At 71.8% G+C, this 53,441-nt stretch carries 62 protein-coding genes and 1 riboswitch (1 of these 63 running past the window's edge); of the genes, 25 read left to right on the top strand and 37 right to left on the bottom strand.

Annotation, left to right across the window (positions count from 1 at the left end; all coding sequences use genetic code 11):
• The 3 genes in view from ACYVLJ_RS47080 to ACYVLJ_RS47070 are tightly spaced (at most 3 nt apart) and all read right to left on the bottom strand, a layout consistent with a single transcriptional unit that may run on beyond the window.
• Positions 1-134, bottom strand: the beginning of a protein-coding gene (locus ACYVLJ_RS47080) for a WXG100 family type VII secretion target (protein ID WP_460443634.1). The gene continues 1,189 nt to the left of window position 1, outside the view; the window shows 134 of its 1,323 coding nt (coding positions 1-134); its start codon is at positions 132-134; its stop codon lies beyond the left edge, outside the window.
• A gap of 3 nt (positions 135-137) precedes the next feature.
• A complete protein-coding gene (locus ACYVLJ_RS47075; protein ID WP_460443633.1) occupies positions 138-767 on the bottom strand; it encodes a DUF3558 domain-containing protein in 630 nt (209 codons plus the stop codon).
• Positions 764-1,165 (bottom strand): hypothetical protein, encoded by a 402-nt coding sequence (locus ACYVLJ_RS47070; protein WP_460443632.1) that lies wholly within the window; start codon positions 1,163-1,165, stop codon positions 764-766. Before ACYVLJ_RS47070 ends, ACYVLJ_RS47075 begins: the two co-directional genes overlap by 4 nt.
• A gap of 185 nt (positions 1,166-1,350) precedes the next feature.
• Between ACYVLJ_RS47070 and ACYVLJ_RS47065 the strand changes: the two genes are divergently transcribed.
• From ACYVLJ_RS47065 to ACYVLJ_RS47040, 6 genes are all read left to right on the top strand, one after another.
• The gene (locus ACYVLJ_RS47065; protein ID WP_460443631.1) at positions 1,351-1,935 is read left to right on the top strand and encodes a TetR/AcrR family transcriptional regulator; all 585 of its coding nucleotides are present in this window, start codon (positions 1,351-1,353) and stop codon (positions 1,933-1,935) included.
• Positions 1,936-1,957: 22 nt separating this feature from the next.
• Positions 1,958-2,524, top strand: coding sequence for a DinB family protein (locus tag ACYVLJ_RS47060; RefSeq protein ID WP_460443630.1), 567 nt, complete (start codon positions 1,958-1,960; stop codon positions 2,522-2,524).
• Positions 2,525-2,740: 216 nt separating this feature from the next.
• The gene (locus tag ACYVLJ_RS47055; RefSeq protein ID WP_451972463.1) at positions 2,741-4,078 is read left to right on the top strand and encodes a hemolysin family protein; all 1,338 of its coding nucleotides are present in this window, start codon (positions 2,741-2,743) and stop codon (positions 4,076-4,078) included.
• On the top strand, positions 4,075-5,118 hold the full coding sequence (locus tag ACYVLJ_RS47050) for a hemolysin family protein (protein ID WP_451972462.1): 1,044 nt from the start codon (positions 4,075-4,077) through the stop codon (positions 5,116-5,118). Before ACYVLJ_RS47055 ends, ACYVLJ_RS47050 begins: the two co-directional genes overlap by 4 nt.
• Positions 5,115-6,002, top strand: a complete 888-nt coding sequence (locus tag ACYVLJ_RS47045) for a 3-methyladenine DNA glycosylase (protein ID WP_460443629.1) — start codon at positions 5,115-5,117, stop codon at positions 6,000-6,002. Before ACYVLJ_RS47050 ends, ACYVLJ_RS47045 begins: the two co-directional genes overlap by 4 nt.
• 109 nt (positions 6,003-6,111) lie before the next feature.
• Positions 6,112-7,908, top strand: coding sequence for a hypothetical protein (locus ACYVLJ_RS47040; protein WP_460443628.1), 1,797 nt, complete (start codon positions 6,112-6,114; stop codon positions 7,906-7,908).
• Here ACYVLJ_RS47040 and ACYVLJ_RS47035 read toward each other — a convergent pair.
• Both ACYVLJ_RS47035 and ACYVLJ_RS47030 read right to left on the bottom strand, forming a co-directional pair.
• Positions 7,905-8,684 (bottom strand): aldo/keto reductase, encoded by a 780-nt coding sequence (locus ACYVLJ_RS47035; protein ID WP_460443627.1) that lies wholly within the window; start codon positions 8,682-8,684, stop codon positions 7,905-7,907. The genes ACYVLJ_RS47040 and ACYVLJ_RS47035 overlap by 4 nt on opposite strands.
• A 44-nt stretch (positions 8,685-8,728) precedes the next feature.
• Positions 8,729-9,529, bottom strand: a complete 801-nt coding sequence (locus ACYVLJ_RS47030; protein ID WP_460443626.1) for a helix-turn-helix domain-containing protein — start codon at positions 9,527-9,529, stop codon at positions 8,729-8,731.
• 135 nt (positions 9,530-9,664) lie between these two features.
• Here ACYVLJ_RS47030 and ACYVLJ_RS47025 point away from each other — a divergent pair, with 135 nt between their 5' ends.
• Positions 9,665-10,024: a nuclear transport factor 2 family protein gene (locus ACYVLJ_RS47025; RefSeq protein ID WP_460443625.1), complete on the top strand. Its 360-nt coding sequence runs from the start codon at positions 9,665-9,667 to the stop codon at positions 10,022-10,024.
• Positions 10,025-10,078: 54 nt separating this feature from the next.
• Here ACYVLJ_RS47025 and ACYVLJ_RS47020 read toward each other — a convergent pair whose 3' ends face one another.
• Complete coding sequence (locus ACYVLJ_RS47020; protein ID WP_460443624.1) at positions 10,079-11,233, bottom strand: Rossmann-fold NAD(P)-binding domain-containing protein; 1,155 nt, start codon at positions 11,231-11,233, stop codon at positions 10,079-10,081.
• Between the two features lie 178 nt (positions 11,234-11,411).
• Between ACYVLJ_RS47020 and ACYVLJ_RS47015 the strand changes: the two genes are divergently transcribed.
• A complete protein-coding gene (locus ACYVLJ_RS47015) occupies positions 11,412-11,909 on the top strand; it encodes a GtrA domain-containing protein (protein WP_460443623.1) in 498 nt (165 codons plus the stop codon).
• Here ACYVLJ_RS47015 and ACYVLJ_RS47010 read toward each other — a convergent pair.
• The 4 genes from ACYVLJ_RS47010 to ACYVLJ_RS46995 all read right to left on the bottom strand — a co-directional run bounded on the left by ACYVLJ_RS47010 (position 11,839) and on the right by ACYVLJ_RS46995 (position 18,781).
• Complete coding sequence (locus ACYVLJ_RS47010; RefSeq protein ID WP_460443622.1) at positions 11,839-14,013, bottom strand: glycosyltransferase family 2 protein; 2,175 nt, start codon at positions 14,011-14,013, stop codon at positions 11,839-11,841. The genes ACYVLJ_RS47015 and ACYVLJ_RS47010 overlap by 71 nt on opposite strands.
• The gene (locus ACYVLJ_RS47005; RefSeq protein ID WP_451972445.1) at positions 14,010-14,957 is read right to left on the bottom strand and encodes an NAD-dependent epimerase/dehydratase family protein; all 948 of its coding nucleotides are present in this window, start codon (positions 14,955-14,957) and stop codon (positions 14,010-14,012) included. Before ACYVLJ_RS47005 ends, ACYVLJ_RS47010 begins: the two co-directional genes overlap by 4 nt.
• A gap of 58 nt (positions 14,958-15,015) precedes the next feature.
• The gene (gene gcvP, locus ACYVLJ_RS47000; RefSeq protein ID WP_460443621.1) at positions 15,016-17,892 is read right to left on the bottom strand and encodes an aminomethyl-transferring glycine dehydrogenase; all 2,877 of its coding nucleotides are present in this window, start codon (positions 17,890-17,892) and stop codon (positions 15,016-15,018) included.
• Positions 17,893-18,061: 169 nt separating this feature from the next.
• A riboswitch (glycine riboswitch) is annotated at positions 18,062-18,160 on the bottom strand.
• A gap of 42 nt (positions 18,161-18,202) precedes the next feature.
• Entirely contained in the window at positions 18,203-18,781 is a 579-nt protein-coding gene (locus ACYVLJ_RS46995) for a MerR family transcriptional regulator (RefSeq protein WP_285451512.1), read from the bottom strand.
• Between the two features lie 279 nt (positions 18,782-19,060).
• Here ACYVLJ_RS46995 and ACYVLJ_RS46990 point away from each other — a divergent pair, with 279 nt between their 5' ends.
• On the top strand, positions 19,061-19,693 hold the full coding sequence (locus ACYVLJ_RS46990) for a TetR/AcrR family transcriptional regulator (protein ID WP_460443620.1): 633 nt from the start codon (positions 19,061-19,063) through the stop codon (positions 19,691-19,693).
• Here the strand turns inward: ACYVLJ_RS46990 and trxA are convergent.
• The 8 genes from trxA to ACYVLJ_RS46950 all read right to left on the bottom strand — a co-directional run bounded on the left by trxA (position 19,674) and on the right by ACYVLJ_RS46950 (position 23,916).
• Entirely contained in the window at positions 19,674-20,009 is a 336-nt protein-coding gene (trxA, locus tag ACYVLJ_RS46985) for a thioredoxin (protein WP_451972440.1), read from the bottom strand. The genes ACYVLJ_RS46990 and trxA overlap by 20 nt on opposite strands.
• Positions 20,010-20,020: 11 nt before the next feature.
• Positions 20,021-20,416, bottom strand: coding sequence for a MerR family transcriptional regulator (locus ACYVLJ_RS46980; protein WP_451972438.1), 396 nt, complete (start codon positions 20,414-20,416; stop codon positions 20,021-20,023).
• Between the two features lie 105 nt (positions 20,417-20,521).
• Positions 20,522-20,995, bottom strand: a complete 474-nt coding sequence (locus ACYVLJ_RS46975; protein WP_009078856.1) for a bifunctional nuclease family protein — start codon at positions 20,993-20,995, stop codon at positions 20,522-20,524.
• 215 nt (positions 20,996-21,210) lie between these two features.
• Positions 21,211-21,957, bottom strand: coding sequence for a MerR family transcriptional regulator (gene ftsR / locus ACYVLJ_RS46970; RefSeq protein WP_460443619.1), 747 nt, complete (start codon positions 21,955-21,957; stop codon positions 21,211-21,213).
• Positions 21,954-22,424 carry a glycogen accumulation regulator GarA gene (garA, locus tag ACYVLJ_RS46965; protein ID WP_072478754.1) on the bottom strand — a complete coding sequence of 157 codons (471 nt, stop codon included), beginning with the start codon at positions 22,422-22,424 and terminating at the stop codon, positions 21,954-21,956. The genes ftsR and garA overlap by 4 nt, the downstream gene beginning before the upstream one ends.
• Positions 22,425-22,561: 137 nt before the next feature.
• Positions 22,562-22,948, bottom strand: coding sequence for a glycine cleavage system protein GcvH (gene gcvH / locus ACYVLJ_RS46960; protein WP_086679382.1), 387 nt, complete (start codon positions 22,946-22,948; stop codon positions 22,562-22,564).
• A gap of 100 nt (positions 22,949-23,048) precedes the next feature.
• Entirely contained in the window at positions 23,049-23,669 is a 621-nt protein-coding gene (locus ACYVLJ_RS46955) for a CDP-alcohol phosphatidyltransferase family protein (RefSeq protein ID WP_460443618.1), read from the bottom strand.
• Between the two features lie 13 nt (positions 23,670-23,682).
• A complete protein-coding gene (locus tag ACYVLJ_RS46950; RefSeq protein ID WP_451972432.1) occupies positions 23,683-23,916 on the bottom strand; it encodes a hypothetical protein in 234 nt (77 codons plus the stop codon).
• Between the two features lie 268 nt (positions 23,917-24,184).
• Between ACYVLJ_RS46950 and ACYVLJ_RS46945 the strand changes: the two genes are divergently transcribed.
• The gene (locus tag ACYVLJ_RS46945) at positions 24,185-24,742 is read left to right on the top strand and encodes a hypothetical protein (protein ID WP_460443617.1); all 558 of its coding nucleotides are present in this window, start codon (positions 24,185-24,187) and stop codon (positions 24,740-24,742) included.
• 34 nt (positions 24,743-24,776) lie between these two features.
• The gene (locus ACYVLJ_RS46940; RefSeq protein WP_451972428.1) at positions 24,777-25,175 is read left to right on the top strand and encodes a hypothetical protein; all 399 of its coding nucleotides are present in this window, start codon (positions 24,777-24,779) and stop codon (positions 25,173-25,175) included.
• A gap of 6 nt (positions 25,176-25,181) precedes the next feature.
• Here the strand turns inward: ACYVLJ_RS46940 and ACYVLJ_RS46935 are convergent, their stop codons facing one another.
• Together ACYVLJ_RS46935 and ACYVLJ_RS46930 are read right to left on the bottom strand one after the other, a co-directional pair.
• Positions 25,182-26,885: an acyl-CoA synthetase family protein gene (locus tag ACYVLJ_RS46935; RefSeq protein WP_460443616.1), complete on the bottom strand. Its 1,704-nt coding sequence runs from the start codon at positions 26,883-26,885 to the stop codon at positions 25,182-25,184.
• A gap of 13 nt (positions 26,886-26,898) precedes the next feature.
• On the bottom strand, positions 26,899-27,741 hold the full coding sequence (locus ACYVLJ_RS46930) for a crotonase/enoyl-CoA hydratase family protein (protein ID WP_451972424.1): 843 nt from the start codon (positions 27,739-27,741) through the stop codon (positions 26,899-26,901).
• A 136-nt stretch (positions 27,742-27,877) separates the two neighbouring features.
• On the opposite strand from ACYVLJ_RS46930, the gene ACYVLJ_RS46925 reads away from it, so the two are divergent.
• Complete coding sequence (locus ACYVLJ_RS46925; RefSeq protein ID WP_460443615.1) at positions 27,878-28,756, top strand: alpha/beta fold hydrolase; 879 nt, start codon at positions 27,878-27,880, stop codon at positions 28,754-28,756.
• 17 nt (positions 28,757-28,773) lie between these two features.
• On the opposite strand, the gene cobA is transcribed toward ACYVLJ_RS46925, so the two are convergent.
• From cobA to rpmB, 6 genes are all read right to left on the bottom strand, one after another.
• Positions 28,774-30,000, bottom strand: coding sequence for a siroheme synthase family protein (gene cobA / locus ACYVLJ_RS46920; RefSeq protein WP_460443614.1), 1,227 nt, complete (start codon positions 29,998-30,000; stop codon positions 28,774-28,776).
• A gap of 47 nt (positions 30,001-30,047) precedes the next feature.
• Entirely contained in the window at positions 30,048-30,227 is a 180-nt protein-coding gene (locus ACYVLJ_RS46915) for a hypothetical protein (RefSeq protein ID WP_460443613.1), read from the bottom strand.
• Between the two features lie 155 nt (positions 30,228-30,382).
• The gene (gene rpsR / locus ACYVLJ_RS46910) at positions 30,383-30,616 is read right to left on the bottom strand and encodes a 30S ribosomal protein S18 (RefSeq protein WP_451972416.1); all 234 of its coding nucleotides are present in this window, start codon (positions 30,614-30,616) and stop codon (positions 30,383-30,385) included.
• 5 nt (positions 30,617-30,621) lie between these two features.
• Positions 30,622-30,927, bottom strand: a complete 306-nt coding sequence (gene rpsN, locus ACYVLJ_RS46905) for an uS14 family ribosomal protein (protein WP_460443612.1) — start codon at positions 30,925-30,927, stop codon at positions 30,622-30,624.
• On the bottom strand, positions 30,927-31,094 hold the full coding sequence (gene rpmG / locus ACYVLJ_RS46900; protein WP_451972412.1) for a 50S ribosomal protein L33: 168 nt from the start codon (positions 31,092-31,094) through the stop codon (positions 30,927-30,929). Before rpmG ends, rpsN begins: the two co-directional genes overlap by 1 nt.
• On the bottom strand, positions 31,094-31,330 hold the full coding sequence (gene rpmB / locus ACYVLJ_RS46895) for a large ribosomal subunit protein bL28 (protein WP_460443611.1): 237 nt from the start codon (positions 31,328-31,330) through the stop codon (positions 31,094-31,096). Before rpmB ends, rpmG begins: the two co-directional genes overlap by 1 nt.
• Positions 31,331-31,409: 79 nt before the next feature.
• Here rpmB and mrf point away from each other — a divergent pair, with 79 nt between their 5' ends.
• From mrf to ACYVLJ_RS46875, 4 genes are read left to right on the top strand one after another with little or no spacing between them, the layout of a single operon-like run.
• Positions 31,410-32,660: a CobW family GTP-binding protein gene (gene mrf / locus ACYVLJ_RS46890; RefSeq protein WP_460443610.1), complete on the top strand. Its 1,251-nt coding sequence runs from the start codon at positions 31,410-31,412 to the stop codon at positions 32,658-32,660.
• Positions 32,657-32,911: a type B 50S ribosomal protein L31 gene (locus ACYVLJ_RS46885; RefSeq protein WP_451972406.1), complete on the top strand. Its 255-nt coding sequence runs from the start codon at positions 32,657-32,659 to the stop codon at positions 32,909-32,911. Before mrf ends, ACYVLJ_RS46885 begins: the two co-directional genes overlap by 4 nt.
• Positions 32,911-33,060, top strand: coding sequence for a 50S ribosomal protein L32 (gene rpmF / locus ACYVLJ_RS46880; RefSeq protein WP_460443609.1), 150 nt, complete (start codon positions 32,911-32,913; stop codon positions 33,058-33,060). The genes ACYVLJ_RS46885 and rpmF overlap by 1 nt, the downstream gene beginning before the upstream one ends.
• Positions 33,057-34,106: a zinc metallochaperone GTPase gene (locus ACYVLJ_RS46875; protein WP_460443608.1), complete on the top strand. Its 1,050-nt coding sequence runs from the start codon at positions 33,057-33,059 to the stop codon at positions 34,104-34,106. Before rpmF ends, ACYVLJ_RS46875 begins: the two co-directional genes overlap by 4 nt.
• On the opposite strand, the gene ACYVLJ_RS46870 is transcribed toward ACYVLJ_RS46875, so the two are convergent.
• Positions 34,103-34,399, bottom strand: coding sequence for a hypothetical protein (locus ACYVLJ_RS46870; protein WP_460443607.1), 297 nt, complete (start codon positions 34,397-34,399; stop codon positions 34,103-34,105). The genes ACYVLJ_RS46875 and ACYVLJ_RS46870 overlap by 4 nt on opposite strands.
• Positions 34,400-34,541: 142 nt before the next feature.
• On the opposite strand from ACYVLJ_RS46870, the gene ACYVLJ_RS46865 reads away from it, so the two are divergent.
• Genes ACYVLJ_RS46865 through ACYVLJ_RS46850 form a run of 4 tightly spaced genes read left to right on the top strand, consistent with a single transcriptional unit; the run spans position 34,542 to position 37,689 of the window.
• Positions 34,542-34,976 (top strand): MarR family winged helix-turn-helix transcriptional regulator, encoded by a 435-nt coding sequence (locus ACYVLJ_RS46865; RefSeq protein ID WP_460443606.1) that lies wholly within the window; start codon positions 34,542-34,544, stop codon positions 34,974-34,976.
• Positions 34,973-36,664, top strand: coding sequence for an MFS transporter (locus ACYVLJ_RS46860; protein WP_460443605.1), 1,692 nt, complete (start codon positions 34,973-34,975; stop codon positions 36,662-36,664). Before ACYVLJ_RS46865 ends, ACYVLJ_RS46860 begins: the two co-directional genes overlap by 4 nt.
• Entirely contained in the window at positions 36,661-37,404 is a 744-nt protein-coding gene (locus tag ACYVLJ_RS46855; protein ID WP_451972395.1) for a dienelactone hydrolase family protein, read from the top strand. Before ACYVLJ_RS46860 ends, ACYVLJ_RS46855 begins: the two co-directional genes overlap by 4 nt.
• Before the next feature lie 12 nt (positions 37,405-37,416).
• Positions 37,417-37,689: a DUF6295 family protein gene (locus ACYVLJ_RS46850; RefSeq protein WP_460443604.1), complete on the top strand. Its 273-nt coding sequence runs from the start codon at positions 37,417-37,419 to the stop codon at positions 37,687-37,689.
• 62 nt (positions 37,690-37,751) lie between these two features.
• Here the strand turns inward: ACYVLJ_RS46850 and ACYVLJ_RS46845 are convergent, their stop codons facing one another.
• The 6 genes from ACYVLJ_RS46845 to ACYVLJ_RS46820 all read right to left on the bottom strand — a co-directional run bounded on the left by ACYVLJ_RS46845 (position 37,752) and on the right by ACYVLJ_RS46820 (position 45,484).
• Complete coding sequence (locus tag ACYVLJ_RS46845; RefSeq protein ID WP_460443603.1) at positions 37,752-39,158, bottom strand: pyridoxal phosphate-dependent decarboxylase family protein; 1,407 nt, start codon at positions 39,156-39,158, stop codon at positions 37,752-37,754.
• Positions 39,145-40,458, bottom strand: coding sequence for an MFS transporter (locus ACYVLJ_RS46840; protein ID WP_451972389.1), 1,314 nt, complete (start codon positions 40,456-40,458; stop codon positions 39,145-39,147). Before ACYVLJ_RS46840 ends, ACYVLJ_RS46845 begins: the two co-directional genes overlap by 14 nt.
• A 33-nt stretch (positions 40,459-40,491) precedes the next feature.
• Positions 40,492-41,436: a sphingomyelin phosphodiesterase gene (locus ACYVLJ_RS46835; protein ID WP_460443602.1), complete on the bottom strand. Its 945-nt coding sequence runs from the start codon at positions 41,434-41,436 to the stop codon at positions 40,492-40,494.
• Between the two features lie 11 nt (positions 41,437-41,447).
• Positions 41,448-43,439 carry a neutral/alkaline ceramidase gene (locus ACYVLJ_RS46830; RefSeq protein WP_460443601.1) on the bottom strand — a complete coding sequence of 664 codons (1,992 nt, stop codon included), beginning with the start codon at positions 43,437-43,439 and terminating at the stop codon, positions 41,448-41,450.
• Positions 43,440-43,530: 91 nt separating this feature from the next.
• On the bottom strand, positions 43,531-44,556 hold the full coding sequence (locus ACYVLJ_RS46825; protein ID WP_451972383.1) for an LLM class F420-dependent oxidoreductase: 1,026 nt from the start codon (positions 44,554-44,556) through the stop codon (positions 43,531-43,533).
• 10 nt (positions 44,557-44,566) lie between these two features.
• On the bottom strand, positions 44,567-45,484 hold the full coding sequence (locus ACYVLJ_RS46820) for an oxygenase MpaB family protein (RefSeq protein ID WP_460443600.1): 918 nt from the start codon (positions 45,482-45,484) through the stop codon (positions 44,567-44,569).
• Between the two features lie 88 nt (positions 45,485-45,572).
• On the opposite strand from ACYVLJ_RS46820, the gene ACYVLJ_RS46815 reads away from it, so the two are divergent.
• From ACYVLJ_RS46815 to ACYVLJ_RS46795, 5 genes are all read left to right on the top strand, one after another.
• Positions 45,573-46,163 (top strand): TetR/AcrR family transcriptional regulator, encoded by a 591-nt coding sequence (locus tag ACYVLJ_RS46815; RefSeq protein WP_460443599.1) that lies wholly within the window; start codon positions 45,573-45,575, stop codon positions 46,161-46,163.
• A 56-nt stretch (positions 46,164-46,219) separates the two neighbouring features.
• Complete coding sequence (locus ACYVLJ_RS46810) at positions 46,220-47,005, top strand: IclR family transcriptional regulator (RefSeq protein WP_460443598.1); 786 nt, start codon at positions 46,220-46,222, stop codon at positions 47,003-47,005.
• A 95-nt stretch (positions 47,006-47,100) separates the two neighbouring features.
• A complete protein-coding gene (locus tag ACYVLJ_RS46805; protein WP_460443597.1) occupies positions 47,101-48,909 on the top strand; it encodes a glycosyl transferase in 1,809 nt (602 codons plus the stop codon).
• Positions 48,910-48,928: 19 nt separating this feature from the next.
• Positions 48,929-49,765 carry a DUF4397 domain-containing protein gene (locus tag ACYVLJ_RS46800; RefSeq protein ID WP_460443596.1) on the top strand — a complete coding sequence of 279 codons (837 nt, stop codon included), beginning with the start codon at positions 48,929-48,931 and terminating at the stop codon, positions 49,763-49,765.
• Complete coding sequence (locus ACYVLJ_RS46795; protein WP_460443595.1) at positions 49,755-50,342, top strand: class F sortase; 588 nt, start codon at positions 49,755-49,757, stop codon at positions 50,340-50,342. Before ACYVLJ_RS46800 ends, ACYVLJ_RS46795 begins: the two co-directional genes overlap by 11 nt.
• Here ACYVLJ_RS46795 and ACYVLJ_RS46790 read toward each other — a convergent pair.
• The 4 genes from ACYVLJ_RS46790 to ACYVLJ_RS46775 form a co-directional block, all read right to left on the bottom strand.
• A complete protein-coding gene (locus ACYVLJ_RS46790) occupies positions 50,339-51,442 on the bottom strand; it encodes an LLM class oxidoreductase (RefSeq protein ID WP_460443594.1) in 1,104 nt (367 codons plus the stop codon). The two genes, ACYVLJ_RS46795 and ACYVLJ_RS46790, sit on opposite strands and share 4 nt — an antisense overlap.
• The gene (locus ACYVLJ_RS46785; RefSeq protein WP_460443593.1) at positions 51,439-52,449 is read right to left on the bottom strand and encodes an ABC transporter substrate-binding protein; all 1,011 of its coding nucleotides are present in this window, start codon (positions 52,447-52,449) and stop codon (positions 51,439-51,441) included. Before ACYVLJ_RS46785 ends, ACYVLJ_RS46790 begins: the two co-directional genes overlap by 4 nt.
• Positions 52,436-53,137 (bottom strand): ABC transporter ATP-binding protein, encoded by a 702-nt coding sequence (locus tag ACYVLJ_RS46780; RefSeq protein ID WP_451972366.1) that lies wholly within the window; start codon positions 53,135-53,137, stop codon positions 52,436-52,438. Before ACYVLJ_RS46780 ends, ACYVLJ_RS46785 begins: the two co-directional genes overlap by 14 nt.
• The coding region (locus tag ACYVLJ_RS46775) for an ABC transporter permease (RefSeq protein WP_460440849.1) at positions 53,122-53,441 on the bottom strand (320 nt) is incomplete at its 5' end. The genes ACYVLJ_RS46775 and ACYVLJ_RS46780, both read right to left, overlap by 16 nt.

Raw genomic sequence — 53,441 nt, 5'->3', positions numbered from 1 at the left:
CGGTCCTGCAGCGCCTTGATGCCCTGCGCGCGGTCCATGTAGGCGTTGGAAAGGTTCGCCACTTCATCGGCGGCCGTGCGCAGGCCCGCGGTATCACCCTGTCTGAAGTTGTCGTAAATCTGCTTGCCGTCCACTCGTCATGCCCCCTTGAGTGTGGTGATGATGGCCGCCGCCACCTGCTGAGCCGCGCCGCACGAATCGTCCTGGCCCTGGTAACCCCCGGAGAACACACCGACCGCGAGGTCGTCGGCCACGCCGATGTCCATGCTGCAGTTGCCCATCGGGCGACGGTCACGCTTGTCGACGTAGATCGCGGGGTAGCCCTCGACGTCCGGCGCCTTCTCGAGGAACGGCAGCTGACCGTCGTCGTGTGCCGTGTACAGGCCCGCCAGACCACCGAGCCCGCGATCGCGGTTGCCGGTCCCGATGATGACCTGCATGCTCACGCCTTCACCCGAGATCTTCCAGCTGCAGCCCGGACCGGCCGCACCGAGTCCTTCGTCCTGCAACTGGGTCTCGCCGGCTCCGGTGAAGCGCAAGGACGACAGCGTCGCGGCCGGCACGATGTCGCACGGCTTGGCCGCGTACTTCGAAGCATCGAGCGGGGTGGCCACCTTGGGCACGTCCGGGTTGGCCGAAGCGCCGGAAGACGCGGGCTGGCTCGGCGCGGGCGAGGCGGTACCGGGCTTTTCGGTCGAGCACCCGGCGAGCAGCAGGGCGACGGCCACGGCACCCACCGTGACGCGAACGGGGAGGCGCACGGTCACACCGTCCGGAAGGGGTCGGCCATCCCCTGGTCGGTGGCGACGGTCTTCGTCTGGGCTTCCTTGAGCTTCTTCACGTAGTTCTGGACGTACTTCAGCATCGAGTCGTTCTGTGCCTGAAGGGCGGCGAGCGAGTCCGTCGAGGTCGAGATGTAGCCGTTGCTGACCGTGTCCTGTCCCGGCGAGCGGAGCGACGCGATGATGGAGTTGATCCGGTCTTTGTCGTCGACGATCTTGTCCAGCTCGGCTTCCCAGAGGCCGATCACCGAGGCGAGCTCCTCGGGGTCCATCTTGAACTCGCCGCCCCCGCCGCCACCGCCGCCGTAGACGCGGCCGTGCTCGCCCAGGATGTCGCCACCCCAGACCGCCTGGACCGCCTGGCCGGCTTCGCCGATGATCACGCCCCGCACCTTCCCCTCAGTTCACCCACTGTGATGGTGCAAAGATTAGCCAACCGTCTCATGCCGTGTCAGCGAATCGCCGCAACGTTCCGACGATGGGGCATCCCGATCGGTTCCCGACACGGCGGGTCACAGTACGTACGTACGGATTGCGAGATCCCGGTCCTCGGTGCCAGGATTTCAGGATGCCACGCGTAAGCCAGGATCACCTCGACGCACGCCGGCGCCAGATCCTCGACGGCTCCCGCGTCTGCTTCGCGCGCTACGGCTACGAAGGTGCCACAGTCCGGCGCCTGGAGGAAGCCACCGGACTCTCGCGCGGGGCCATCTTCCACCACTTCCGGGACAAGGAGTCCCTCTTCCTCGCCCTCGCCGAGGACGACGCCGTCCGGATGGCCGACGTCGTCGCAGAACAGGGCCTGGTCCAGGTCATGCGCGACCTGCTCGCGGGCGACGACGAGCACCCGGCCGACTGGCTCGGCACCCGCCTCGAGGTCTCCCGGCGGCTGCGCACCGACCCCGAGTTCCGCGGCCGCTGGGCCGAGCGCTCGGAACAGCTGACCACTGCGACCCGCCTGCGCCTGCTGCGCCAGCGCGACGCCGGGAACCTGCGCGACGACGTCGACGTCGACGTCCTCACGGCGTTCCTGGAGCTCGTCCTCGAGGGGCTCGTCTCCCACCTGGCCATGGGCCTGCCCGGCGCCGGCCTCGGCCCGGTGCTCGACCTCGTCGAGGAGACCGTGCGGCGGCACCGGCCGGGCACCGCCTGACCCCGCGTGGTCAAATGGCCGCGTGGATCTCCTCGAGGCGCACGGCCAGGCGTTGCGGGCCTTCGGCGACACCGTGCACGCCGCCGCCGCGGCCGACTGGGACCACCGGACACCGTGCACCGAGTGGACCGTCCGCGACCTGGTCAACCACCTCGTCGCCGAGCAGCTGTGGGCCCCGTCCCTGCTCGCCGGCGCCACCCTCGACGACGTCGGCGACCGCTTCGACGGCGACGTCCTCGGCGACGACCCGGTGGCCGCCTGGGACGCGGCCGCGGAAGCCGCCCGGGAGGCCTTCCTCGACGACGGCGTGCTCGAACGCGCGGTGCACGTCTCGGCCGGGCTCCTGCCGGCCCGCGAGTACGGCTGGCAGATGACCATCGACGCCGCCGTGCACGCCTGGGACCTCGCGGCGGCGCTGGACCTGCCCTGCCCCGTCACCGAAGGACTGGCCGAACGCCTGCTCGAAGTCGTCCGCCCGTGGGTGGACGAGTGGCAGGGGCTCGGCGTCTTCGACCCGCCGGTCGCGGTCGGCCGCGGCGCCGGGGCCACCGACCGGCTCGTCGCCCTGCTCGGGCGCGAACCGCGCTGAATCACCCGCCGAGGTGAGCGCGCCGACACACCGACGTGCCCGCCGCCGGCACGGGTGACACGATACGATTGTCCGTATCTCCGCAGTACACGCCGATTTCTTCCTTGGGAGTGACCGTTTCGTGCGCGCAGCGCAGTCACCTGGTGACAGTACCGGGCCGGGTGACCGACCCGGCTGTCCGATAGGTTCATCCCCCGCCGACCGGGCGGGTGCGGAATGATCCAGATCCTCTTCGCCGTGCTCGGCGTCCTGCTCTTCGTACTGCTGACCGTGGGCACCGGGCTGGCCGTCGCCGCCGAGTTCTCGCTGACCGCGCTCGAGCGCAGCACCGTCGACGCCAACGTCCGGCAGGTCGGCGACCGGCGGGCCCTGACCGTCCAGAAAGCCCACCGGACGCTCTCGTTCCAGCTCTCCGGCGCCCAGGTCGCGATCACGCTCACCACGCTGATCACCGGGTACCTGGCCGAGCCGCTGATCGGCGAGCTCGTCCGCCCGCTGCTCACCGCGGTCGGGTTGCCCGAGTCGTTCGCCGAGGGCGCGTCGATCGTGCTCGCCCTGGTGCTGGCCACCTCCCTGTCGATGATCCTCGGCGAGATGGTGCCGAAGAACCTCGCGATCGCCCGGCCGCTGCCGACCGCGCGGGCCGTCGCCGGGTACCACTCGCGGTTCTCCTCGCTGTTCCGCTGGCTCATCACGCTGATGAACAACAGCGCGAACTTCCTCGTCCGCAAGTTCGGCGTCGAGCCGCAGGAAGAGCTGCGGTCGGCGCGCTCGCCGCAGGAGCTGGGCTCGATCGTGCGGTCCAGCGCCGAAAGCGGCACGCTCGACACGTCGACGGCGGAGCTGCTGGACCGCTCCCTGCGGTTCGGCGAGCGCACCGCGGAAGAGCTCATGACCCCGCGCGTGCAGCTCGAGGCCCTCGCCGTCGACGACACCATCGAGGACCTCATCGACATCTCCCGCCGCACCGGCTTCTCGCGGTTCCCGGTGCACGCCGAGGACCTCGACGACGTCCGCGGCGCCGTGCACGTCAAGCAGGCCTTCGCCGTGCCCGCCGCCGAGCGGGCGAACGTGCCGATCGGCTCGGTCATGCGGCCGGTGCCGACGGTGCCCGAGTCCCTGCCCGGCGACGACCTGCTCGACCGCCTGCGCGACTCCCGCTTCCAGCTCGCCATCGTCGTCGACGAGTACGGCGGCACGGCCGGGCTGGTGACCCTCGAAGACGTCGTCGAAGAGATCATCGGCGACGTCCGCGACGAGCACGACGAGCACGAGGGGCCCGCGTCGCAGCAGGTCGGGACCGACAGCTGGCTGGTGTCCGGCCAGCTGCGGCCCGACGAGGTCACCGACGTCACCGGCTTCCGGATGCCCGACGGCGACTACGAGACCATCGCCGGGCTGATCCTGGAGCGGCTCGGCAAGATCCCCGCCGAGGGCGACGCCGCCGAGGTCGACGGCTGGCGGCTCACCGTCACCTCGATGGACAAGCACCGGATCGCCGAGGTCGAGGTGGCCCCGGTCCGCGCGGCCGCGAGCGTGGAGGTGGACGCGTGAGCGACTGGCTGAACATCGCCCTGGTCGTGGTCCTGTTGCTGGCCAACGCCTTCTTCGTCGGCGCCGAGTTCACCCTGATCTCGTCCCGGCGGGACCGGCTCGAAGCCCTGCTGGAGCAGGGCAAGACGCGCGCGAAGATCGTGATCAACGCGAGCAAGCACGTGTCGCTGATGCTTGCCGGCGCGCAGCTGGGCATCACCATCTGCTCGCTGCTGCTCGGCCGCCTCGGCGAGCCGGCGATCGCGCACCGGCTGTCGGCGTTCTTCGACCTGCTGGGGCTGCCCGAAACGCTGCTGCACGCGGTGTCGTTCGCCATCGCGCTGGCCTTCATCACCGTGCTGCACGTGCTGATCGGCGAGATGGTGCCGAAGAACCTCGCCATCGCCGAGCCCGAACGGCTCGCGCTGTGGCTGGTGCCCGTGCACGTCGCGTGGGTCAAGGTGGCCAACCCGTTCATCTGGCTGCTGAACTTCGTCGCCAACTCGCTGCTGCGCGCGGTGAAGGTCGAACCGAAGGACGAGCTGGAGACGGCCTACACGTCCGAAGAGCTGGCCGAGCTGCTCAGCGAGTCGCGCCGCGAGGGGCTGCTCGACCAGTCCGAGCACCGGCGGCTGTCCCAGACGTTGTCGTCGGTGCAGAAGACGGTCGCCGACGTGCTGGTGCCGACGGCCGAGCTGACCACGCTGCCGTGCGGGCCGACGGTCGGCGACGTCGAGCGGGCGGTCTCGTCGACCGGCTTCTCGCGCTTCCCCGTGTGCACCGACGACGGCCGGCTGACCGGGTACATCCACGTGAAGGACGTCCTCGACCTGGCGGGCCAGGACCCGGCGACGATCGTGCCGCCGGCGAAGACGCGGGCGCTCACCGAACTGCGCGCCGACGCCCGGCTCGACGTCGCGCTTTCGGCCATGCGCAAGGAAGGCAGCCACCTGGCGCGGGCGCTCGACAGCGGCGGGAACGCGGTCGGCGTCGTCGCGCTCGAGGACCTCGTCGAGGAGTACGTGGGCACCGTGCGGGACGGCACCCACGTGGGCGCATGACCGGCGTCGAAGTGCTCGCCGAACCGGACTGGCTGGCCCGGGAAGCGGCGCACGCCGAGCGAATGGGGCGCTGGACGGTCCCCCACCAGGAGCGGCGGGCGCGCGGCGAGAAGCACCCGGTGCTGGACTTCCTGTTCACCTACTACTCGTTCCGGCCCACGCACCTGCAGCGGTGGCAGCCCGGGCCCGGCGTCGCGCTCGCCGGGCCCGCGGCCCGCCGGTTCCTGGACCGCAAGGGCTACGTGCCGACGGACGACGGCGTCGTCCTCGACCCGGCGGCCTTCACCGAGGGCAAGCTGCGGACGGCGGAGTTCGTCCGCGGCCTGCTGGGCGCGACGGCGTCGCGCGCGCCGCGGCTCAGCTGCTTCGGGCTGCACGAGTGGGCCATGGTCTACCGCGAGCCCGAGGACTCCGTGCGGCACAACCAGGTCCCGCTACGGCTCGGCTCGGCGGGCACCGACGCGGTCGTCGAGTCCCAGGACATCCGGTGCGGGCACTTCGACGCGTTCCGGTTCTTCACCGCCGACGCCCGGCCGCGGAACGAGCTGACGCCGTCGCGGGAGACGCAGGTCGCACTCGAACAGCCGGGGTGCCTGCACGCGAACATGGATCTGTTCAAATGGGCGTACAAGCTCGACCCGTTCGTGCCCGCGGAGCTCGTCGCGGACTGCTTCGAGCTGGCCGTCGAGATCCGGACGCTGGACATGCGGGCGAGCCCGTACGACCTGGCCGCGCTGGGCTACCCGCCGGTGCGGATCGAGACGGCCGAGGGCCGGGCCGAGTACGCCCGCGCCCAGGCCGGTTTCGCGCGGCGAGCTGCACCGGTGCGTGCTCGCCTGATCGCGCATTGCGATCGCCTGATCAGCGCAGCACCCCGCGCGTGAGCAACTGTGAGTCAGATTATTCTCTCACCGATACTCACCTGTTAGGGTGATAACGGTTTTATTGCATCGCCGCGCGTGCTTGACATGCGCGTAGCCCGAAAGGATGACGATGGGGCGACACACCCGGGACGACGATCCCGTGCCGCACCCTCAGGACCGCACCGGCCGCCCGGCCGCCCCGCGCCGCCCCCACCCGGGCGATGCCGCGGGAGCACCGAGCGGGGCTCCCCAGCCGGTCGCCGGCCGTGGTGAAGCGTCCGGTTCGTACCCCGTCACCGGCCGGGGCGACGCCTCTGGTTCGCACCCCGTCGCTCGGCGCGGTGAAGCCTCCGGCTCGTACCCGGTCACGGGCCGGGGTGAGACCTCGGGCTCGTACCCCGTCACCAGCCGCGGTGAAGCCTCCGGCTCGTACCCCGTCACCGGCCGCGGTGAGACCTCCGGCTCGTACCCCGTCACCGGCCGGGGTGAGACCTCGGGCTCGTACCCCGTCACCGGGCGCGGCGAGACCTCCGGCTCGTACCCCGTCACCGGCCGGAGTGAGGCTTCCGGGGCCTTCCGGACTCCGGGGCGCAGCTCCATCTCCGATGCTTTCGGGATCGCCGGACGCGGCCGCGGTGAGGCGTCGGGCTCGTACCCCGTCGCCGGGCGCAGTGAGACCTCCGGCTCCTTCTTCGTCTCCGCGGGTGAGGCCACCGGTTCGCAGCAGGCCGCCCGTCGCGGTGAGGCTTCCGGTGCCTACCCCGTTGCCAGTCGCGGTGAAGCCCCCGTCGCCCGTCGTGGCGAGACTTCCGGTGCCTACCCCGTCGCCACCCGTGGCGAGGAGTCCGGCGCTGCCGGGCTCGGGGACCAGCCCACCAGCCGCCGCGGTAAAGGCGGCGGCCAGTCCGCCTCGCGGCGCGGGCGTCGTGGGGAAGCCTCCTCCCCCGCGGAGACCGCCGCCGAGCGGACCGAGGTCATCACCCGGCACGGTGAGACCTCCGGGAACTACCCGATCACCGCCCGCAGCGAGACGTCCCGCACCCTCAGCCGGAAAGAGGCCGCAGGCGAAAGCTCCCGCCGCCGCGTCGAACCCGCAGGCGAGAGCGAAGGCCGTCGGCGCGCTCCCGGGCGGAGCGAGACCACCGGGCCGCACCGCGCCGAAGGCAAGAGTGAGACCACCGGGCCGCACCGCGCCGAAGGCAAGAGTGAGACCACCGGGCCGCACCGCGCCGAAGGCAAGAGTGAGACCACCGGGCCGCACCGCGCCGAAGGCAAGAGTGAGACCACCGGGTCGCACCGGGTCGCCGGGAAGAGCGAGGCCACCGGGTCGCACCGGATCGTCGGCAAGAAGGCGCCTCGGCGGCGGATCGCCGGCTGGCCGATCGCCTGTGCCGTGCTCGCCGCCCTCATCGGGCTCGGCGTGATCGGCTGGAACTGGGCCGACAGCGAGCTCAACAGCCGCGCCGAGGCGCAGGCCGCCGCCTGCTCCGGGGGGACGTCGCAGATGCGGATCGTCGTCACTCCGAGCGTGCAGAAGCCGCTCACCGCCGCCGCCGACCGGTGGAACCAGGCCGCCACCGTCGTCCACGGCCAGTGCGTGCACGTGACGATCGACGCCAAGCCGTCGTCCGAGGTGCTCGACGCGCTCGTCGGCCGGTCGAACCTCAACGCCATCGGCGGTCTCCCGGCCGCCTGGCTGCCCGAGTCGTCCTACTGGATCAGCGAGCTGACCACCAAGAAGCCCGAGATGATCGGTTCGGCCGCCCAGTCCGTGGCCAACGCCCGCTCGGCGGACTACCCGTTCGTCGGGCTTTCCGGGCAGGGCATCGACGACACCGTGCTCCGCGCGGCCCAGACGTTCCGCGAGTACCTCGAGCAGCCCGCCCAGCAGGCGGACTTCGCCGCCGCCGGGATCAAGGGAACCTAGACGCGCGTGCCGTTGTCGAGCTCGGCCACCACGGCGAGGTCGTCGTCGGCCAGTTCGAAGTCGAAGATCCCGAAGTTCTCCCGGGTCCGCGTCGTGGTCGCCGACGCCGCCACCGCGACCGTCCCGGCCTGCAGGTGCCACCGCAGCACGATCTGCGACGGCGTCTTGCCGTACTTGGCCGCGAGGGCGGTGACCGTCTCGTCGGACAGCAGCGCGGCGTTCGCGGCCGGGCTCGACGCCGCGGTCACGATGCCCCGCTCGTCGTGGAACTCGCGCAACGGGACCTGCTGCAGCCACGGGTGCAGCTCGACCTGGTTCAGCACCGGGACCGCGCCGGTGGCGTCGATCAGCCGGCGCAGCTCCGCGACGCCGAACCCGGCGACGCCGACCGCCCGCACCCGGCCGTCGGCCCGCAGCCGGCTGAGCGCGCGCCAGGTGTCGGGGAACGCGCCCTTGGTGCCGTCCAGCAGGCACAGGTCGGCCTGGTCGAGCTGGAGCGCGGCCAGCGCCTGGTCGGCGGCGCGGCGCGTGGTGTCGTAGCCCTGCGTGGGCACCTTGAAGCTGACGAAGAGCTCTTCACGGGGCACGTCGCCCGCGGCAAGCGCCGCACCCACCGTCACCTCGGTCCCCGGCGCGGTGTCGAACCCGCGGTAGCCGGTGTCGAGCGCGATGCGGACGGCGCGGCCGGTCTCGGCCGCGGTCAGACCCGCGACACCGAACAGCAGCTGGGGGATGCGGACTCCGTCGGACAGGGCGAGCGAAGGCGGAACGGCCATCTACCGGTGATCCTCACTTCGGATGCTGCGCGGGTGTCCCCCAATCATTCCACCAGGGCGGCCCGCTCGCGCAGGTATGCCGCGGTAGCCGCGTCCGCGGGGAAGAACGACTCGATGACCAGTTCCGCCACCGTGACGTCCAGGGGCGTGCCGAACGTGGCCACCGTGCTGAAGAACGTCAGGTCCGTGCCCTCGTGGCGGTACTTCAGCGGCACGAAGATGTCACCCGGTCCAGGGACCTCCACCTCGGGCACCGGCTGGTCGCACGGGTACCCGCGCAGCTCCCGCAGCAACTCGGCGAGCCCGGCGTCGGCGGTCTGGTCCACCTGGCGGCGCAGCCGGCCGAGGAGGTGGGCACGCCACTCCCCCAGGTTGAGGACGTGCGGCGCCATGCCGTCCGGGTGCAGCGTCGCGCGCAGGACGTTGGTGGTCAGCCCGGCCGGGATCCCGTCGACGAACAGGCCGATGGCGGCGTTCGCGTCGACGAGGTCCCAGTTCCGGTCGACGACGGCGGCCGGGTAGGGGTCGTGGCTCGCGAGCAGCTGCCGGACGGCCTGGCGGACGGCGTTCATCTCCGGGTCCCCCAAAGCGTTCTCGGTGTACGCGGGCGCATACCCGGCGGCAAGCAGCAGCCGGTTGCGTTCGCGCAGCGGCACGTCGAGGTGCTCGCCGAGCCGCAGCACCATGTCGCGGCTGGGCTTCGAGCGGCCGGTCTCCACGAAGCTGAGGTGGCGGGTGGAGATGTCCGCCGAGATCGCGAGGTCGAGCTGGCTGATCCGGCGCCGGTCGCGCCATTCCCGCAGCAGCTGACCCACCGGCCGCTGCCGTTGCACCGTAGTCGTCACCCGGGCGACGCTACGGCGATCATCGACGCGCGGCCATTACCTCCCGCGTAATCGACGTGCCGCGTGTCGTCGGACAGAGTCGTGCTCAGCACCGGGACGACCGAACCCGTTGTCCCCCAACGAAAGGGAACCACCATGAGCGACGTCCGCACGATCGTCGAGCAGTACATCGCCGTCTGGAACGAGACCGACGGCGACAAGCGCCGCGCCCTCATCGGCGACGTCTTCACCGAAGGTGCCGCCTACACGGACCCGCTCGGCGCCGTCACCGGGCACGACGGGATCGACCAGTTCGTCGGCGGGGCGCAGCAGCAGTTCGCCGGGCTGTCCTTCAGCCTGCCCGCCGAACCGGACGCGCACCACGACCTCGCGCGGTTCCAGTGGTACCTCGGGACGCCCGGGGCCGAGCCCGTCGCCATCGGCTTCGACGTCGTCGAGCTCGAGGACGGCAAGATCGCCAAGGTGCACGGCTTCCTCGACAAGCTGCCGGGCTGACCACCCCGGCGTGCGGGCTCCCGGGCAGGGGAGCCCGCACGCCGGCCCGCACCCCTAGTCCTTCAGCGCACCCCGCCAGCGCACCGTCGGGCGCAGCTTGTCCGGGAGCACGCGGTGCTTGTTCGCCCCCACGATGTCGAACATCGACTCGATCAGCGTGTCCGAAAGCAGGTGCGGTTCCAGCCCCAGCCCGACCAGCCCGGTGTGCTTCACGTTGTAGTAGTGCTCCGGCGCCTCGGTGCGCGGGTTCTCCAGGTGCTCGATCTGCACGGGCCCGGGGAACCGCTCGGCGACGAGATCGGCGATGCCGGCCACCGACATGCTTTCCGTCATCTGGTTGAAGACGCGGAACTCCCCCGCCTCGGCCGGGTGCTCCACGGCGAGGCGGATGCACTCGACGGTGTCGCGGATGTCGATCAGGCCGCGTGTCTGGGCCCCCTTGCCGTACACGGTCAGCGGCTGGCCCAGCACCGCCTGGATGACGAACCGGTTCAGCACGGTGCCGAACACCGCGTCGTAGTCGAACCGCGTCGCCAGCCGCGGGTCCAGCGCCGTCTGCGGCGTCTGCTGGCCGTAGACCACGCCCTGGTTGAGGTCCGTCGCGCGCAGCCCCCAGGCGCGGCAGGTGAACTCGATGTTGTGCGAGTCGTGGACCTTCGTCAGGTGGTAGAACGACCCCGGCCGCTTCGGGAACAGCACGCGGTCCTTGCGGCCGTTGTGTTCGAGGTCCAGCCAGCCCTCTTCGATGTCGACGTTCGGCGTGCCGTACTCGCCCATCGTGCCGAGCTTCACCAGGTGGATCGCCGGGTCGATTTCGGCGATCGCGTACAGCAGGTTCAGGTTCCCGATCACGTTGTTGTGCTGCGTGTAGACGGCGTGCTCGCGGTCGATCATCGAATACGGCGCGGACCGCTGCTCGGCGTAGTGCACGACGGCGTCCGGCCGGAAGTCCCGAACCGCGCCGAAGAGGAACTCCGCGTCGAGGAGGTCGCCCTCGTAACTGGCGATCGTGCGTCCCGAGACCTCCTGCCACGCGGCGATCCGCTCGGCCAGGGATTCGATCGGGACCAGGCTTTCGACACCGAGTTCGGCGTCGTAACCGCGGCGGGCGAAATTGTCGAGAACGGCTACCTCGTGGCCTTTGTCCGATAAGTGCAATGCGGTCGGCCAGCCCAGATATCCGTCACCGCCGAGAACCAGCACTCGCATTGTGCCGCCTTTCCTGCTCGTTTACGCACAAGCTTGCCGATCCTGCGAACGAGCAGAGGCTTGCAAGAACCCGACGCTATCGATCACGTCCTGATGAGGACCTGGCAATGAGCTGTGAATCTCCTATGCGTAGGGGGCCCGGACGGCGGCGCGACGAGCCCGCGGGGAGGATGGGGACATGACGACCGTAACCAACGGCGTGCGGCCCCGCACAGCGGAGAAGACCCGCACCCGCGGCTGGGCGCGCCTCGCGCGCGCCGCCGCGACGTCCGTCGCCGCCACGGTTCTCAGCCAGGTCGTGCTGCTCGCCGTCCTCGCCACCGGCGGTGCCGCGGCCCTCGCGAGCACGCTGGCCTGGGCGGCCGGCGCAGTGTTGAACTTCCTGGTCACCCGCCGCTGGGTCTGGGGCCGCACCGGACGTCCGCGCGTGCGCCGCGAACTGCTGCCCTACCTGGTCGTCATCGGCCTCGGCGGGCTCGCCTCGATCGGCCTGACGACCCTCGCGGGCTCGCTGCTCACACCGCTGGACCTGCCGCACTTCTGGTGGGTCGTGCTCGTCGACGGAGCGTACGTGGCCAGCTACGCACTGGTGTTCGTCGTCAAGTTCACGCTGCTCGACCGGCTCGTGTTCGGCCGCGGCGCAGCACGTACCCCCGCCACCACGTCCCCGTCATGACGCGGGCGTAGTTCGCGCCGTAGACGAGGCTGCCGCCCTTCTTGCTCTTGCCCGCCTTGCGCAGCCGCATGCTCATCGGCAGCTCCAGCACGCGAGCGCCGCGCGCGGTCACGCCGAGCATCAGCTCCGACGACTGGTACTGCGGTTCGTTGAGCGGGACCGCGCAGGCCAGCTCCGCCCGCATCGCGCGGAAGCCGAACGACGTGTCGGTGATCCGCCGCACGGTCAGCACCGACGCCAGCACCGCGAACACGCGCACGCCGAGCCACCGGACGCGGCTGTCGGCCTCCTCGTGCCCGAGCCGCCGCGACCCCGTCACGAAGTCCGCCGTGCCGTCGACGACCGGGCTGACCAGCGCCTCCAGCTCGCTGTTGTCGTACTGGCCGTCCGCGTCGGTCGTCACGACGTATTCGGCGCCGGACCCGGCCGCGAGGTGGTACCCCAGCCGCAGGGCGGCGCCCTGGCCGCGGTTGCGCGGAGCGACACACACGTACGCGCCGTGGTCTTCGGCGATCGCTGCCGTGTCATCGGTACCGCCGTCGACGACGACGAGCACGTCGACCGGCATGCCGAGGCACTCGTCGGGCATCTTCTCCAGCACTTCGCCGATGCCGCCGGCTTCGTTGTAGGCGGCGACGACCACGGTCAGCGGGGCCAGCTCGACGCCGGGGTTCCGCCCGTGGAAGTCGTCGAGGGCGCCCTGGTCGACGTCGTCGGGGAACGCCGCGAGACGCTTCCGGCTGGCCGACGTCAGGGTCGTGAAGCCGAGGCCCCCGGCCACCGCGAACAGCACCAGCGCGGGGATCTGGTAGCGCCAGGAGAACTGGAACACCGCGGAGGCGAACAGCAGCACCAGCCCGCTCGTCGACGCCAGCAGCGCGCCCGCCCGGGCCCGGTCCAGGGGCCGCTTGCGGCGGACCACGGTCAGCAGGCCGAGCAGGGCGCCGATGCCGAGCACCGCGCCGGGCACGTACCCGCCACCGAGCTGGTAGTCCCGCAGGATCTTGGCCAGTGGCTGGTCGACGCTCGCGTGGACGCCGTCGCTGCCCAGCGTGACCAGGTCGATCAGCGCCTGGTCGGCCCACTGCGGGTAGCTCAGCTGGAACTGCCACCGGTCCAGGGGGACGTCGGTGGGGTCCTGCGCGCGCGTCCACGCGAAGCTCTTCGAGAAGTCGTGGAGGATCGCGCCGGCGACGTCGCCGGGCTGCTCCTTCAGGACGTCGATCGCGAACGCGTGCGCCAGCGCGGCCTTGTCGGCGCCGGGCGGCAGCGGGCCCGGCCAGTTCGGGTCGAGGTCGGCGTGCGCGTAGTTGTCGACCAGCCGCGTCTCGCGCGGCTCGGCCGGGCAGAACACCCGCAGCGTCGGGTCGAGGTGGAGGTTCGCGCAGTCGGCGACGGCGGCGGTGCGGCCGTAGAGCATGTTCCCGGACGGCCCGGTCAGCCCCCACTTGCCGGTTTCCGAATGCACGCGCGCCGAGTAGGGCACGAGGACGACGAGCAGGCCCAGCAGGCCGGCGCCCGCCCGGCGCCAGCCCGCCCAGTGCCGCCACGCTCCCCCGGCGACGACCAGGAACACCAGCAGCGGCAGGGCCAGCGAGATCCCGATCAGCCGGGTCAGCACGCCGAAGCCGAGCAGCAACCCCGCGGCGCCGGCGCGTTTCCAGCCCGGTGTGCCCCAGCCGAGCAACAGCCAGAGCAGTCCGAGGAGCACCGCCTCGAACGTCACCTCGGACATGATGTTCTGCTCGATCTGCAGCTGGTAGGCGTCGAGCAGCACCGGGGTCGCGGCCAGCGCGCCGACCCACGGACGACCGCCGAGGCGCAGGACCAGCCCGTAGATCCCGACCGCGATGAGGATGCCGGCGATGTGCTGGACGGCCGCGACCCAGGCGAGCCCGCCGACGGCCAGCAGCGGGCGCAGCACGAGGTCGTAGCCGATCGGGTCGAGCTGGTCGGCGCGCAGCGCGTGCAGGTTGTCGAGGTAGCGGAACGAATCGATGAACAGCAGCGCGGGCCGGTACGCGAGCCAGGTCAGCACCCGGAGCGTGATCGCCGGGACGAGCAGCAGGAGCAGCAGCCAGTGCCGCTTCGCGAAAGCGGTCACGGTGTCGCGTTTGGACGGTCGAGCCCGGAGAAGTACTTCCACGCCGTGCCCAGGCCGTCGACCAGCGAGACGGACGGGCGGTAGCCGATGGTCGCGGCACTGCCCGAGACGTCCACGACGACCGCGGGCATCTCCCCCGCCGGCGCCTCGATGTGCTCGACCGGCAACTCGGCGCCGGTCACCTCGCGCACGGCCTCGACCATCTCCAGCACGGACACCGAGCGGCCCGCGCCGACGATCGCGCGGCCGGTGTGGCCGCTGTCGAAGGCCGTCAGGATCGCCCGGACGACGTCGTCGACGTGGACGAGGTCGCGGCGCTGCCGGCCGTCGCCGTAGATCTTGATGCCGCCGCCGGTGAGCGCCGCGCGCATCATGCGCGGTACGAAACTGTCCTTGTGGGACATTCCCGGGCCGTAGACGTTGGTGAACCGCAAGGCACACGTCGTCATGCCGTACGCGCCGGCGTACCCCGAGAGCAGCATCTCGCACGCCGCTTTCGTGGCGCCGTAGGGCGTCAGCGGCCGGAGCGGCAGGTCCGGGGTGATCGTCGCGGTGCCGACGTTGCCGATCACCGCGTTGGTCGAGGCGAGCAGGAACTTCGGCACCTCGCGGCGGCGCGCGAGCTCCAGCAGCTCCTGGGTGACCAGGACGTTGTCCGCGAAGGTGTCCTCGGGCAGCTCGACCGACTTCAGCACGGACGTCAGCGCGGCGAGGTGCACGATCCCGGCGGTCCCGGCCGTCACGGCCTCTTCGCGCACGGCGGCGTCACGGAGGTCGCCGGTCACCACGCGGACGCCGTCGAGGTCTTCGGGGAACGGGACCCGGTCCACGACGGTGACCGGGACGCCCCGGTCGCGGAAGGCGCGCACGGCGGCCCGGCCGATGAAGCCGCTGCCGCCGGTCACGACCACGGACGTCCGGTCAGGACCGTGCGCACTCGCCATGGCCGCCAACCTACCTCCCGAACCTGTGTGCCCACCGTGGGCCCGCGTCGCGCGGTCGTCAGGCGAAGGCTTCCGGAGGCGGGCAGGAGCAGACCAGGGTGCGGTCGCCCGCGGCACCGTCGATGCGGCGGACCGGGGGCCAGCTCTTCGCCGCCGCCGGGCCGGCCGGGAAGACCGCGGTCTCGCGGCTGTAGGGGCGATCCCACTCGCCCGCGACGCAGCGCGCGGTGTGCGGGGCGTGCCGCAGCGGCGAGTCCTCCAGGGGCCACTCCCCCGACGCCACCCGGTCGATCTCCGCGCGGATCGCGATCATCGCCTCGCAGAAGCGGTCCAGCTCGGCGAGGTCCTCGCTCTCGGTCGGCTCCACCATCAGCGTGCCCGCGACCGGGAACGACATCGTCGGCGCGTGCAGGCCGTAGTCCGCCAGCCGCTTCGCGACGTCGTCGACCGTGACGCCCGTGGCCTTCGTCAGCGGCCTCAGGTCGAGGATGCACTCGTGCGCGACGAGCCCGTCGTGGCCCGCGTACAGCACCGGGTAGTGCTCGCCGAGGCGTCGCGCGACGTAGTTGGCGTTCGCGACCGCGACCAGCGTCGCGCGGCGCAGGCCGTCCGCCCCCATCATCCGGACGTACGCCCACGAGATCGGGAGGATCGACGCGCTCCCCCACGGCGCCGCGCTGACCGGGCCGACGCCCGTCTCCGGGCCGGCCGCCGGCTGCAGCGGGTGGTTCGGCAGGAACGGCGCCAGGTGCGCGCGAACGCCGATCGGCCCGACGCCGGGACCGCCGCCGCCGTGCGGGATGCAGAAGGTCTTGTGCAGGTTGAGGTGCGAGATGTCCGCGCCGAAGCGCCCGTACTGCGCGACGCCGATCAAGGCGTTGAGGTTGGCGCCGTCGACGTACACCTGGCCGCCCGCGTCGTGCACCAGCTCGCACACCTCGCCGACGGTGTCCTCGTAGACCCCGTGCGTCGACGGGTAGGTGATCATGATCGCGGCCAGGCCGGCCCGGTGCTCGTCCACAGTGGACCGCAGGTGGGCGAGGTCGATGTTCCCGGCGTCGTCGCAGCGGACGACGACCACCCGCATACCCGCCATCACGGCGCTGGCCGCGTTCGTGCCGTGCGCGCTGGCCGGGATCAGGCAGACGTCGCGGTCGCCTTCGCCGCGTGCGCGGTGGTAGGCGCGGATCGCCAGCAGCCCGGCGAACTCGCCCTGGCTGCCGGCGTTGGGCTGCACGGAAACCGTGTCGTAGCCCGTGATCCGGGAGAGCCAGGCGGTCAGGTCCGCGACGATCGTCAGCAGCCCGGCGGCGTCTTCGGCGGGCGCGAACGGGTGGAGTCCGGCGAACTCCGGCCAGGTGAGCGGTTCCATCTCGGCGGTGGCGTTGAGCTTCATCGTGCACGAGCCCAGCGGGATCATGCTGCGGTCGAGCGCGACGTCCTTGTCCGACAGCCGCCGGAGGTACCGCAGCAGCGCGGTTTCCGAGCGGTGGGCGTGGAACACCGGGTGCGTCAGGAAGTCGCTCGTGCGCCGCAGCGGCGCCGGGAGCGCGTCCGCGGTGTCCGCGTCGAGGCCGTCCACATCGGACACCGAGACGCCGAACGCCTTCCAGACCAGCGAAAGGCGTTCCCGCGTGGTCGTCTCGTCGCAGGCGGCGCCGACGTGGTCGTCGTCGACGCGGCGCAGGTTGACGCCGAGGTCGCGAGCCGTCTCGACGACCAGGTCCGCGCGGCCGGGCACCGCCGCGACGACCGTGTCGAAGAACTCGCCGTGCACGACGTCGACGCCGCCCTCGCAGAGCCCGGCGGCCAGCACGGTCGCCATCCGGTGGGCCCGCAGGGCGATCCCGCGCAGGCCGTCGGGCCCGTGGTACACCGCGTACATCGACGCCATCACGGCCGGCAGGACCTGCGCGGTGCAGATGTTCGAGGTGGCCTTCTCGCGGCGGATGTGCTGCTCGCGGGTCTGCAACGCGAGCCGGTACGCGGGGGCGCCGTCGGCGTCCTTCGAGACGCCGACCAGCCGTCCCGGCAGCTGCCGTTCGAGCCCCTTGCGGACCGCGAGGTAGGCCGCGTGCGGGCCGCCGAAGCCGAGCGGGACGCCGAACCGCTGGGTGGACCCGACGGCGACGTCGGCACCCAGCTCCCCCGGCGGCCGCACCAGGGTCAAGGCGAGCGGGTCGGCCGCGACGACCACCGCGGCGCCGTGCTTCTTGGCGTCGGCGATCGTCAGGTCGAGTTCGCGCACCGCGCCGGACGCGCCGGGGTAGGACAGCAGCACGCCGAAGAAGTCGCCGCCGAGCCCGAGCCCGGTGAGTCCTTGGGACAGGTCTTCGACGACCAGCTCGACGCCCAGCGGTTCGGCCCGTGTGCGGAGGACGGCGAGGGTCTGCGGCAGGGTGTCCTCGTCGACGACGAACCGGCTGGAGGCCGACTTGCCGGCGCGGCGCACCAGGGTCATCGCCTCGGCGGCCGCGGTGGCCTCGTCGAGCAGGGACGCGTTGGCGACGGGCAGCCCGGTCAGGTCGGCGACCACGGTCTGGAAGTTGAGCAGGGCCTCGAGGCGGCCCTGGGAGATTTCCGGCTGGTAGGGCGTGTAGGCCGTGTACCAGGCCGGGTTCTCGAGGACGTTCCGCCGGATGACGGGCGGCGTCACGGTGTCGTGGTAGCCGAGCCCGATCATCTGGGCCATCGGCCGGTTCCGCGCGGCCAGCTCCCGCAGTTCGGCGAGCGCCTGGGCCTCGGTGGCGGCGGGCGGCAGTTCCAAAGCCGCCGACGAGGAGCGCAACGACGAAGGAACGGCGCGCTCGGCGAGTTCGTCGAGGGAGGCGACGCCGATGACGTCGAGGATCCGGCGGAGTTCGCCCGGCCCGGGCCCGATGTGCCGCTCGGCGAAGGGGATTCCCTGTTCCAGCGAGGCGAGTGACGGGTTCACGGGGGCCTCCTGGGGACGGCGGGGCTGGGCCGGGACCGCGATGTCCTGGCCCTCCCCACTCTGTCCGTACCCCGGAGGGCGCCTGAGAGTTTCGCCCGAGGTTGAGCCGGGCTTGCACCGTCGGCGGGGCCATCAGGCTGTGTCCTGACGACCCGCTTTCCAGAGGCGTCTCGTCCGCGCGGTCCAGGGTGCCTGAGAGGTTCCGGGGAGGACTTGCTCCTTCGGCGCCGAGCTCAAGGTGTGGCTCGGACTCTCCCGCGCGGATTCGTCGACCGCACGGGGAACCTTACTCCGTCCGCCGCAGCGGTGATCACCCGGTCTTGCGGGCGTTGCGGCGCTGGGTCAGCTCGTCCGGCTCGTGCGTCTCGACGACGCCGCCGTCGGCCCGTTCGGCCGGGAACTCGTGGATCGTCCCGCTGATCTCCTGCATGGCGCCGCTGACCGCGATGCCGAACACGCCCTGGCCGCCCTGGAGCAGATCGACGATCTCCTCCGGCGACGTGCACTCGTAGACCGTGGTGCCGTCGGAGAACAGCGTCACCCGGGCCAGGTCGCGGACCCCGCGCACGCGCAGGTGGTCGACGGCGACCCGGATGTTCTGCAGCGAGACCCCGGTGTCCAGCAGCCGCTTGACGACCTTGAGGACCAGGATGTCCTTGAACGAGTACAGCCGCTGCGAGCCGGAGCCGTGTGCGGTGCGGATGCTGGGTGCGACCAGCTTCGTCCGCGCCCAGTAGTCGAGCTGGCGGTAGGTGATGCCCGCGATCTGGCACGCCGCCGGGCCGCGGTAGCCCACCAGCTCGTCCGGCAGCGAGTTGTCGGGGAACAGCTCACCCTGCTCGCCACTCGCGACCTCAACAGGCTGCTTCTCGGAACCAGCCTCGACCACGCAAGCCTCCCCTCGCCCGACCTGACGGCCGGCGAATGACAGCCGGAAAGTCCCAGGAGCGGGACCGACCGGAGATCAACCACCACGGTCCGGCCCCAGACCGTCGAATCACACCGTGGCGATTTACCTCCTTCGACGGTAAGCGCCCGGACAGTGCCGGTCAACGCGACGCGCGGCAAGCCTCAACGGACGGATGAGCCTTTGAGCCGTTCGCCGTACCCCGGACGCGGTGGTTCAAACCTCTTGACGGCTTTTACTCAGCCGAGTAAATTTTTACTCATGCAAGTAAACACCGACCTCATGGCGGACCTGGGGCTCAGCGTCACGGAGGCGGCCCGCCGGGCGCAGATCATCGGGGCGACCATCGGCGTCCTGTCCGACCTCGGCTACCGCAAGACGACGTTCGCCAAGATCAAGGAGCGCGCCGGGCTCAGCAGCACCCGGCTCATCTCCTACCACTTCACGAACAAGGCCGGCCTGATGCAGGCCGTGCTCAGCACGGTCGTCGAGACGAAGAACGAGTTCCTCGCCTCGCGGACCGGCGGCGGGCTCGACCCGGCGGACCGGCCCGGCTACCTGCGGGCGCACATCGAGACGTCGATCGCCTTCCTGCGCGCCTACCCGGAGTGCGTCAAGGTGCTCTCGGAGCTGTCGGCCAACGCCGACGACGCCGAGGGCTGGTCGATGACGAAGGTCCTGGTCGACGACATGCGGGTGCACGGGCTCGCGCGCCAGCTCAAGCAGGGTCAGGCCGAGGGCGTGTTCGGCGGGTTCACGCCCGAGGTGATGGCGATGTCGATCGCGCAGGCCATCGACGGGGTGGCCGCGGCGTACGCGGCCGACCCGTCGCTGGACCTGGAGAAGTACGAGCGCGAGGTCGCGGACACGTTCGTCAAAGCGACGGCGCCGTGAGGGCGCGGTCGAGGCGCTCTTCGATGCGGGCCTTCGGGAAGGCGCCGACGATCGTCTCGACCGGCTCGCCGCCCGAGAAGAGGATCATCGTGGGCAGCGACATGACCTGGTAGGACCGGGTCGTCTCCGGGTTCTCGTCGGCGTTGATCTTCCGGACGGTGAGCTCCCCGGCCCGCTCGGCCGCGAGCTGGGCGAGGACCGGGCCGACCATCCGGCACGGCCCGCACCAGGTGGCCCAGAACTCGACCAGCACGGGCACGTCGCTGCCGAGCACTTCGGGGAACGTCGAGTCGGTGACTGCGACGACTTCGGACATGGCGGGCTCCTTCACGGACGCGGGGAATCGGGGACGACGCACGGATCGGGCGCCTGCCGGGCGAGGGCGCCGGCGAGCTTCGCGGCCAGCTCGGCGCGGATGCCGCCGAGCCGGGCGAGGAGCGCGTCGGCTTCTTCGAGCTTGCGCCGGTAGACCTCGATGGAGCTCTCGCAGGCGTCGCCGGTCTCGTGGCCACTGCGCAGGCATTCGACGAAGGGCCGGGTCTCGTCGAGGGTCAGACCGATCGTCTGCAGGGTCTGGATCTCCTTGACCAGCTGCAGGTCGTCCTCGTCGTACTCGCGGTAGCCGTTCGCCGAGCGCCGGGCCGCGAGGAGGCCCTGGGCCTCGTAAAACCGCAGCGCACGGGTGGTGACACCCGTGCGCTGCGCAAGCTCTCCGATCCGCATACCCCGACGCTAGACGTTGACGTCCGCGTCAAGGCAAGTGAATCCGCTACCGCGGGAGGGTCATGGGGTCCGGGGGCGTGCCCCCGGACGCACTCGCCCGCGGGATCAGGTATCCGCACCCCGGAAGTCCTCGGGCGAAACCGAGTCGAGGAACTCGCGGAACTTCTCGACCTCGTCCTCCTGCTCGTCCGGGATGATCAGGCCGGCCTCCTCCAGCACCGCGTCCACCGCGTGGATGGGGACGCCGATCCGCAGGGCCAGGGCGACGGAGTCGCTCGGCCGGGCGGACACGCGGATGTCGCCGTCGAAGACGAGCTCCGCGAAGAACGTGCCTTCCTTCAAGTCGGTGATGACGACCTGCTCCAGCTCGCGGCCGAGTGCTCCGATGACCTCTTTCAGCAGGTCATGCGTGAGCGGCCGGGCCGGCCGGACTCCCTGTTGCTCCAAGGCGATGGCGGTGGCTTCGACCGAGCCGATCCAGATCGGCAGGTACCGTTCACCCTCGGTCTCCCGCAGCAACAAGATCGGCTGATTCGCGGGCAGCTCGACCCGCACACCGACGACGCGCATTTCGCTCATCGGGCTTCGCCTCCCTCTCGCGCACACGGGCTCAAACGCTGGAACGGCTCGACGCCGCCACTGCCGACGCTACCCGTCATCCCCGCGCTGTGCTCGCTGTCGAGACTATCTCGGTTCGCCTGCCGCAAACCCTTGCCTTCACGGTACGGCATGCGGTGCCGAACATTCAGTCATTGACATGGGACCGCAAAGAGGATCTCACTGCCCCGTTACGGTCAACACCCGGTGACGCCGCGGATTCCCGCCTTGACGAGGAGCGTGTGAAGCGTCACGGACAGTGCCGCGAGCTCCCGGACGACCTCGTCGGCGCGCGACTTCGCTTCCGGGTCACGGTGCCGGTACACCGGGGTCACGATCTGCTCCAGCAGCCCGACCTCGCGGTCGGCCGCGGCGCGGAAGGCACGCAGGTGTCTCGGCTCGATACCGAATTCGGTCATCGCCTTCACCGTGCGCGCGACCAGCACCGCGTCGGGGTCGAAGAACCCCGCGGGACCCGGCCGGACCAGGCCGTACTGCTGCAGCTCGGCCAGCACCGCCGCGTCGATGCCCGCCTGCTCCAGGAGCTCCTCCTGGGTCAGGCGCAGCTCCTTGCCCGCGGCGAAGTCGTCCGCCACCGGGAGGCCGACGTTCTCCGCCGGCGCGTCGATCGGCACCAGCCGGCGCGGCGGCCGGGGCAGGGCCGTGGTGGTGCCGGCCCCCGAATCCGCCGCGTCGAGCTGCTCCTTGATGACCTTCAACGGGAGGTAGTGGTCCCGCTGGGCGGCCAGGACGAACCGCAGGCGCTCCACGTCCGCCGCGGCGAACTGCCGGTACCCCGACGCCGTCCGGCCCGGCTGGACCAGGCCTTCGGCTTCGAGGAACCGGATCTTGGAGATGGTGACGTCGGGAAAGTCCTGGCGCAGCTGCGCCAGGACCGCCCCGATGCTCAATCCGTGGTTCTGTGGCCGCCCGGCCGCCGTCACTGCGCCCCCTGGCCCCCGTGACCCGGGCCGGTCAGGAAGACCAGGCGGAACTTCCCGATCTGCACCTCGTCGCCCCCCGCGAGGACGGCCTGGTCGACCGGCTCGCGGTTGACGTAGGTGCCGTTGAGGCTGCCGACGTCGATGACGACGAACTCGCCGCCCTCACGCCGGAACTCGGCGTGCCGGCGGGAGACGGTGACGTCGTCCAGGAAGATGTCGCTGTCCGGGTGCCGCCCGGCGCTGGTGGTGTCGCGGTCGAGCAGGAACCGCGAACCCGCGTTGGGCCCGCGCTTCACGACCAGCAGGGCCGAACCCGGCGGCAGGGCGTCGACGCCCTGGACCGGTGCCTCCGCGGCCGGGGCGGACTCGTGGCCTTCGGCTTCGGCCAGGAAGTCGGCCCGGAAGACAGAGGTCCGCTCCGGAGACTGCTCCGGGGGAACGCCGCCGGGCCCGTCGTTCGTGCTCACCTGAGCTCTCCTCCACACATGCTGTGTTGCCTAGTACTCAAGAACGTGTAGCTGCCAACGTACCGTGCCTGATCGATTCTCCGAGCCCCGGCTCCCCGAACCGGCGCAGTGCTGGTCCGACCGGGTGGGAGCCTCGTTCAGCCCTTGGTCAGGGCGTCGTAGGCCTCGGCTTCGAGCAGCGCCTCGAGCCCCGCCGGGTCGTCGAGGCGGATCTCGATCAGCCAGCCCTCGCCGTAGGGGTCGCTGTTGATCAGCTCGGGCGAGTCGGCGACGGCGTCGTTGACCGCCACGACCTCGCCGTCGACGGGCGCGAACAGCTCGGAAACGCTCTTGGTCGACTCGACCTCGCCGAACACGTCGCCCGCGCTCACCTGGCGGCCGACCTCGGGCAGGTCGACGAACACGACGTCGCCGAGCTGGTCCTGCGCGTACTCGGTGATGCCGATGCGGACGAGGGTGTCCTCGCCGCGGGTGGCGACCCACTCGTGTTCCTCGGTGTAGCGAAGCTCTTCAGGAGCGGACACCGCCGGTCCCCTTTCATGCCCTCACTGGCGAAACGTGCTGGGCGAAGTCTTACACCCACACGGCCCAGCCGCGGCCCACGCCCCGGGAAAAGCGTCGCGCTCAGTCGCCGGCGGTGCCGCGCAGGGCGTTGCGCGCCTGGACGACGTAGAGCACACCGGACCAGACGTAGAGGACCGCGCCCCAGATCGTGAAGGCGTAGCCGATCGGCCGGGCGACCGCGGCGACGTCCGAGCCGCCCTGCGCGAGCAGCAGGAACGGGAACGCGTACATGAGAACGAAGGTGGCGCCCTTGCCGATGTAGGTGACCTCCGGCGGCGCGAAGCCGCGGCGGCGCAGCGTGAGCACGCAGACGCCGAGCACGACCTCGCGCAGCACGAGCGGCACCACGACCCACCACGGGATGATCTCGCGGACCAGGAACGCGATCAGGGTCGCCAGGATGTAGAGCCGGTCGGCCGCCGGGTCGAGCAGCTGGCCCAGCCGGGACATCTGGTTGAGCCAGCGGGCCAGCTTGCCGTCGAGCCAGTCGGTCAGGGCGCTGAACACCAGCAGGGCGAGCGCCCAGCCGTCTTCTTCGGGACCGAGCAGCAGCCAGAGGAACACGGGCACGCCGGCCAGCCGCAGCAGGGACAGCATGTTCGGGACGTTGAACGCCTGCTTCAGCAGGGACGGCTCGGCGGCGCCCGCCTCGGCGGCGGGCTCGGGTGCGGCTGTGCTCACTCGCCCAGCGTAGTCAGCAGGCGCGGCGGCGGCTCCAGCCGCGTCGCTGCAGTTCGGCGCTGCTCAGGGCCTCGGGACGGCCCCGGAGGTCGGTGCCCATCCAGCGGGCGCGGCCGGGGCGCGCCTCGAGGACGTACGGGCGTCCGCAGCACCAGACGACGCTGCTCGGGACGGTCGGGGGGCCGGACGGGACGTCGGGGTGCTCGTCGGTGCTGGCATCGGGGCTGGTCACAGCGTCGGCGTTCATCGCTCTCACGGGCTCGGGGTGGGTTTTCGGGGACGGAAGCTCTTCGGCCTCCACCAAGATCTTCGGCACGCGGGGCCCGGACGTTAACCGGCACGGCGTGAATTAGACCGATCGATTCTTCTTGGCTGCGTCAGGTTTCGGAGCGTGAACGGAATGTTAATCGTCCATTGTGGACATTGCGGGGGCGGCCACCGGATCGGGCCGCCACCCGGCTGGAGTAATCTCCGGCACACCTGTGGGCGAGTCGGTCCACGGGGCCCCCGCCCGGATGGGCCAGAATGACCGGGCCAGCCTGACCGGGGAGGAAACGATCGCGGTGCCCCACCCGACCACCACGAGGACGTGGCGGCCGTTGCTCGCCGCCTGCCTCGCCGTGCCCGCGCTCGCGGCCTGCTCGGGGGACCCGGCGGCCCCGGCGCCCTCGTCTCCGGCTCCCCCGGCGGCCACGTCGTCGGCGCCCGTCTCCACCACCGCGCCACCGCCCCCGCCGGCCACGGACGGCTCGGCCACGCCGGCCCCGGCATCGAAGCCGGCCGGCGCGCCGCCGTCCGTGCCCGGTTCCTGCGGCACGGTGACGGCCGCCAGCGGGCTGACGCTCTACGTGTTCGACAGCGGCTCGGCCGGCGTCAGCTGCGCGGCGGCGACCAAGCTCGTCGGCGACTTCCACCGCAAGATCGCCGGGCGCCAGGACGCCGGCTCGAACGACGCGGTGAACGAGACCGTCGACGGCTGGCTGTGCACCTCCGGGCCACCCGCCGCGCAAGGCGGCACCACCTGCACCAAGGGCGAGCAGACGGTGTTCGCGGCCGTCGTGCCGTCCGAGTGACCGCTCCCGATCCGCTTCCGCTCCTGAAGGGCCCATGAAGACATTCGCGTACCCCCTGCTGCTCGTCGCCGCGACCGCCGTGCTGGCCGGCTGCGGCGGCGCGGACCCGGCGCCCGCTCCGGCCGCGCCGTCCCCCACGGTCCCGGCCGCGGCCGCCGCGGCGGCGTCGACGGCACCCGGCGTGCCCTGCGGCGACGTCGCCGGCTCGGGTGGCGCGAAGACGGCCGTCGTCGCGCACGGCCAGGTCGACTGCGCCGCGGCGGCGAAGCTGCTGAAGGACTACTTCGCGAAGCTGACGCCCGCGGAGGCGAACTCACCGGACGGCCCCGGCCCGGTCGTCCTCGACGAGTGGACGTGCGGCAGTGGCGCCCACGACCCGGTGACGGTCTGCTCGACGGAAGACGGCCGCCAGGTCGAGGGCACCAGGAGCTGACCGCCGTCAGCCCTTGAGGTCCGGGAAGTCCTCTTCGCGGTACTCGGTGCCTTCGCCGCGCTTCGGGTCGCTCTCACGGCCTCGCAGCTCGACGCGGCGGATCTTGCCGGAGATCGTCTTCGGCAGCTCCGCGAACTCGATGCGCCGGATCCGCTTGTACGGCGCGAGGTGCTCCCGGCAGTACGCCAGGATCGCCTTCGCCGTCTCGGGCGTCGGCTCGTGGCCGGACGCCAGGACGACGTACGCCTTCGGCACCGCGAGCCGGATCGGGTCCGGCGCCGGGACGACCGCCGCCTCCGCCACCGCCTCGTGCTCGATGAGGACGCTCTCCAGCTCGAACGGCGAGATGCGGTAGTCCGACGCCTTGAACACGTCGTCCGTGCGCCCGACGTAGGTGATGTAGCCGCGTTCGTCGATCGAACCGACGTCGCCGGTGTGGTAGAAGCCGTTCGCGAAGGCGGCCGACGTGCGCTCGTCGTCGTCCGCGTAGCCGGTCATCAGGCCCACCGGGCGGTGGGCGAGGTCGAGGCAGATCTCGCCCTCCGGCGCGCGCTCGCCGCTGACCGGGTCGACCAGCGCGACGACGAACCCCGGCAGCGGGCGGCCCATCGAGCCGGGCACGACGTCCTGGCCCGGCGTGTTGGCGATCTGGACGCTGCTCTCGGTCTGCCCGAAGCCGTCGCGGATCGTGACGCCCCAGGACTTCTGGACCTGCTCGATCACTTCGGGGTTGAGCGGCTCCCCCGCGCCGACGACCTTCGTGGGCGGGGTCTTCAGGGCCGTCAGGTCGGCCTGGATGAGCATCCGCCACACGGTCGGCGGCGCGCAGAAGCTCGTCACGCCGCAGCGGTCCATCTGGGCCATCAGCGCGCCCGCGTCGAAGCGGTTGTAGTTGTAGAGGAAGACCGTCGCCTCGGCGTTGAACGGCGCGAAGAAGTTGCTCCACGCGTGCTTCGCCCAGCCCGGCGAGGAGATGTTCAGGTGGACGTCACCCGGCTCGAGGCCGATCCAGTACATCGTCGACAGGTGACCCACCGGGTACGAAACGTGCGTGTGCTGCACCAGCTTCGGCTTCGCGGTCGTGCCGGAGGTGAAGTACAGCAGCAGCGGGTCGGCCGCGTGCGTCGGGCCGTCCGGGGCGAACTCCGGGGATTCGGCGAAGGCGGCCGAGTACTGCTGCCAGCCCTCGACCGGCTCCCCGACGGCGATCCGCGTGTAGTCGCCTTCGACGTCGGCGAACTTCGGCGCGTCCACCGAGCGGACCACGACGTGCTTCGCCGCGCCGCGCTCCACCCGGTCGGTCAGGTCGGCCGGGCCGAGCAGCGTGGACGCCGGGATGATCACCGCGCCGAGCTTGATCGCGGCGAGGATGGTCTCCCACAGCTCGCCCTGGTTGCCCAGCATGAGGATCAGCCGGTCGCCGCGGCGGACGCCCAGCGAACGCAGCCAGTTCGCCACCTGGTTGGACCGGCCGGACAGCTCCGGGTAGGTCCAGCGGTTCTCGGTGCCGTCCTCTTCGACGATCCACAGCGCGTACCGCTCGGCGTTGTCCGGGTCGTGGGCGACGACGTCGAACCAGTCGATCGCCCAGTTGAACTCCTCGAACTGCGGCCAGGCGAAGTCGCGATACGCCGTGTCGTAGTCCTCGCGGTGGGTCTGCAGGTAGTCCCGCGCGACGCGGAACGCGTGGTGGACCTCCGAAGCGGTCACGGCTGCCTCCTTGCTATTCGCCCTTGAACTCCGGCTTCCGGCGTTCCATGAACGCCTGAACGGCCTCGCCGAGGTCCTTGCTGGGCAGGAACGCCGAGTTCCACGCCGCCACGTACCGGAGGCCGTCGGCGACCTGGCGCTCGGTGTTCGTCGCCAGTACCTGCTTCGTACCCTGCACCACGAGCGGCGGGTTCGCAGCGATCTCCCCGGCGAGTTCGCGCGCGGCCTTCAGCAGGGCGTCCTGGTCGGCGTGGACGTCGTTGACGAGCCCGATCTTCTCGGCGCGGGCGGCGTCGATGTCCTTGCCGGTCAGCGCGAGCTCCCGCAGGTGCCCTTCGCCGACGATCGAGGCGAGCCGCTGGAGGCTGCCGAGGTCGGCGACGATCGCCACGCGCACCTCGCGGACGCTGAACTTGGCGTCGGCGCTGGCCAGGCGGATGTCCGCGGCGGCGACCACGTCGACACCGCCGCCGATGCACCAGCCGGAAACGGCCGCGATGACCGGTTTGCGGCATTCGGCGATCGAGCTGACCGCGGCCTGCAGCGACCGGACCTGGTCCAGGAAGGCGGTCCGCGGGCCGGCCAGGTTGTCGCCGCCCAGCATCGGCGCCCAGTCGCCCATCATCGCGGGCAGGTCGAGGCCGTAGGAGAAGTGGGACCCGCTGCCGGTCAGCACCACGGCCCTGACCTGCGGGTCGGCGTCCAGCGCGCGGAACACCAGCGGCAGCTCGCGCCAGAAGTCCGGGCCCATCGCGTTGCCCTTCGACGGGCCGAGGAGCGTCACTTCGGCCACGGGGCCGTCGACGTCGACCTTCAGGGAGACGAGGTCGGGCAGACTGTCACTAGTAGCGGTCATGGGGTCATCTTGACCCATGCCCGCTTGGCCACGCCATTGGCACGTCGCCAATTGACGGCCATTTCACTGTGCCGACGTGGTCACGGGATGCTTTCCTGGACAGACCGGCACCACGACGCGGGGAGGACGGTGGGACATGAGCCCGGCCAGCAGCGCGACCGCGATCGAGCCCGACCCCCCGGCCGCGCCGGCCCGGCGCGCGTCGCGGCCGATCGAGCTCACCGGCTCCTTCGACCACGAGGGCCACCGGCTCTGGTACACCGAGTTCGGCAGCGGCGATCGCGTCGTCGTGCTGACCCACGGCATCATGCTGACCCGCCGCATGCACGCGCCGCTCGCCCGCCGGCTGGCCCGCGCCGGGTTCCGGGTCGTCACGCTCGACCTGCTCGGCCACGGCGACTCCGACCGGCCGACCGAGTCCTGGCTGTACTCGATGCCGTCGTTCGCGGAGCAGACCCTCGCGCTGCTCGACCACCTCGAGGTCGAGTCCGCGGTGATCGGCGGGACGTCGCTGGGCGCGAACGTCTCCTTGGAAGTGGCGGTGCAGGCGCCCGCGCGGGTCCGCGGGCTGATCGTCGAGATGCCGGTGCTGGACAACGCGATCGTCGCCGGGCTGATCACGTTCGCCCCGCTGCTGATGGCGGCCCGCTTCCTGCCGGTGACGGTCCAGGCGGTGGCACTGGTGGCATCCCTGGTGCCGCACGGCAACCAGTGGGTCGACGTCGTCACGGACACGCTTTCGCAGCAGCCGGCCCCGATGGCGGCGTTGCTGCACGGCGTCCTGTTCGGCCGTATCGCGCCGCCGAAGTCGGTGCGCCGCAAGATCACGACGCGCGCGTTGGTGATCGGCCACCAGGGCGACCCGATCCACCCCTTCGGCGACGCGGACACCCTGGCCGTGGACATGCCGGCCGCGGAGTTCGTCCAGGCCCGCAGCCCGGTCGAGCTGCGCTTCGACCCGACCCGCCTGTCGGACGCGATCCGCGACTTCGCGGCAAGCTGCTACGAAGACTGACCTCCGGCGTGCTGCCCCTACGCACGCTCCAGCGGGGCCAGGCCGGCCACCGGGCCGATCACGATGATCGCCGGCGGGCGGACGCCCGAAGCCGCCGCGTCCGTGACTACCGTGTCCAAAGTGGACCGCAGGGTGCGCTGGGTGCGCATCGTGCCGTCCTCGATGATCGCCACGGGGGTGTCCGACGGGCGGCCGCCGTCCAGCAGGGCCTTCGCGAACTGCGGGAGCCGCTCGACGCCCATCATCAGCACGATCGTGCCGCGCAGGCGAGCCAGCAGCTCCCAGTCGACCAGGGACCGGTCGTCGCCCGGGGCGACGTGGCCCGAGACCACGACGACCTCGTGGGCCACGCCGCGGTGGGTGACCGGGACGTCGGCGACCGCCGGGACGGCGAACGCGCTCGTGATGCCCGGGACCATCGTCACGGGTACGCCCGCTTCGGCGCAGGCCAGCACCTCTTCGAAGCCGCGGCCGAACAGGTACGGGTCGCCGCCCTTGAGCCGGACGACGAACTTGCCCTCCTTGGCCCGCTCGATCAGCGTCTGGTTGATGACGTCCTGGCTGGCGGCGCGGCCGTACGGGATCTTGGCGGCGTCGACGATCTCGATCTCGGGCGCCAGCTCGTCCAGCAGCTCGCGGGGCGCCAGCCGGTCGACGACCACGACGTCCGCGCGCGAGAGCAGCCGGCGGCCGCGGACGGTGATCAGCTCCGGGTCGCCCGGGCCGCCGCCGACCAGCGCGACGCCGGGCAGGATGCCCTCGGGGTGCGGCTGACGGCCGTCTTCGATCGTGCCGTTGTGCAGGCCGTCCAGCATCGAGTCGCGGACCGCGGCCGAGCGCAGCGGCTCGCCGCCCGAGAGCACGCCGAACAGCAGGCCGCCGTGCCGTCCCGACGCCGGGGTGACCGCCGAGCCGGACTCGCCTTCGTCGGCGCGGACGCAGAAGACGCGCTCACGCTCGGCCTCGGCGCAGATCGCGGCATTGACGTCGGGATCGTCGGTGCAGGCCAGCGCGTACCAGGCGTCTTTCAGGTCGCCGGAGGCGTAGCGGCGTTCGTGCCAGACCAGCTCGCCCGCGTCCACCATCCCCTGGACCGACGGCGTCGTGTGCGGCGACACCAGTTCGACACGGGCACCCGCGCTGATCAGCCGGGGCAGCCGCCGCTGGGCCACCGAACCGCCGCCGAACATGACAACGCGGCGGCCGGACAGCTGCAGGCCGGAGAGGTAGTGCGGGTCGTCCATGGGCGGGAGTTTATTGACGGTTCACCCTCGCGCCAGCCCAGCGTGCGTTATGCCACCCGGAACACCGCCACTCTCCGGCGGTCAGGGGGCCGCCGGATTGACGTAGATCTCGCCGTGCTCGCGCGGACGACCTCGACGTCGACGACCAGCGTGAACCCCGCCGCCGTCGCGCCGAGCAGCGGGAACGACGAGACGAACCAGCCCAGCGCGCGGTCCCGCTCCCCCATCGCCCGGCGGCGCCGGGCCGGTCCACGGTGTCGGCGGGCTGCCGGCGCGACAGCGGCGGCGCGAACCGCAGGCACGGGGCCCCGGCAGCAGGACTTCGGGCAGCTGGGCGGGCGTGAACTCATGATCGCACGCCCGCCCAGCGTGGGCATCCGGATTACCGCGCGCTGCCGGGGTAGGGCAGGAGGGCCATCTCGCGCGCGTTCTTGATCGCCGTGGCGACCTGTTTCTGTTGCTGCGGTGTCAGTCCCGTCACGCGGCGGGCGCGGATCTTGCCGCGGTCGGAGACGAACTTCCGCAGCAGCTCGACGTCCTTCCAGTCGACGTGGGTGATCCGGTTGGCGTGCAACAGGTTCACCTTGCGCTTGGCGGGCCGGTCCCGGTTCGGCATCCGGCTCACCAGCTCGACTTCGCGACGCCGGGCAGCTCGCCGTTGTGCGCGGCCTGGCGCATCTTCACCCGCGACAGCCCGAACTTCCGCAGGTAGCCTCGCGGACGCCCGTCGGCGGCATCGCGGTTGCGGATGCGCGTCGGGCTCGCGTCGCGCGGCAGCTTCTGCAGCGCGACGACCGCGTTCGCCTTCTCGGCGGGCGAAGCGGACGGCGAGGCGATGACGGCCTTCAGGGCGCGACGGCGTTCGACGTACCGCGCCGCGACCACCTTCCGCTGCTCGTTCTTCGCGATCTGGGACTTCTTGGCCATCAGCGCTCTTCCTTGAACTCGACGTGCTTGCGCGCGACCGGGTCGTACTTGCGCAGGACCATGCGGTCCGGGTCGTTGCGGCGGTTCTTCTTGGTGACGTAGGTGAACCCGGTGCCCGCGGTGGACCGCAGCTTGACGACCGGGCGGATGTCGGTGCTCTTCGCCATTACAGCTTCACTCCCCTTGCCTTCAGTTCGGCCACGACGGCCTCGATGCCCCGCTTGTCGATCGTCTTCATGCCCTTGGCGGAGACGCGCAACCGCACCCAGCGGCCCTCGCTGGGCACGAAGTAGCGACGGTTCTGCAGGTTCGGCTCCCAGCGCCGGGGCGTGCGGCGGTGCGAGTGCGAGACCTGCTTGCCGTAGCCCGGCTTGCGGCCGGTGACCTGGCACACGGCGGACACGAGACCTCCCAAGTTGATAGTGGTTGTCGTTTTCATCTACTCTGACGCACCGTACCCCGTCCGTATTCCTGGAGCACTCGTGACCCCTCACCCCCGCGTCCCGCTCGTCCTCGTGACCGGCCTCGCGCCGGGCCCGAACGCCACGCTCGCCGAGCTGCTGCGCGTGGCCGAGCCCGGCACCGCCGTCGTCCACCACGACCTGCGGGAGATCCACGCCGGCGTCGTCCGGCGCCGGCTGCGACTGGAGCAGCGCGACCAGCTGACCGTCCTGGAGCTGGCCCACGGCTGCGTCTCGTGCACCCTGCGCGAGGACCTGCTGCCCCTGCTGCGGCGGCTGGCCCGGATGCCGCAGGTGCGCCGGATCGTCGTCCGGCTCGACGAGGCCATGGAGCCCGAGCCGGTGAGCTGGGCGATCCGGAACGTCCTGGTCGGCGACCACCCGGTGCGCGACGACGTCGACCTGCGCGCGGTGCTGACCGTCGTGAACTGCGCGACCTTCCTCGCCGACGCGACCGGCGACGACGTCCTGGCCGAGCGGAACCTGCAGGCCGGCCCCGAGGACGAGCGCACGGTCGCGCAGGTGGCGCTCTCGCAGGTCGAGTTCGCCGACGTCCTCGTGCTGGCCGGCGGGGCCACCGACGCCTGGACCGCCGCGAAGGCGTCCGCGGTCCTCGACCGCGTTGCGCCGTCCGTCCCGCGGGTGGAACTGAGCCGCATCGACGGACACACCGTGCTCGACGCCGTGCCGTCCGGCGCCCGGCGAGGCGAGGTCACGGACATGCACGGCGCGTTGCTGCGCGGCCAGCCGCCGGTGCACGCCGACTGCGGCATCGGGCTCGTCACGTTCACCGCGCAGCGGCCGTTCCACCCCGAGCGGCTGCACGACGCGCTGGACGTCCTGCTCGACGGCGTCGTCCGCACCCGCGGGCGCGCCTGGGTCGCCAGCCAGCCGGACGTCGCGTTCTGGATCGAGTCGGCCGGCGGCGGGCTCGGCATCGGGCACGCCGGGCCGTGGCTCGCGGCGCCGGACGGTCCGGAGTGGACGGACGTCTCCCCCGAGCGGCGCACCCTGGCGTCGCTGCGCTGGCACCCGGTGCACGGCGACCGGGCGCAGGAGCTCGTCATCGTGACGGACCAGACAACGCCCGACGAGATCGACGCCGCCCTCCGCAGCGCTCTACTGACCGACGACGAACTGGCCGCCGGCCCGGCGGAGTGGCACCGCTACGCCGACCCGTTCGGCGACTGGCACGAAGAGCCGTGCGAGGACACCGAAACCGACCCGGCGCGGCACGACGCGACCGCGGCGAACCGAAAGGAAGACCAGTGAAGAACGGCATCCACCCCGACTACCACCCCGTGGTGTTCAAGGACTCGTCCACCGGCGACGCGTTCCTGACCCGCTCCACCGTCACGTCCGAGAAGACCGTCGAATGGACCGACGGGCAGACCTACCCGCTGGTCCTGGTCGACATCAGCTCGGCGTCGCACCCGTTCTGGACCGGCACCCAGCGCATCATGGACAGCGCCGGCCAGGTCGAGAAGTTCCACCGCCGCTACGGCAAGCGGGGGACGCGCTGATGGCCGTCCCCAAGCGGAAGAAGTCGCGCAGCACCACCCGGTCCCGGCGGGCGCGGTGGAAGGCCGCCGTGCCGGACCTGGTGCCGATCAAGGTCGACGGCGAGACCCGGCTGGTCCCGCGTCGCCTGATCAAGCACTTCCACTCGTGACCGTCCCGGTCACGGTGCTGTCCGGGTTCCTGGGCGCGGGCAAGACGACGCTGCTCAACCACATCCTCGCGAACCGCGCGGGGCTGCGGGTGGCGGTGATCGTCAACGACATGAGCGAGGTCAACATCGACGCGGCGCTCGTGCGCTCGCAGGAGCGTCTCGTCGAGCTGACCAACGGGTGCATCTGCTGCACCCTGCGGGAGGACCTCCTCGAGGAGGTGGCCCGGCTCTGCTCCGACGACCGCTTCGACCACGTGCTCATCGAGTCGAGCGGCATCTCGGAGCCGATGCCGGTGGCGGCGACCTTCACGTTCCTGGAGCCGGTCGCCCACCTGGACACGATGGTCACCGTGGTGGACGCGGCGAACTTCGCGCGTGAGCTGGCGGCCGGCGACTCCTTGGTGGAGCGCCGGCTCGACCAGTATCCCGACGACGAGCGGACCGTGAGCGACCTGCTGGTGGACCAGGTCGAGTTCGCCGACGTGCTGGTGTTGAACAAGACCGACCTCGCCGCGGACGTCGAGCGGCTGGTGGCGACGCTGCGGCGGCTCAACCCCGCCGCGGACGTCGTCACCGGCAGCTTCGGGAAGGTCGCGCCGGAGCGGGTGTTCGGCACCGGCCGCTACGACCCGGTGCGCGCCCAGGAGGCGCCGGGCTGGGTGGCCGAGCTGAACGGCGACCACGTGCCCGAGACGGAGGAGTACGGCATCTCCAGCGTGGTCTTCCGCGCTGCCGAGCCGTTCGACCCGGCGCGGCTGTGGGACTTCGTCGCCCGGCGGCTCGACTCCGGCGAGTTCGGCACCGTGCTGCGGTCGAAGGGGTTCTTCGCGCTGGCGTCCCGGCCCGGGGTGACCGGGCTGTGGTCCCAGGCGGGCGCCGTGGCGCGCTTCGAACCCCAGGGCGTCGCGGACGAGCCGCGTCAAGAACTGGTGTTCATCGGCGTCGAGCTGGCCGGAGAAGCGCTGCTGGCCGCACTACGGGAATGCCTGGGTGCGGCGACCGGGCCGGACCCGTTCCCGGAGTGGGGTTCGGTCCACGTCCACTAGTGGTCGTCGTAGTGGTCGTCGTGGGCCGCGTGGCGGTGGCCGTCGTGCAGGTAGTCGACGTGCTCGCCGTGGGGCACCGCCACGTGGCCGCAGCCGTCGCCGTGGGTGTGGTCGTGCCCGGTGTGCGGTACGTGCCCGGACATTTCGCACTCGTCGAAGTGGTCGTCGTGCGCCCGGTGCAGGTGCCCTTCGTGCGCGTAGTCCACGTGGTCGCCGTGGGGGACGGCGGCGTGGCCGCAGCCCTCGCGGTGGACGTGGTCGTGGCCGGCGTGCACGGCGTGCGGCATGGTCATGTGTTCGCCTCCCGGAATGTGTCCACTTCGGACGCTAACACCGGGTCACGGGCACCAGCCGGGCGAAACCTCCTGCCTCACCCGATAGCGGCCGTTCCGTCCGAGTTGATCAACCCAGGTTTATCAGTCTAGGTTGACGAACGTGACGGACGAGGAGCTGCTCCAGGCCAGCGCCGACCTCCGCGTCGCGCTCGGCCGGCTGATCCGGCGGTTGCGGCAGGGCTACGTCGTCGGCGAGCTGACGCTGCCCGAACGCTCGGTGCTCTCCCGGCTCGACCGCGAAGGCCCGGCCACGCCGGGGTGTCTCGCCGACCTCGAACGTGTCAAACCGCAGGCCATGGGCGTGACGCTGGCCGGGCTGGTCGACCGCGGGCTCGTCGAGCGGCGCAAGGACGATTTCGACGGGCGCAAGGTGCTGATGTCGGTGACCGCCGCGGGCGTGCAACTGCTCACCGACCGGCGGTCGCGCACCACCGAGAAGATGGCCACCGCCCTCGGCGAGAAGTTCACCCCGGCCGAACAGCGCAAGCTCGTCGCGGCCATCCCGCTGATCGAGCGGCTGGCGGACGAGCTGTGACCGTCACCGAAGCTCCGAGCCGCTACAAGTGGGTCGCGCTGTCGAACACGACGCTCGGCGTGCTGATGTCCGCGCTCGACGGCTCGATCGTCATCATCTCGCTGCCGGCGATCTTCCGCGGCATCGGCCTCGACCCCCTCGCACCGGGCAACATCGGTTACCTGCTCTGGATGATCCTCGGCTACCTGCTCGTGCAGGCCGTGCTGGTGGTGACGCTCGGGCGGCTCGGCGACATGTTCGGCCGGGTCAAGATGTACAACCTCGGCTTCGTCGTCTTCAGCGTCGCCTCGGTGGCGCTGTCGTTCGACCCGTTCCACGCCGGAAGCGGCGCGTTGTGGCTGATCGGCTGGCGGATCGTCCAAGCGGTCGGCGGGTCGATGCTGACGGCGAACTCCGCGGCGATCCTCACCGACGCCTTCCCGGCCGAGCAGCGCGGGATGGCCTTGGGCGTCAACCAGATCACCGCGCTGGCCGGGCAGTTCCTGGGCCTGGTCGTCGGCGGGCTGCTCGCCGAGATCGACTGGCGCGCGGTGTTCTGGGTGAGCGTCCCGTTCGGGTTGCTGGGCACGATCTGGTCGATCCGCAGCCTCCGCGAGGTCGGCACGCCGAAGCGCGCGAAGGTCGACTGGGGCGGCAACATCACCTTCGCGGCCGGGACGGCGTTGCTGCTGGCGGCGATCACCTACGGCATCCAGCCCTACGGCGGCGCGGCGACCGGCTGGGGCAGCCCCTGGGTGCTCGGCGGGATCGGCGCGGGCGTGCTGCTGCTCCTGTTGTTCGGCGTCATCGAGACGCGCGTCGCCGCGCCGATGTTCCAGCTGTCCCTGTTCAGGATCCGCGCGTTCGCCGCGGGCAACATCGCCGCGTTGCTGACGTCGGTCGCCCGTGGTGGCATGCAGTTCATGCTCATCATCTGGCTGCAGGGGATCTGGCTGCCCCTGCACGGCTTCGACTACGAGCGGACGCCGTTGTGGGCGGGCATCTTCATGCTGCCGTTGACCGTCGGGTTCCTCATCGCGGGCCCGGTCTCGGGCTACCTCTCCGACCGGTTCGGCGCGCGGCTGTTCTCCACGGGCGGGCTGCTGCTGGTCGCGGCCGCGTTCCTGGGTCTGCTGGCGCTGCCGGTGGACTTCCCTTATCCCGCGTTCGCCGCGCTGCTCGTCGTCAGCGGAGTCGGGCAGGGCATGTTCTCCGCGCCGAACACTTCGGCGATCATGAGCAGCGTGCCGACCGGGCAACGCGGGGTCGCGTCCGGCATGCGCGCGACCTTCCAGAACTCGGGGACGTCGCTGTCGATCGGCGTCTTCTTCTCGCTGATGATCGCCGGGCTGGCGTCGTCGCTGCCGCAGACGCTGACCAGCGGGTTGCAGGCCCACGGCGTCCCGGCGTCGGTCGCGGACGGCGTCGCGCGGCTGCCGCCGGTGAGCACGCTGTTCGCCGCGTTCCTCGGCAGCAACCCGGTCGGGCACCTGCTGGGCCCTGATGTCCTCGACGGGCTCTCGCCGGCCGACCGGTCGGCGCTCACCGGCGGGGAGTTCTTCCCGCAGCTGGTGTCCGGCCCGTTCCACCACGGCCTCGTGGTCGTGTTCACCGCGGCCGCGGTGATGGCCCTGGTCGCCGCGCTCGCTTCGGTGTCGCGCGGCGCCCGGTACTTCCACACCCCAGAGGAAGAAAAGGAGAACCGATGACCGACGAGATCGTCGCCGGGACCGTCACCATCACCGGCCACGGCGGTGACGAGCTCGAGGCCTACCTGGCCAAGCCGACCGACCCGACCCCGCGCGGCGGCGTCGTGGTGATCCACCACATGCCCGGCTACGACGCGGCGACGAAGGAGATGGTCCGCCGCTTCGCCGTCGAGGGCTACAACGCGCTCTGCCCCAACCTCTACACGCGCGAAGCCCCGGGCGCGGACCCGGACGACGCGGCCGCCACGGTCCGCGCGGCCGGCGGCGTCCCGGACGACCGCCTGGTCGGCGATGTCTCCGGCGCGGCGGACTACTTGCGTGCCCTGGAAAACGCGAACGGCCGGATCGGTGTCATCGGGCACTGCTCGGGCGGCCGTCAGGCGTTCCTGTCGGGCTGTTCGCTGGACATCGACGCGGCGGTCGACTGCTACGGCGCGTTCGTGGTCAACGACCCGCCGGAGGGCATGGGCATGACGATGAAGCCGCTGCTCGGTCTCACGCCGCAGCTGTCGTGCCCGCTGCTGGGCATCTTCGGCGCGGACGACCAGTTCCCCGGCCCCGACGAGGTCGCCGTGCTGGCGGCCGAGCTGGAGAAACACGGCAAGGAGCACGAGTTCCACACGTACGCGGGCGCGGGCCACGCGTTCTTCGCCGTCGACCGCCCGAGCTACCGCCCGGAGGCCGCCAAGGACGGCTGGGAACGCATCCTCGACTTCTACGCCCGCACCCTCACGGCCTGAGAGGACCCGCTCATGTGCACCTACCTCACGGAGAAGTTCGCCCTCGAAGGCAGCGGCAAGGGCGCCCGCGGCTGGTTCCGCCTCAACGAAGGGACCGTGTACGTGGACCACCCGGTCCACGCGCCGTACGCCCACACGGTGAACATCGACTTCCGCAACCCGGGCTTGGGCGCTTCGGCCCGCGTGGCTTTGGAACTCACGGAAGAGGACGCCCTGGCGCTCGCCGACGCCATCCACGCGGCGGTGAATTCCGCACCCGAAGGTCTGGCTTCGCGCAACCAGTAGCCCAAAGCCGTGAATGGCACATTGAGGGACTTAGAGTCCGTGAATGTGCCATTCACGGCTTTTCACGGGATGTAGAGGGCGCCGAGGAACTCCAGCAGGAGGCGTTCGCGCAGCGGCGCCGGAGCCGTCGCGAGGAGCGCGTTGATCGGGGCCATGCGGTCCGGAAGGCCCGACGCGCCGCCCAGGCCCGCGGCCGCGAGGAGCCCGGCGAACTGTGCCGACGTCAGGGTCGCCGGGTCCAGGGCCGCGACGAACTCCGCCACCGCCGGGTCGATCTCCACCGGCCCGGCGGTGCGGGCCGCGTCCACCGAAGCCGCGAGGTCCGTGAGGAACTCCTTCTCGCTGCCGTGGTTGGCCGCCGTGACCGTGAGGTGCAGGTTCGTCGGCGACGACAGGTGGGCGAACTGCGGCTGGACGTACCAGCCGCGCACCTTCATCTCGTCCGCCACCGTGAAGAGGTCGAAGCCGTCGTCGCCGGTGAACGCGATGAGCGTCGAAATCGGGTCGCCGAGGATCCGCAGGCCGTCGATGTCGGCGATGCCCGCCCGGATGCGCGACACCGCCGTACGCGCCGAAGCAGCCAGCGACAGGTAGCCGTCTTGGCCGAGGTGGCGGACCACGGCCCACGCCGCGGCGAGGGGGCCGCCCGAGCGGGTGCTCTGGATGGTCGTGTTCAGCATCGTGTAACCCGGCCACGCCGCGCTCGCGAAGTAGTGCGACCGCCGCAATTCCGCCGAAGCGTGCAGCAACACCGAAGTGCCCTTCGGGCAGTACGCGTACTTGTGCAGGTCCACCGAAATGCTCGTGACGCCCGGGACGCGGAAGTCGAACGGCGGCACGTCCGCGCCGAGCCGGGCGAAGTACGGCAGCACCCAGCCGCCGATGCACGCGTCGACGTGCATCCGGACGCCCCGGGCAGCCGCGGCGGCCGCGATCGGAGCGATCGGGTCCATGACGCCGTGCGCGTACGAGGGCGCGCTCGCCACGACCAGGACCGTCGAGTCGTCGATCGCGGCGGCCATCGCGGCCGGGTCCGCGCGGAACGTCACCGGGTCGACCGGGACGTCGATCCGGCGCAGCCCGAACAGGTGCGCCGCCTTGTGGAACGCGGCGTGCGCGGTCGTCGGCAGCACGATCGACGGCGAAGGGTGCGAGTCCCGGGCGGCCAGCACCGCCAGCAGGCACGACTCCGTCCCACCCGACGTCACCGAACCGACCACGCCCGGAACGTCCCCGAGCAACGCCGAAGCCTCGGCGACGAGGTCGTTCTCCATGCGCAGCAGGCTCGGGAACGCCGTCGGGTCGAGGCCGTTCGCCGACGACGCCAGCGCGTGCGCCGCCGCGCCGAGGGTGTCCACTTCGGACAGACCGCTGTCGTAGACGTAGGCCAGCGTGCGGCCGCCGTGCGTCGGCAGGTCGCCCTCGCGCAGCTCACGCAGCTCCGTGAGGACGTCCTCAGGCGGGTTCATGGCGCGGCTCCAGCACCGAGCGCCGCAGCATCGGCAGGGCCAGCGCGATGAGCACGCCCGGGACGATCGACGACCCGATCAGGATCGCCAGGATCGCGCTGTCCGGCTGGAACGCCGTGGCGTCGGTGCTCGACACGTACCCGCCGAACGCGAGGATCAGCGCCCACAGCCCGCCGCCGAAGGCCAGGCCGAGCGTCTCACCCGCGGTCCACACGCCGGCCGCGATCCCGGCGCGGGTCTCGCCGGTGCGCTCCTCCTCGGCCGTGATCAGGTCCGGCAGGATGGCCAGCGGGAACACCGAGATCCCGGCGTACCCGACGCCGCAGAGCGCGACGAACACGAACGACACCACGAGCGGGATCTCCTGGGCGAACACCAGGCCGAGCAGGCCGATCGCGAACGCCGCGGTCGCCAGGCGGAAGCCGTTGAGCTTGCCGACCCGGTCGCCCAGCCGCGGCCACAGCGGCATGGTGACCAGGGCCGGGCCGACGAAGATGACGAACAGGATCGTGCCGTACTTGTCGCTGCCGAGGATGCGCTGCGCGAAGAACGGGATCGCGGCGAGCACGGTGCCGATGCCCAGCGCCTGGATGAAGTAGGTGCCCAGCAGCCAGCGGAACGGCCGCCAGCCGGCGAGTGTGCGGACGAGCTCCTTGAGGTTCACGGTGTTCGGCCGCAGCGAGCCGACCGGCGCGTCCTTGAGCCCGAAGTACACCAGCAGCGTCGCGGCCAGCACGATCAGCCCGATCACCACGGCCATGATCCGGTAGCCGGCGACCCCCTCGATCGCGGCGGTGATCGCCGGGGCGCCGCCGCCGCAGATCAGGATCGTCACGGCCAGCACGCCGATGCGGACACTGGTGAGCTTCGTGCGCTCGGTCGCGTCTTCGGTCAGCTCGGCGGGCAGCGCGTTGAACGGCACCTGGAACAACGCGTACGCCGTGGCGCAGGCGGCGAACATGACGGCCACGTACAGGGCGTCCGGCAGCGGCCCGCCCAGCCCGGGGTGGGCGAACATCGCGGCGAACAGGATCGCGACGCCGACGCCGCCGATCAGCAGGAACCGCCGCCGGCTGCCGGTCTTGAGCAGGTTCGCGTCGGACAGCCGGCCCGCGATCGGGTTGAAGAAGAAGTCCCAGGCCTTGGGCACGAACACGATCGCGGCCGCCCAGCCGGCGGGCACGGCCATCGTGTCGGTCAGGTACTTGACCAGGACGAGGCCGGGGACCGTCCCGAAGGACCCGGTGACGAACGAGCCGAGCGAATAGCGAAACCTCGTCCGGCCGGACAGCGTCGCCATGGTCCTCCTCGAGAAGGCGATTCCGATGAGGACTCAGTATTCGATCTCGGCCCGCACCGGGTAGTGGTCGGAAGGAATCGTGCCACCGTCGTAATGCACCAGCCGTACCGGGCCGACCTCGGCGCGTCGCAGCGAGCCGACGTAGTCCAGCGAGTCGCGGTAGGTCGCCGGGACGGACTTCGCCGCGTCCGGGTTCGTGACGGCGTCGAAGGTGTACTCCCCCGCCGGCGTCGTGCGCAGCGTTCCGCCGAGCGCCGCCGCGCCCTGCTCCGCCTGGGTGCGCCCGGCGGCGTCGCGGCGGTCCTGCCCGGCCCGGTACTCGATGTTGAGGTCGCCCGCGACGGCCACCGCGTCGCCGGCCGGGACGCGCGCGGCGGCGAGGTCGCGCAGTTCGCCCAGCTGGGCCATCCGGACCTGGTGCGCCTTCGGCAGCGTGTCGGGTGCTTCGTCGGCCTGCAGGTGCGTGCCGGCGAGCCAGAGCGCCTTGCCGTGGGCGAAGATCCGGACGAGGGCGGCACCCTTGTTCGCCAGGTAGTCGGCGGTCCCGGAGTAGGAGTTGCGGTAGACGAGCTGGTGCTGCTCGATGATCGGGTACCTGCTGAGCACGGTGACGCCGCCGTTGACGACGACCGGCGAGTTCGAGCAGTTGCCGCTGACCGACGTCCAGCCGGGCGAGGTCGAGCAGTACTGCCCGACGAGCGGTGTCCGGAACGGGTAGGCGTCGGCGAGCCGGTCCCGGAGGCTCTCGGCCTGGGCGCTGAACGCCTCTTCGAGCACGACGACGTCGGTGTCCTGCGCCCGGATGACGCGTTCGGCCGCCTGGGCCCGGGCCTCCTTGTCCGACGTGTCCGGGTTGGCGATCCACGGCAGCTGCCAGAGGTTGAAGCTCAGCACGCTCAGCGAAGCGGCCGAGGCCTGCGCCGGCGCGGCGGTCAGCACGGCGATGACGACGGCGGCGAGAAGGGCGGTCCTGCGCACGCGGGGTCCTTTCACGAAACGACGAAGGCGCGGGAAGTCCCGCTCAGCTGGGCGATGGCGCCGGTGAGGCCGTGCTTCCACGCCCCGGAGTGCACGACGCGGTACTGGCCGATCGGGGTGTTCGCGGGGATGTCCCAGGTGACTTCCGCGCGGGACTCGGCGCCGAACGTGCGCGTCCAGTGGAACTTCGTGGCCCAGTCGCCGTCGTCGGCGTACCGCGTCCAGCGGCCGTCGACCAGGCGCTGGATCTCGAGGAACGTGCCGTCGCGGCGGAGGTCGTTCTTCGGGTGGCCGGTCACGAACGCGACCGATACCCGGTCACCACGCCGATAGCCGCTGTTCGCCTCGGTGACGACGTCGCCGAAGCTCTTCAGCGGCGGCGCGCTGTCGAAGACGACGCCGGGCTGGAAGGTGACGAGCTTGCCGCGCAGGTCGCGCGGGACCGGCCCGTGCGGCACGGCCGTGCCCGCCTTCATCGCGGCGGCGAGCTTGCCGAACTCCTGCTGGTACGCCGGGAGCGTGTAGCGGCCGAAGAGCGTCGACGCGCCTTCGTACTGCTGCGAGTCGTACTCCTCCGGCGTGGTGACGTACTGGCTGTAGGCGTTGGCGTAACCCTGCATCAGGACGTTTTCCAGCGGCACGCCGAGCGCGGCGGCGACGGTCTTCCGGATCCGCAGCCCGGCGACGATCGTGTACTCGGCGGGCCCGGCGACCAGGTGCAGCTGCCCGATCCGGACGATCTGCAGCGGCAGCACCTCCGGCGCCCACGGGTAGGGCTTCATCGCCCCGAACGGCACCGCGACGACCTTCGGCGCCTGCGCGTCGGCCAGCGCCTGCGGGATGGGCGCGTCGATGCCGCCGAGCCAGTCGATGAAGGGGTTCTTGACGCCTTCGGGCAGCGGCAGGCCGGGGCCGTCCTCGGTGCTGCCGGCGAGCATCGAGACGCCGATCGCGGCGGTGCAGGTGCGGTGCGGGCGCCCGTCCGGGGTGAACGCCGGGTCGACGTCGACGGCGGACATGTCCACGTAGGTCAGCCGGTGGTCGACGCCGCCGGTGACCGTTTCGGTCGCCGCGTCGAACGCGCGTTTCGCCGCCCGGAACTGGAGTTCGCCGATGCGCCGGGTGTTCTCGAACTCGGTCTCGGGCGTGCCGGGCTCGAGGTTCAGGTTCGGCGTCATGTCGCCGGAGTTGGTCTGGGCGAAGGCGGCGACGAACCCGGGCGGGCCGTCGAGGTAGCGGACGCCGGCGTGGTCGTGCTCCCACGTGTAGGCGGCGTAACCCTTGTTGTCGCTGCTGATCAGGTGGTTGCCGTTGCTCATGGACGTGCCGTGGGTGGCGAACCAGGTGATCGCGCCGACGTCCTTGCCGCCCTGGCGAAACCGCAGCACGGTGACCGCCGGGTCGATCGAGAGCGGGAAGTGGTCCTTGTCGGGGTTGAGTTCGAAGGCGACCCGCGACCGGTTGGCGCTGGCCTCGGTCAGCTCGGTACGGCCGAGGGTCAGCTCACCGGGCGCCAGGTTGTCGTGCGCGCGGCCGACGGCGTCGACGATCCCGGCGACGACGGCGTCGTAGGTCTGCTGCTGGAAGCCGAGGATCGACAGGTCGTAGGCCGCGTAGTGCGAGTCGCCGCCGCACGCCGAGTGCGTGTGGGTGGCGTTGAGCAGGACGTTCTGCTCGGTGTAGCGGTCGCCGTACTTCCTGGCCAGCTCGCGCAGGACACCCTGGTGGACCGACTGGAACAGCGCGCCCAGCTCGGCGGTGACGAAGACGATCCGGCGCGTTCCGTCGTCGACGACGTAGGCCCGGGCGCGGGTGCGCAGGTGGATGCCGGCGGTCTGCTGCTGCGGCATGGAGTAGCCCATCATGCCGTTCTCGGCGGCGGGTCCGGTGACGTCCCCGATCCCGACGCCCACCTTCAGCCCGCTCGCCGCGGGCCGCGCGGCCGCGACGGCGAACGGGAGCGCGGCGGCTCCGGCCAGGACGGTGCGACGGCTCATCCGCATACGGCTCTCCCCGACTAACGTGAACTACTTTCGCGTTAGTCGGGGACCGTACGGGAGCGCCGCCACCTCGGCAACCCGGCAAAAGTACCGGTCAGCCCAGTGCGTCGGCGATCTTCGCCAGCGTGGCGGCGTCGCCGCGCAGGAGGAGCTGGGTGACGACCGTTTCCTCCCAGGCCTGCAGTTCGTCGCGGATCTTCGCCGGCGGCCCGATCAGCGACGTGTCCTCCACCAGCGACGTCGGGATGGCCGCGGTCGCCTCGTCCTTGCGGCCCGCGAGGAACAGCTCCTGGACCTTGTCCGCCACGTCCTCGTACCCCAGCCGGGCGAAGACGTCGTGATGGAAGTTGACGCTCTTCGCGCCCATCCCGCCGATGTACAGGGCCAGCGACGGCTTGATCCACGAAGCCGCCTCCTCGACGTCGTCGTGGACGATCACCGGGATCGAGCACGGCACTTCGAACGTGTCGAAGGTGTGCCGGGCGCCTTCACGCGCGAAGCCCTCTTCCAGCGCGGCCTTGTAGAAGGCGTTGCTCTTGGGCGAGAAGAACAGCGGGAGCCAGCCGTCGCCGATCTCGGCCGCCAGGGCGACGTTCTTCGGGCCCTCCGCGGCCAGGTGGATCGGGATCTCCTTGCGCAGCGGGTGCACCGTCGGCTTCAGCGCCTTGCCCAGCCCCGTCCCGCCCTGCAGCGGCAGCTGGAAGTGCCGGCCGTCCAGGGTCACCGGCGCCTCGCGCGCGATCACCTGGCGGACGATGTCCACGTACTCCCGCGTCCGCTCCAGGGGCTTCGGGTACGGCTGGCCGTACCAGCCCTCGACGACCTGCGGGCCGGACGCGCCGAGCCCGAGCACCATCCGGCCGCCGGAGAGGTGGTCCAGGGTCATCGCGCTCATCGCCGTCGCGGTCGGGGTGCGCGCGGCCATCTGGACGATGTTCGTGCCGAGCCGGATCCGGCTGGTCGAGGCGCCGTACCAGGCCAGCGGCGTGAAGGCGTCCGAGCCGTACGCCTCGGCCGTCCACACCGAGTCGAAGCCGAGCTCCTCGGCCTTGAGCACGGCCTCCAGCGCGCCCGGGGTCGGGCCGCTGCCCCAGTACCCGACGTGGAATCCCAGCTTCACGTGATGCCTCCTAGACGTTCGGCGCGTAGTGCTCGGGCTTGCCCCGCTCCGACAGCGGCGGCAGGTTCCTGCGTGGAGTCTCGACCAAGGCGGCGTCCGGAGCCACCTCGCCGCGCACGCGCCGCCAGCCGGCGCGCGCACGCGGGTGGTAGCGGCGGTCGTGCGGGACGAGCTTGAACACGGCGTTGATCAGCTTCCCCGCTCGCCGGTGCCGGCGCGCGTCGCGCTCGGACCACCGCAGGCCGAGCAGGTCGCGGACCTCCCGGTCGTAGAGCCCGTTGGTCAGCCAGACGAAGTTACGAGCGATCAGCGCGCTCACCGGCCGCCACAGCGCGTCCGGCAGCCAGGGCAGGAACGGCGGCTTCGCGATCCCGCGCAGGTCGAGGACGTCCCGGGTGGCCTTGTTGTCCTCCAGGACCTCGGCGCACATGTGCTTCCAGTAGCGCTGGAAGTCCTCCCAGCTGTCGGGCACCGGCCGCATGGTCATGTCGTACATCCGCCACCACGTGACGTGCTCGTCGAACAGCCGCCGCTTCTCCGCTTCGCCGATGCCGCCCACGAAGTGGTCAGCGATGAGGATGGTGCTGACGAAGAACGTCGAGTGCGCCCAGTAGTAGGTGTCCGGGTCGAGCGCGTGGTAGCGCCGGCCCTTCGCGTCGACGCCCTTGATGCGGTCGTGGTAGCCGCGGACTTCCAAGGCGGTCCGGTGCGCACGCGGGCCGTCGTAGACGACTCCCCCGATCGGGTAGAGCGAGCGGAACAGGCGCTGCCAGCGCTCCTCGAAGAACCGCGAGTGCTGCTCGACGCCGGCGCCGAGGCCGGGGTGCATGTTCTGCATCGACCCGGCCCACAGGGCGATGAGCAGGCCGCGCCAGTCGCCGAAGTACTTCCAGGTCAGCGAGTCGGGCCCCAGGGGTTCCGGCGTCATCGGCAGCGCTCCTCGTCGAGTCTTGAACTGACCACGGCTGTTGTCAGGCTAGGATCTGACAACAGTTGTAGTCAACCGAGGAGTGAGCATGCCGGGCCGCACGTGGGCGGGCACGACCCTGGACGACCGGAAGGCGCTGCGGCGCGAACAGCTCGTCTCCGCGGGTCTCGAGCTGCTGGGCACCGAAGGCTCGGCCGGCACGAGCGTTCGCGCGGTGTGCCGGCAGGCGAAGCTCACCGAGCGCTACTTCTACGAGAGCTTCAGCGACCGCGAAGAGCTCGTCGCGGCGGTGTACGAGCACGTCGGCGAGCAGGCGCGGCAGGCCCTGGTCGACGCGGTCCGCGACGCGCCGAACCCGACGCTGCGGGCCGGGCACGCCGTGCGCGCGTTCGTCGAGCTGATCGTCGACGACCCCCGCAAGGGCCGGGTCCTGCTGCTCGCGCCGCTCACCGACCCGGCGCTGACCCGCCGGGGCCTGCACCTGCTGCCGGTGTTCGCCGCGCTCGTCGGCGAGCAGCTGTCCCACGGCGACGAAACCGAGCGCCGGATGGTCGCCATCGGGCTGGTCGGGGCGTTGAGCAACGTCTTCATCGCCTACCTCGACGGCTCGCTGAAGGTCTCGCGCGAGCGGCTCGTCGCCCACTGCGTGAAACTCGTGCTCGGCGCCGACGACCACTGAACCCACCTCCCGCTGACCTGGTGACAGTCGCGCGGGCGATCGGGCACACTCAACCCATGCGTACCGCTGGGCGGAACGACGGCGTCAGCGGCGACGGGCTCGTCGCGGCCCGGCTCGCCGCGCTCCTCGAAGCCTTCCGGCCGGGCGACGAAGCCCTCGGCGTGTCCGAACTGGCCCGCCGGACCGGGCTGGCGAAGACGACCGTGCACCGGCTCGTCGGGCACCTGACCGGAACCGGTCTCCTCGAGCGCCAGGACGGCTCCGTGCGGCTCGGGCTGCGGCTGTTCGAAATCGGCCAACTGGCCTCACCCCGGCGGGGGCTCGTCGAAGCCGCGCGGCCGTACCTCGCCGACCTCCGCGAAGCGACGCGCAACACCGTCCACCTCGCCATCCTCGAAGGCACCGAAGTCGTCTACCTCGACGTGCTGCGCGGGCCGGACGCGCCGACGCTGCCTTCGCGCATCGGCGGCCGGTTCCCCGCGCACGCCACCGGCGTCGGCAAGGCGATCCTCGCGTTTTCTCCGGAATCCGTGGTGAGCCAGGTGATCGACGCCGGATTACCCCGCATGAGCCCGAAGACGATCACCGCGCCCGGACTGCTGCGCCGGCAGCTGACGCGCGTTCGCGAGGACGGGATCGCCTTGGAGCGCGAGGAATCCGGCGTCGGCGTGGTGTGCGCGGCCAGCCCGCTGCTCGACGCGCGCGGCGTCGCGGTGGCCGCGGTCTCGATTTCCGGCTGGGCCAACCGGATGCGCACCGAACGGGTCGCGCCCGCCGTCCGGACGGTGGCACTCGCGCTCACCCGCACGCTCTCCGGCTCCACTCCGGACGGTCGGAAATAATCTTGCGGGACAAGGCTTTTCCTGCCTCTAGGCCGTCCGGCTGACGTAATCGTCCCGAGCTGGACGGGTGATCGGGAGCGGCTACGATCCGTCCAATGGCCCAGCACAGCCGGGAGACGACCTTCACGGGCCACTCCCCCGCGACGTTCCCGGGACCGGCGGCCGCGCACCGGTTGCTGTCCCTCGACATCGTGCTCGCACTGCTGGCGCTGACGGGCGGGCTGCGCGTGCTCTACCTCGCCGCGCCGGCCCCGGCGCTGCCCGCCGAAGCCGCGAGCGTCGCCCACGCCTACGCCCTCGGCCACCTCACGTCGTTCACGGACGCGGGCGGCGCCGGCGTCAGCCCGTTCGGCTGGTGGCAGCTTTCGGCCTACACGATGGTTTCGGACGCCTTCGGCCGCTCGGCCTCCGCGCTCGCGGCGGTCCGCGAGACGATGATCGTGGCCGCGGCGATCGGCGCGGTGCTGCTGTGGTTCCTGGCCCGCCGGACCGGGTTGACGCGGTGGGCCGCGGCGGCCGCGGTGGTGCTGCTCGCGGCGTCGCCGCTCGCGCTCGGCCTGCAGCGGCTGGTCGTCGTGGAGCACCTCGCGGTGGTCTGGGCACTGGGCGCCCTGGTCCTGATCACCAAGCCGGACGCGCGGATCCGGCACGACGTCCTGGCCGCGGCCTGCCTGCTGGCCGCCGTGCTGACCTCCCCGCTGGCGCTGGTCTTCCTGCCCGCGGCGGGCTGGCTGCTGGTGCGGCGCGCGCCGGTGCGAGCCGCGCTCGTGGCGGTGCTGCTCAACCTCGGCCTGGGCATCGCGTTCGGCCCGGCGGCCGGGCTCCTCCGGCCGCACCTGGCGGACCCGGGTCCGCCGACGGTCGCCGGCTGGGTCGCGCTCGACCCGGCGTGGGCGGTGCTCTCGACCGTCGCGCTCGTGGCCGCGCTCGCCGTGACGGCCCTGCGCCCGCTCGCGGTGACCGGCCTGCTGCTCGTCGCGGCCCTGCTCGTCCCCGGCGTCCCGGACACCGCCGTGCTCGCCCTGCTGCTGCCGGTCACGCCGGTGCTGCTCGCCGGGGTCGTCCAGGCGGCGAGCCGGCAGCGGGTGAAAGCGCACCGGGAGAACCGGAGCCACCGCGGCGCGGTCGCGTTCGCCGCGGCCGTCCTCGTCGCCGTGGTCGCCGCCGGCTGGGTGTACGGCTACCCCGCCCTGCGCCCTTCGACCGACCGGGCCGGCCCGCTCACCGGCGCACAGGAATGGCTGCGGGCCAACGCTTCCGGCGCCCGCGTGCTGGTCGACGACGCGGCCTGGGCCGAACTCGCGAAAGCCGGCTGGCCGACCGGAATGCTCGTCGCGCCCGCAGCCTGCGCCGCGACCTGCCCGCCCGCCGAATGGGCCGTCTTCGCCGGCGACGCGAACGACCTCCGCCGGCGTTACCCGGCCCTCGACGCCGCGTTCGACGGTTCCGCGGCGACCGCCGTCTTCGGCGGCGGCGACCAGGGAGTGACCGTCTCCCGCCTCGGCCTGCCGCCCGCCGACCCGGCCGCGCCGTCGGAGGCTTCGGCGCGGGCCCACGCGGGTGCGGCGCTGGCGGCGTCGACGCGGATCGCCTTCGCCCCGGACGCCGTCGCCGTGCTCCGAGCGGGCCGCGTCGACCCGCGCCTGATCGCGACGATCGCCGCGCTCGCGGCGCTCCAGCCGGTCCGCGTCGCCGCCTTCCCCGAGGTCCCCGGCGAGGACCCCGCCGGGCAGCCGCGCCGCCGGGTGCTGCTGACCGGCGGCGAAGACGGCGCGGCCGCGTTCTACACCGGCCAGCGCGACCTGTTCCGCCCGTCGTCGGTCGCCCGGACCGGCGGCGGCGTGCTCGTCACCTATCCGCTGTTCGCGCCCCCGGGACTGCTCGTCCCGTTCTCCTCTCCCTGACCGGCGAAAGGAACTGCCGATGCGTACCCTGCTCAGACCCGGCGGGCTGACCGCCGCGGCCCTCCTGCTCGTCGCGCTCACGCCCGTGACCGCCCAGGCGGCGACCGCGCCCGGCCCGGGCGTCGGCTGGATCCGGGTCGGCCACCTGTCGCCGAAGGTGCCGCCGGTGGACATCTACTTCGCGCCGTTCGGCCAAGCCGAGAAGGTCGTCATCCGCAAGGCCGGCTACGGCGCGGTCACCCCGTACTCCTCGCTCGACCCCGGCAAGTACACGCTGTCGATGCGGCCCGCCGACGCCGCGGCCGGCACCCCGCCGGCGCTCTCGGCGACGATCGACATCGCGGAGCGCACCGCCTATTCGCTGCTGGTCTTCGCGAACGGACCCGACGGCACGCTCAAGGGCGATCTGGTCACCGACGACCTCACCGCGCCCGCGGCGGGCAAGGGCCGGCTGCGGGTGGTCGAAGGCTCGGCGGCGATCGCGCCGGTCACCGTCGAAGGCCCCACCGGCGTCGCGTTCGCCAAGGACGCGGCCTACGGCCAGACGTCGTCCTATGTGGACGTTCCCGAAGGCCGGTGGCCGCTGCAGCTGAGCGGCGGCTCGGTGAAGTCGACCGCCGAAGTCGACGTCAAGGCCGGGTCGTCGACGACGGTCCTGGTCACCGAGAACTCCGGCTCGCTCAAGGCGAACCCGATCTCCGACGGCGCGTCGCTGCCCCAGCCGCCGAAGCTCGGCGTCGAAACCGGCGGAGGCGGCACGGCACCGTCGTCCGGGCCGCCGTGGTGGGCGGCGTTCCTGGCCGCCGGGCTGCTCGGCGCGTTCTTCGTCCGGCGCTGGGTGGCGCGTGCGCGCTGAGCTGGGCGCGCTCCTGGTCGTCGCGGCGGTGGCCGCGGGCTGTTCCGCGGCTCCGGCCGCGCCGGCACCGACGGCCACCGCGACGACGACGTCAGCGACCGGGCCGAAGCCGCTGCCCGCGGCTCCGGCCGTGCACCCGGTGCGGCTGCGGATCCCCGCCATCGGCGTGGACGCGGCCGCGCTCGTCGGGCTCGGCCTGGGCGCCGACCACCAGCTGGAAGCCCCGGAACGCTTCGAGGACGTCGGCTGGTACGCCGCCGGCCCGGTGCCGGGCGACCCGGGCCCGGCGGTGATCGCCGCGCACGTCGACTCCCGGTCCGGGCCGGCGCCGTTCTTCCGGCTGCGCGACCTGCGCGACGGTGACCAAGTGTTCGTCACGCGCTCCGACGGCGGGGAAACCCGGTTCGTCGTGGACGGTGTCCAGCGCTACCCGAAGAACGCGTTCCCCACCGACGCGGTGTACGGCCCCGCGCCGGGCAGCGCGCTGCGGCTCATCACCTGCGGCGGCAGCTTCGACGCGGCGAAGCGGTCGTACCGGGACAACATCGTCGTCTACGCCTCGACGCGCTGGGGTTAGACCTCCTTGATCAGCCCGCGCCGGGCGAGCTCCGGCCGGACGCCGTCGCCGAACCAGTACGCCTCCTCCAGGTGCGGGTAGCCCGACAGCACGAACTCGGTGACGCCGACGCTGTGGTACTCCTCGAGCAGGTCCGCGACTTCGCCGTGGCTGCCGACCAGCGCGGTCCCCGCGCCGCCGCGGACCAGGCCGACGCCGGCCCAGAGGTTCGGGTGGATCTCCAGGCCGCGCACGCCGCCGTCCGTCCGGCCGCCGTGCAGCGCCACCATCCGCTGCTGTCCCACGGACTCGCTCGCGGCCAGCTGCGCCTGGGCCTTCGCGACCTGCTCGGGGCTCAGCGCGTCCAGGAGCTTCTGCGCTTCGGCCCACGCCTCGGCCGACGTGTCGCGCGAGATCGTGTGCAGCCGGACGCCGAAGCGGATCGGCCGGTCGCCCGCCAGGGCGCGGACCTTGGCGATCTTCTCCGCCACCTGCGCGGGCGGTTCGCCCCAGGTCAGGTAGACGTCGGCGTGCCGCGCCGCGACCGGCAGCGCGGCCGGCGACGAGCCTCCGAAGTAGATCGGCGGCACCGGGTCGGGTGCGGCCAGGGTCGTCGCGCCTTCGACGCGCAGGTGCTCGCCTTCGAAGGTGAACGGCTGCCCCGACCACACGCCGCGGACGATCGTCAGGAACTCGTCCGTGCGGGCGTACCGGGCGTCGTGGTCGTGCCAGTCGCCGAAACGCCGCTGCTCGACCGCGTCACCGCCGGTGACGATGTTGAGCAGCACCCGGCCGTTCGACAGGCGCTGGAACGTCCCGGCCATCTGCGCCGCCAGGGTCGGCGAGATGACGCCGGGGCGGAACGCGACCAGGAACTTCAGCCGCGACGTCTCGCGGATCAGCGCGGCCGTGGTCAGCCAGGCGTCCTCGCACCACGTGCCGGTCGGGGTCAGCACGCCTTCGAAGCCCTGCCGCTCGGCGGCGCGGGCGACCTGGGCCAGGTAGTCCAGGTCCGGCTCGCGCTGCGCGGACGGGCCCTGGGACCGGTTGGCGTGGAAGCGTTCCACGATCGTGCGGCCGTCGCCGCTGGTGGGCAGGAACCAGTGCAGCCTGATGCTCATCCGTTGCTCCTCGCCTGATCCAGCTCGGGGGCGAACCGCCGGTCGACGAACGCGGCGAAGTCCACCTTGCCCGGCAGCGTCTTCTCGTCGGTGAACGCGTCCGCGAGCTGTTGTTCCGAACTCACCACGGAGTCGTCCAGCGGGATGGGCAGGTCACGCCCGGCGTCGACGGCCTTCCGCGCGACGTCGAGCTTGAGCCCGGTCTCCTTGGCCCACGCCTGCGCCCACTCCGGCCGGTGCGTGTCCGCCCACTTCTGCGCCTTGACCACTCGGCTCGCGAAGTCGCGCAATGCGGAGTTCTTGCCGGGATCGGAGAGGGCCGCGGTGCCGGCGGTCAGGAAGCCCAGGCCGTTGGACGCGCCGCGGCCGTCGGCGAGCACGCGGGCGTTCGCTTCGAGCTGCGCTTGCGCGGTGTAGGGGTCCCAGATCGCCCAGGCGTCGATCTGGTGCTGGGTGAAGGCGGCGTACGCCTCCGCCGGCTGCAGGAAGCTGAGCTTCACGTCCCTTGTGGACAGTCCGGCGTTGTGGAGGGTGTTCAGCAGCTGGCCGTGCGCCGAGCTGCCCTTCGCCACCCCGATCGTCTTGCCCTTCAGCGCGGCGGCGTTCTGCAGCGGCGAGTCGGGCGGAACGAGGATGGCCTCCCGCTCGACGTTGCTGCGCGACACGCTGATCACCTTGATCTTCGCCTTGGCCGCGGCCGCGAAGATCGGCGGGGTGTTGCCGACCCGCCCGGCGTCGATCGCCCCGGCCGACGCCGCTTCGAGCAGCGGCGGGCCCGAGGTGAACGTCGACCACTCGATCTTGTACGGCAGGCCGGTGAGCTCGCCGGCCGCGGTGAGCAGCGACTTCACGCCGCCCTTCTGGTCACCGACCTTGAGCGTCACCTTCGCCAGGTCCGCCGCGCTCACCGGCGGCGGCACGGCCGCCTGGTCGGAGCCGGTCGCCGAGCCGCACCCGGCCAGCGCGAACGCCACCGCGGCCGCGGCCAGCCCCTTACGCCACTGCATCTTCGGTCACTCCCAAATCGGCCAGCACGCGCCGGCGGAGGTCGTCGTGGTCGGCGTCGCCCGGCCGGTGCTCGGCGACGATCCGGCCGCCGTCGAGCACCAGGACCCGCCCGGCGAGCCGGAGGGCTTCGTCGACGTCGTGGGTCACCAGCAGCACACCCGGCCGGTGGCTGCGCCACAGGTCCTGGACGAGCCCGTGCATCGCGATCCGCGTGAGGGCGTCGAGCGCGCCGAACGGCTCGTCGAGCAGGAGCAAGTCCGGCTCCCGCACCAGCGCGCGGGCCAGCGACACGCGCTGTGCCTCACCGCCGGACAGCGTCAGCGGCCAATCGTCGGCGTGCGCGGCCAAGTGCACCTCGCCCAGCGCCTTGTCCGCCAGCGCGCGGTTGCGGGACTTGGACACGCCGTCCTGGCGCAGGCCGAGCACGACGTTGCGCCACACCTTCCGCCACGGCAGCAGCCGCGGCTGCTGGAACGCGACCGAGACGGTCCCGGTCACGTCCGCACGGCCCTCCACGTCGTGGTCGAGCCCGGCCAGCACACGCAACAGCGTCGACTTGCCCGACCCGGAGCGCCCCAGCAAGGCGACGAACTCGCCGCGCTCGACGGTCAGGTCGAGTCCCTTCAGGACAGTGCGGTCGCCGAACCGCTTGGTGAGGTCACGGACCTCGGCTACCGGGTTCGCCACCGCAGCACCTTCCGTTCGAGCAGCCGGACCAGCGCATCGGTGACCAGGCCGAGCAGGGCGTACAGGACGAGCCCGACGACCACGACGTCGGTGCGCAGGAACTCCCGCGCGTTGTTGATCAGGTAGCCGACCCCGGCGTCCGCGTTGACCGTCTCACCCACGATCAGCGCGAGCCAGGCCAGGCCCAGCGACTGCCGCAGCCCGACGAGCGCCTGCGGCAACGCACCCGGCAGCACGACGTGCCAGAGCCGTTCCGCGCGGCTGAACCCGAGCGCCCGCGACGCCTCCACGAGATCCGGGTCGG

The sequence above is a fragment of the Amycolatopsis stemonae genome (assembly GCF_054781455.1).
This window is presented reverse-complemented; position numbering and strand designations above follow the sequence as displayed.

What these genes read in the sequence shown, in the direction of transcription:
- ACYVLJ_RS47045 (WP_460443629.1), top strand. Translation starts at nt 5,115, where the DNA reads ATGACCGGCGTCGAAGTGCTCGCCGAACCGGACTGGCTGGCCCGGGAA.
- ACYVLJ_RS46800 (WP_460443596.1), top strand. Translation starts at nt 48,929, where the DNA reads ATGCGTACCCTGCTCAGACCCGGCGGGCTGACCGCCGCGGCCCTCCTG.
- ACYVLJ_RS46930 (WP_451972424.1), bottom strand. Translation starts at nt 27,741, where the DNA reads ATGACCGCTACTAGTGACAGTCTGCCCGACCTCGTCTCCCTGAAGGTC.
- ACYVLJ_RS46820 (WP_460443600.1), bottom strand. Translation starts at nt 45,484, where the DNA reads ATGACGCCGGAACCCCTGGGGCCCGACTCGCTGACCTGGAAGTACTTC.
- ACYVLJ_RS47035 (WP_460443627.1), bottom strand. Translation starts at nt 8,684, where the DNA reads ATGGCCGTTCCGCCTTCGCTCGCCCTGTCCGACGGAGTCCGCATCCCC.
- ACYVLJ_RS47065 (WP_460443631.1), top strand. Translation starts at nt 1,351, where the DNA reads ATGCCACGCGTAAGCCAGGATCACCTCGACGCACGCCGGCGCCAGATC.
- ACYVLJ_RS46840 (WP_451972389.1), bottom strand. Translation starts at nt 40,458, where the DNA reads ATGGCGACGCTGTCCGGCCGGACGAGGTTTCGCTATTCGCTCGGCTCG.
- ACYVLJ_RS46805 (WP_460443597.1), top strand. Translation starts at nt 47,101, where the DNA reads ATGGCCCAGCACAGCCGGGAGACGACCTTCACGGGCCACTCCCCCGCG.
- ACYVLJ_RS46980 (WP_451972438.1), bottom strand. Translation starts at nt 20,416, where the DNA reads ATGCGGATCGGAGAGCTTGCGCAGCGCACGGGTGTCACCACCCGTGCG.
- ACYVLJ_RS46950 (WP_451972432.1), bottom strand. Translation starts at nt 23,916, where the DNA reads ATGAACGCCGACGCTGTGACCAGCCCCGATGCCAGCACCGACGAGCAC.
- trxA (WP_451972440.1), bottom strand. Translation starts at nt 20,009, where the DNA reads ATGTCCGAAGTCGTCGCAGTCACCGACTCGACGTTCCCCGAAGTGCTC.
- ACYVLJ_RS46990 (WP_460443620.1), top strand. Translation starts at nt 19,061, where the DNA reads ATGCAAGTAAACACCGACCTCATGGCGGACCTGGGGCTCAGCGTCACG.
- cobA (WP_460443614.1), bottom strand. Translation starts at nt 30,000, where the DNA reads ATGGACGACCCGCACTACCTCTCCGGCCTGCAGCTGTCCGGCCGCCGC.
- ACYVLJ_RS46810 (WP_460443598.1), top strand. Translation starts at nt 46,220, where the DNA reads ATGCGTACCGCTGGGCGGAACGACGGCGTCAGCGGCGACGGGCTCGTC.
- ACYVLJ_RS46945 (WP_460443617.1), top strand. Translation starts at nt 24,185, where the DNA reads ATGGGCCAGAATGACCGGGCCAGCCTGACCGGGGAGGAAACGATCGCG.
- ACYVLJ_RS46845 (WP_460443603.1), bottom strand. Translation starts at nt 39,158, where the DNA reads ATGAACCCGCCTGAGGACGTCCTCACGGAGCTGCGTGAGCTGCGCGAG.
- ACYVLJ_RS47055 (WP_451972463.1), top strand. Translation starts at nt 2,741, where the DNA reads ATGATCCAGATCCTCTTCGCCGTGCTCGGCGTCCTGCTCTTCGTACTG.
- ACYVLJ_RS47020 (WP_460443624.1), bottom strand. Translation starts at nt 11,233, where the DNA reads ATGCGAGTGCTGGTTCTCGGCGGTGACGGATATCTGGGCTGGCCGACC.
- ACYVLJ_RS46855 (WP_451972395.1), top strand. Translation starts at nt 36,661, where the DNA reads ATGACCGACGAGATCGTCGCCGGGACCGTCACCATCACCGGCCACGGC.
- rpmF (WP_460443609.1), top strand. Translation starts at nt 32,911, where the DNA reads ATGGCCGTCCCCAAGCGGAAGAAGTCGCGCAGCACCACCCGGTCCCGG.
- ACYVLJ_RS46830 (WP_460443601.1), bottom strand. Translation starts at nt 43,439, where the DNA reads ATGCGGATGAGCCGTCGCACCGTCCTGGCCGGAGCCGCCGCGCTCCCG.
- ACYVLJ_RS46870 (WP_460443607.1), bottom strand. Translation starts at nt 34,399, where the DNA reads ATGACCATGCCGCACGCCGTGCACGCCGGCCACGACCACGTCCACCGC.
- ACYVLJ_RS46925 (WP_460443615.1), top strand. Translation starts at nt 27,878, where the DNA reads ATGAGCCCGGCCAGCAGCGCGACCGCGATCGAGCCCGACCCCCCGGCC.
- ACYVLJ_RS46815 (WP_460443599.1), top strand. Translation starts at nt 45,573, where the DNA reads ATGCCGGGCCGCACGTGGGCGGGCACGACCCTGGACGACCGGAAGGCG.
- rpmG (WP_451972412.1), bottom strand. Translation starts at nt 31,094, where the DNA reads ATGGCGAAGAGCACCGACATCCGCCCGGTCGTCAAGCTGCGGTCCACC.
- ACYVLJ_RS46940 (WP_451972428.1), top strand. Translation starts at nt 24,777, where the DNA reads ATGAAGACATTCGCGTACCCCCTGCTGCTCGTCGCCGCGACCGCCGTG.
- rpsR (WP_451972416.1), bottom strand. Translation starts at nt 30,616, where the DNA reads ATGCCGAACCGGGACCGGCCCGCCAAGCGCAAGGTGAACCTGTTGCAC.
- ACYVLJ_RS47025 (WP_460443625.1), top strand. Translation starts at nt 9,665, where the DNA reads ATGAGCGACGTCCGCACGATCGTCGAGCAGTACATCGCCGTCTGGAAC.
- ACYVLJ_RS46790 (WP_460443594.1), bottom strand. Translation starts at nt 51,442, where the DNA reads ATGAGCATCAGGCTGCACTGGTTCCTGCCCACCAGCGGCGACGGCCGC.
- ACYVLJ_RS46975 (WP_009078856.1), bottom strand. Translation starts at nt 20,995, where the DNA reads ATGAGCGAAATGCGCGTCGTCGGTGTGCGGGTCGAGCTGCCCGCGAAT.
- ACYVLJ_RS46850 (WP_460443604.1), top strand. Translation starts at nt 37,417, where the DNA reads ATGTGCACCTACCTCACGGAGAAGTTCGCCCTCGAAGGCAGCGGCAAG.
- ACYVLJ_RS46915 (WP_460443613.1), bottom strand. Translation starts at nt 30,227, where the DNA reads ATGGGGGAGCGGGACCGCGCGCTGGGCTGGTTCGTCTCGTCGTTCCCG.
- ACYVLJ_RS47040 (WP_460443628.1), top strand. Translation starts at nt 6,112, where the DNA reads ATGGGGCGACACACCCGGGACGACGATCCCGTGCCGCACCCTCAGGAC.
- rpsN (WP_460443612.1), bottom strand. Translation starts at nt 30,927, where the DNA reads ATGGCCAAGAAGTCCCAGATCGCGAAGAACGAGCAGCGGAAGGTGGTC.
- ACYVLJ_RS47015 (WP_460443623.1), top strand. Translation starts at nt 11,412, where the DNA reads ATGACGACCGTAACCAACGGCGTGCGGCCCCGCACAGCGGAGAAGACC.
- ACYVLJ_RS46785 (WP_460443593.1), bottom strand. Translation starts at nt 52,449, where the DNA reads ATGCAGTGGCGTAAGGGGCTGGCCGCGGCCGCGGTGGCGTTCGCGCTG.
- ACYVLJ_RS47005 (WP_451972445.1), bottom strand. Translation starts at nt 14,957, where the DNA reads ATGGCGAGTGCGCACGGTCCTGACCGGACGTCCGTGGTCGTGACCGGC.